This window comes from Thioalkalivibrio sp. ALJ16 (assembly GCF_000377345.1).
Classification (GTDB): Bacteria; Pseudomonadota; Gammaproteobacteria; order Ectothiorhodospirales; family Ectothiorhodospiraceae; genus Thioalkalivibrio.
This window is the reverse complement of sequence record NZ_KB898055.1, coordinates 1-42,857: the sequence shown is the minus strand read 5'-3', so window position 1 is coordinate 42,857 and position 42,857 is coordinate 1. Positions and strand designations below refer to the sequence as shown.

The window sequence follows — 42,857 nt, the reverse complement described above, 5'->3', positions numbered from 1 at the left end:
GGAGCGAGGTTCCCGGGCGAAATCCGGGTGCCCTTCTTTGGGTCCTTTCTTGGGCAAGCAAGAAAGGACCTCGGGGCGCGCTGGCGAGTCAGCGCCGGGCAGGCGGTGGACCGAAGGCACCGTAAACACCGGAGGACGAACCAGGCCTAGCCACACAGGGCAGGCGGCCGGACGAAGCCATATCAATCACCGGGGCTCGAAGCGCCAGCGCCCAGCCTCGGGGCGCGGGATGATGGCCCAGAGGCTGGGAACGGCAGGGCGGGTCAGGCGGTTTCGAGGCCCTGGGCCTGGAGGTCGGCGTGGTAGGACGAGCGGACCATCGGCCCGCTGGCCACTTGCTTGAAGCCCATCTCGCGGGCGCGCTCGCCGAGCTCGTCGAACTCCTCCGGCGACAGGAAGCGAGTTACCGGCAGGTGATGGCGCGACGGCTGCAGGTACTGACCCAGGGTCAGCATGTCGCAGCCGTGCTCGCGCAGGTCCGCCAGGACCTCCAGCAGTTCTTCGCGCGTCTCGCCCAGACCCAGCATCAGGCCGGACTTGGTCGGTACCCCGGGGTGCTGTTCACGAAAGCGTTTCAGCAGCTCCAGCGACCACTGGTAGTCGGCCCCGGGGCGGGCCTCGCGGTACAGACGCGGGACCGTTTCCAGGTTGTGATTGAACACGTCCGGCGGGGCCTGATGCATGATCTCCAGCGCCCGGTCCATGCGGCCGCGGAAGTCGGGTACCAGGATCTCGATCTTCGTGTGCGGATTCAGGGTACGCACCTCGCGGATGCAGTCCACGAAGTGGCCGGCCCCGCCATCGCGCAGGTCATCCCGATCCACCGAGGTGATGACCACGTACTTGAGGCTCAGCGCCTGGATGGTCTCGGCGAGGTGGCGCGGTTCGTCGGGGTCCAGCGCGTCCGGGCGGCCGTGGGCGACATCGCAGAACGGGCAGCGGCGCGTGCAGATGTCGCCCATGATCATGAAGGTGGCGGTGCCGTGGGCGAAGCATTCGCCCAGGTTCGGGCAGCTCGCCTCTTCGCAGACGGTGTGCAGCTTCTGTTCGCGCAGGATGCCCTTGATCCGCTGCACCTCCGGGCGCGCCTGGCTCTGGGCGCGAATCCACTTCGGCTTGCGCTGCGGGCGTTCGGTCGGACGGATCTTGACGGGGATGCGCGCGACCTTGTCGGCGGCGCGCTGTTTTTCGCCGGGCTGCGGACGAGTTCGGGTATCCATGGGCCTTCCCTGAATCTGGTGGCCGCCGGGGTGGTCTCCCGGCGGGCGTGGGGCGATCGGGTGGCGCGGTCTCAGACCACTTCGCGGATCAGCGCCTCGACTTCCTGCCGTGCGGTTTCGATGGCGGGCAGGCTGCCGTCGTCGTCGAGCACGAAACCCAGGCGCTCCACCGCTCGCAGGTTGGCCAGCGGTATGCGATCCGCGAGGGGGTCATCCTCGGCGTCTCGCGGGCACGCGGCGCGGGCGATCCGCACGATGTCGGTGAGTACGTGGGCCTCGGGGTTTTCCGGGCCACCGGAATCGCGAATCGATTCTATGATATCGGATGCCAGTTCCCATTGCCGGGCAACCAGTTCGCCGATCAGGCCTTCCAGGCGAAACAGGATGCGCTCGACCTCTTCCGGCGTGCGCTCCGGGTGGCCGCGCGCGACCTCGGCGATCACCGGCAGGGCGCCGACGCGGTGCAGAAGCCCGGCGAGCAGGGCAGTCTGCGGGTCGACGGCCTCGCACTGGTCGGCCAGTACGCAGCTGATGGCGGCGATACGCGCGGACCGGCGCCACAACCGCTCGAGCAGATCGTGGAAGGGACTGTCACGGTGGATGAATACCTGGTGCATCGCCAGTGCCATGACCAGCTGGCGGGTGCGCTCCAGGCCGAGGCGGGCGACCGCGTCCTGCAGGCGAGAGACGACGCGATGGCTGCCCATGGCCGGGCTGTTGGCCACGCTCAGCAGGCGACCGGCGACGCTCGGATCTTCCTCGATAATGCGGGTGGCGGTGGCGATGGAGATGTCCGGGTCCTTCAGGGCCTGCTGCAGATGCAAGGCCACCTCGGGCAGCTGCGGGAGGGCGAGGTCGCCGGAGTAGGCGTGGGTGTAGATGCTGCGGAACAGCTCGCCCTCAAGGTCGGACAGCTCGATCTCGCTGACTTCCACGCTGTCCTGACCGCCGCCGTCCACCAGAGTCTCGAACACCTTGCGGTCGAGGATCGCCAGGGTGGACCGTGAGGCCGCAATGGCGTGGCTGTGGTAGTCGTGGGCATCGAATAGCGGGCTGAGTGCCTCGTCGGCATCGCCACGCAGCATCACCGAGTTGCGCCCGCTGGCCAGGATCATGCGGCCCTCCAGCAGGAAGATCATGCTACGGAATTCGTCGCGCGCGTGCAGCTTGAAGCCCGGGTCCACCGTCATGGTGCGGGCGTGCTGCAACAGTTTTTCCCGCGCGCGCTCGCTGAGATCGGCGAACGGGCGCAGGTGTGGAAGGCGTTCTCTGATCACCGTCCGTCAGACGTTGAACATGGCGCGGAGTTCCGCGAGGTCTTCGGTGCGTTCTTCGAGGAAGGCGATCGGCTCGCCCGCGCTCGGCTGGGTGATCCCGAGAACCTCGAAGGCGGCGACCTCCGACGCCTCCGGAACGCTCTCGCCCTCGGCGCGCCGGGCGGCCCATTCCGCGACCAGGGCCATGCTGGCGTAGTCCGGCGCATTGGCGCGATAGCCCCAGTCCCCGGCGTGTTCGGCCACGGTCACGAGGTCGCTGCCCAGATCCCAGTAGTTGATCACCAGCACCCCGGCGAGATTGCTCAGGCGGCGTACCAGAGACTGGACGCGCTCGGTGTCGGGCTGGGCCTCGCGCAGCTCGACGAACTGGATGATGGGTACGGCCCCGATCCCGGCGACCAGGCCGGCCAGCAGGGCGCGCTCGCGGTCCAGCTGCTTCAGCGAGTCGGCGATCAGGTAGCTGTAGGCGGACTGCAGCGCCCCGTGCTTCCAGCTCTGTTCCATGGCCTCGCGGGTCGAGGCATGGCGCGCCTTGAATGCCTGGCGCAGGGCCATGTTCATCGCCAGCATGCGGGTGTTGCGGAAGCCGAGCCGGTTGACCGCGTCGCGTACGGACTGGATCTGCTTCGAGGCGCGAAAAAGCGGGCTGTTGGTGGCGTGCAGCAGGGCCCCGGCGATGGTGCCGTCGCGCTGGATCACCTCGGTCAGCTTGTCGAGGTCGGCGTCCGGGTCGTTGGTCAGTTCCTGAATGCGCAGCGCGATCTCCGGCATCGTCGGCAGTTCCAGCCGGTTGCTGGTAATCAGGTCGTAGAGCTCGCCGAAGAAGGCCCCTTCGGTGTCGTCCAGGTCGGTGTCGTGCACCACCAGCGAGGCGCTGTGGGCGCGTTCCAGTGCGGCGGTCGGGACCTCCAGTATCTGGCAGGGCTTTTCCGTGATGATGAAGTCCTGCTGACCGCTGTTATTGTCGAACATCTGCATCGGGCTTTCGGGGTCGGCCGCGTCCACGCTGATGCGGGCCGGGCTCCCGCCACTGACGCGCACAAGCTGGCCCTGCACCAGGAACAGGTAGCGATCGTCCACATCCTGTGGCCGCATGCGCCGTCCCGCCTCAAGCTCGCGTGCCGTGCAGGCCGAGGCCAGTTCGCTGCGGGCCTGATCCGACAGGCTCGAGGTCAGGTCCATATCCTTCAACAGGGCGTCAATGCGGGTGCTGTCCATGGGGTGGTTCCCGGTCCGTGCTGTGCAGTCCATATCCCCGCGGCGGCGGGGCCCACGCGCGCGCAGGTTCAGTCGATTGCCGGCAGTGTAGCATCCGATTCCGCGCCGGGCGCGGGTGCCGTGGCACCACGGCATACAAAGCTTGGCCGGTCGTGGGCATCAATCAGGCCGTGCGCGCGCAGGAAGGTCCGGGCATCGGCCGCGTCCTCGCGGAACCAGGCGGCGGTGTGGCCCAGGCGGAAGCTGTAGCCCCAGGTATCCATGTCCTGCATCAGCCGTGTGCGGCCCACGCCGGGGAGTGCGTCCGCGAGCAGGATCTGCAGGTAGCAGACGCCACACTCCTCGAGATCGTCGCCACCCGCATTGGTATGCAGGCGGGCGCGCCGGGCCGGGTCCATGCAGACCACATGGCCGGCCTCGTGCAGGGCCGAGTGCAGGGGGGTGTCCGGGCGCACATGCACCACCCGACCGATGATCCCGGCCTCGGGCTCGCCCCACCAGGTGCCGGGCAGGGCGGTCCCGGCCGGGTGCATCACCAGTTTCAGGTCATAGCGTCCGAGCAGCTCGCGCAGAGCGGCTTCGATGGAGGGGCTGCCACACTGCAGGACGGGCACGGTCATGGGCTGTCCTCGCCGGGCAGGGCCTGGGGCCGGCCGCGGCCCTGGGCGCGGCGCGGACACTGTTCGGGGTGTTCGCGACACCACGCGTCCACTCGTTCGGCAAGGTCATCCTGAAAGCAGAGAAGGTAGAAGCGGGCCTGTTCGCGGTTGGCGATGGCCGGTCGTCCGAGCGTGTCGACCACGCCAGTGCGCAATGCGGCGATGATCGCGTTGGCCGCCTTCTTCTGCGGCCAGGCGGTGATCTGTTCCCAGGCCGTCGGCGTGAAGTACAGGCGCAGCAGGTCCGGGCGTGTCGTGAGCAGCATGCGGGTGACGTTGCGCAGGGTGGTCTCGGCCTCACCCCAGTCCTGCACCAGCCCGCCTTCCAGCAGGCGCTCGATCTCCTCGCGGCCCTTGGGCGAGAGCATCGCCGAGGGCCTCAGGCGCCCGGTGCGTCCTCCGGCGTGAAGGCGCGGATCGACAGTGCATGGACCTCGCCGGAGTCGATCTGGTCACGCACGGTGGCGTAGACCGTCTGGTGCTTCTTCACGGCGTTCATGCCGGCGAACTGCGGGCTGACGACCAGGGCCTCGAATTTGCCCTCGCCCCCGGTGACCTCGACCTTCTGGGCCTCCGGCAGGCCGGCGCGGATGAGTTCGGCCACTTGGCTGGCTTCCATGATGAGTCCCCCGATTGCGTTCGAATGATGGGTGCGGATGGTCAGCCGCGGATGATAGCCGCGTGCCGTCCCCGACAGAAGTGCCCCTATCCGGGGAACTTGCTCCGCAGCCATGTGTTCGCAGGGAAACACCAGCATGGATTGTCCGGGAGGTTTGGGTCGCCCCGGCGTATCTGCGCTAGCATCTGGATTATACGATTTTCGCCTGTCGGCCAAGGAGGCAAGCACCATGATCTTCAAGCAACTGTTCGAGGACGAGTCGTCCACCTATACCTACCTGCTGAGCTGCCCGGATACCGGGAAGACGGCCTTGATCGACCCGGTCATCGAGACCGTCGACCGCGACCTGCGCGTGCTGCAGGAGATGGGCCTGAGTCTCGACTACGTGATCGAGACCCATATCCATGCCGACCACATCACCGGTGCGCGGATGCTGCGCGAGAAGACCGGCTGCAAGCTGGGCGGTCCGGCGATGGACGAACTGCCCTGCCGCGATTTCGGCCTGCGCGAGGGTGAGCCCTTCCAGGTGGGTAACCTGGTAATCAACCCGCTGTACACCCCGGGGCACACGGATGCGCACCACGCCTATCTGATGGATCACGTCGGCCTGAAGATGCTGTTCTCGGGCGATGCCCTGCTGATCGAGGCCTGCGGCCGCACGGACTTCCAGTCGGGGGATGCCAAGACGCTGTACCACTCGATCCAGGACAAGTTCTTCACCCTGCCGGACGAGACCCTGGTGTATCCCGCGCATGACTACGAGGAGCGCCAGATCACCACCATTGGCCAGGAGAAGATGCGTAACCCGCGCCTGGGCAAGGGCAAGCCGGAGGCCGAGTTCGTGAAGATCATGGACGAGATGGACCTGCCGTATCCGAAGAAGATCGACTGGGCGCTGCCCGGTAACGAGGGCTGCGGCATCTGTCCGGACAACCTGCCGGACGAGAAGAAGCGCCTCTGCGAGACCGATCAGCAGGGTTAGTCCGATCCCTTCCGGTGGCCCCGCCAGGAGCCACCGGTTCTGAATGTTCATCCGGTGGGCGGTTTTTCCCGCTCACCGGACCCCGTACACTCCCGCGATGACCGACCACACTCCCGCTGACGCGCCGGGCTCGCTTGCGTCGCCGAACCCGCTGGAACGTTTGCGCGCGATCATGGCGCGGTTGCGCGACCCCGAGGCAGGTTGTGCCTGGGACCGGGCGCAGACCGCGGGCAGTATCGTCCCGTTCACCCTGGAAGAGGCCTATGAGCTGGCCGACGTGATCGCCTGTGACCAGGGCGCGGATGCGGACTCCAGGGAGCTGCGTGACGAGCTGGGGGATCTGCTGTTCCAGGTGGTCTTCCAGGCGCGTATCGCCGAGGAGGCGGGGCGCTTCGATCTGGATGATGTCGCCCGCGCGATTGGCGACAAGCTGGTGCGCCGGCATCCGCACGTGTTCGCCGATGTCGAGCACGGCTCGGATGCCGAGCGCGAGGCCGCCTGGGAGGCGGACAAGGCGCGCGAGCGCGCGGCGCGCGCCCAGTCCAGCGCGATGGACGATATCCCGCTGGCGTTGCCGGCCCTGTCGCGCGCGGTAAAAAGCCAGCGCCGCGCCGCGCGCCTGGGCTTTGACTGGGACGACCCGGTCCCGGTGGTCGCCAAGATTCACGAGGAGCTGGCCGAGGTGCAGGCGGCGGTGGACCAGGGTGAGCCGCCGGCGCGCATCGCCGAGGAGGTCGGCGACGTGCTGTTCGCGGTCAGCAACTGGGCGCGGCATCTGGGGGTGGACCCGGAGGGCGCGCTGCGCGGCAGCACGCGCAAGTTCGAGGCCCGTTTCCGCCAGATGGAGGCGCTGGCCTCGGCCAGCGGCGAGAGCCTGGCCGGGCTCGACTTCGACCGCCAGGAGACCCTTTACCAGGAGGCGCGGCGTCTTGAACGCGCGACCCGGGACACATTCGATACCAAGGACCCGACATGAGCGAAGCTGTTGAGCTGCCCGACCACTTTCTGCCCGCCCGGATCGAGGCCATCGAGCAGGTCACCCCGCTGATCAAGGTCTTCACCCTGGCGGCGGACCCGCAGCGGTTTTCCAGCAAGGCCGGCCAGTGGCTGGATCTGGTGATCCCGCAGGCGGAGGGCAAGCCCTTCGTCGGGGGGTACTCGGTGGTCTCCGCGCCGCGCGCCGACGGGCGGCTGCAGCTGGCCATCAAGTACGCGGACCATCATGCGGCCACCCATTACCTGCACACGGAGGCCGGCGAGGGCGATACGGTGTACGTCACGCCGGGACAGGGCAGCTTCTTCTTCGAGCCCGGCATGGCGAAGAACGTGGTGCTGCTGGGGGCGGGCATCGGGGTCACGCCGCTGTTCGGCATCCTGCGTGCGATCCATGCCGGCATGCCGGACGTCTACGCCCACCTGGTCTACAGCGTGGCCCACCAGGATGAGGTGCTGTTCCCTCAGGAGCTTGAGGCGATGGCCGCGGCGCCGAATATCGACGTCAGCCTGACGGTCACGCGCGAGGCAGAGGACTGGCTGGGGCATACCGGCCGCATCAGTCATGCGCTGCTGGAGTCGCTGGACCTGCCGCGCGACGCCCTGTTCTATTTCTGCGGCTCGCGCGAGTTCATCGAGGACATGGCCGCCCTGCTGGCGGACTGGGGCATCCCCGAGGCCCAGCTGAAATACGAGAAGTGGTGGTAGTGCGGTAGCGGGCTGGCTCCGAGCCACCCATCACGGCAAGGCCTGCCGCGGCGAGGCAGTCTCGGACGACCGCTTACGGGCGGCGGTGGTCGCCGGGGCGCAGGGCGTTGTCCGGTGCCAGGATGGTCGGCTGACCGTCCAGAGCCGGGTGGGTATCGGGGTAGTCGCGGATATAGTGCAGCCCGCGGCTCTCCTGCCGCGACAGCGCGCTCTTCACGATGATCTCGGCCACCATGGCCAGGTTGCGCAGCTCCAGCAGGTCCGGCGAGATGCGGAAATGGCTATAGTACTCGTGGATCTCCTCCTGCAGGATGCGGATGCGGCGCTCGGCCCGATGCAGGCGCTCGCGCGTGCGCACGATGCCAACGTAGTCCCACATCAGGCGGCGCAGTTCGTCCCAGTCGTGGGCCACCACGACCTCTTCCTGTGACTCGGTGACGCGGGACTCGTCCCAGGCCGGCGGTACCGGCAGCCGTTCCGGCTGCGGCAGGTCGGTCTGCGAGAGGATGTGCTCGGCGGCCGCGCGGGCGTAGACCAGACACTCCAGCAGCGAGTTGCTGGCCATGCGGTTGGCCCCGTGCAGGCCGGTATAGGAGACCTCGCCGGCCGCGTACAGGCCGGGCAGATCGGTCTGGCCGAAGTGGTTCACCATCACTCCGCCGCAGGTGTAGTGCGCCGCCGGCACGACCGGCAGCGGTTCGCGGGTCATGTCGAAGCCGAACTCCAGGCAGCGCTCGTGGATCGTCGGGAAGTGCTCGCGGATGAACTCCGCCGGCTTGTGGCTGATGTCCAGGTTCACGTGATCCAGGCCGAGGCGCTTCATCTCGTGGTCGACCGCACGGGCGACGATATCGCGCGGGGCCAGTTCCGCGCGCTCGTCGAAGCGCGGCATGAAGCGTTCACCGTCGGGGAGCAGCAGCAGGCCACCCTCGCCGCGTACCGCCTCGGAGATCAGGAACGACTTGGCGCGCGGGTGGAACAGACAGGTCGGGTGGAACTGCATGAACTCCATGTTCGCGATGCGGCAGCCGGCCCGCCAGGCCATTGCGATACCGTCGCCGGTGGCGCCGTCGGGGTTGGAGCTGTACAGGTACACCTTGCTGGCCCCGCCGGTGGCCAGGATCACGGTGGGGGCGAGCAGGGTCTCCACCTCGCGGGTCTTCGCGTCCTGCACGTAGGCGCCGACCACGCGGCGGCTGCCCTCCACCGGCTGGGTAATCAGGTCCACCGCCACATGGCGCTCGTAGACCTCGATGCTGGCCTGACCGGAGGCGCTCTTTACCAGTGCATCCTCGATCGCACGACCGGTGGCGTCCGCGGCATGGGCCACGCGGCGGGCGCTGTGCCCGCCCTCGCGGGTCAGGTGCAGGCGGCTGCGACCCTCCATGGGCTCGCGGGTGAACGGAACGCCGAGGTTCAGCAGCCAGTGGATCGCCTCGGGTCCGGCGGCGACGGTGCGGCGTACCGCGTCCGGGTCGCACAGACCGGCGCCGGCGTCCAGGGTGTCGCGGATGTGGGCATCAAAGGAGTCGGTGCGGTCCAGCACCGCGGAGATCCCGCCCTGGGCGTAGCGGGTGGAGCCCTCGTCTACCGGACCCTTGCTGATAACGGTGACCCGCCGATGCGGGGCCAGGTGCAGCGCCGCGGAAAGCCCCGCCGCGCCGCTCCCGATCACCAGCACGTCCGTAAGTCGGGGCTGTTGTGCTGACCCCATGGCTCAGGTAACGTGCTGCGCTTGTTGCCAGAGCAAAATGTGGCCCTTGCGCAACAGTGTTGTGCGCAATGCGAACTTAATGCGAGTCAGGCGGTCCATGCACCATAGATTACCGGAGACTGGTGTGCTGGCGGGAGTCCCCGCATGAGCGAGAAGGCTTCCGACGAGGCCCTGGTCAAGCGAGTTCAGAACGGCGACAAGGCGGCTTTCGATGTCCTCGTGCTGAAGTACCAGCACAAGATCATCAACCTGGTCGGGCGCTACGTGCATGATCATGCAGCGGCCCTGGACGTCGCCCAGGAGGCCTTTATCAAGGCCTACAAGGGGCTGGCGAACTTTCGCGGGGAGAGCGCGTTCTATACGTGGCTTTACCGCATCGCCATCAATACGGCCAAGAATTACCTGGTGTCCCAGGGACGACGCCGGCCCGAGGCCGAAGTCGATGCGCAGGACGCGGAACAGATGGGCGGTGACTCCGCCCTGAAGGACAGTGCAACCCCGGAAGGGGAACTGTTGTCCGAAGAGATTGAGGGGGCGGTGCGTCGCACCATCGAGGAACTGCCCGACGACCTTCGGATGGCCATCACGCTGCGCGAGATCGAAGGACTGAGTTACGAAGAGATCGCGCAGACGATGGGATGTCCGATCGGCACGGTCCGGTCGCGCATCTTCCGGGCCCGCGAGGCCATCGATCGGACCTTGCGTCCGCTGTTAGACGACAACTGAACGAGTAGCGCCATGAAAGAACAAGTCTCCAAGAACGAACGTCTGTCGGCCCTGGTGGACGGAGAAACGGATGACTTCGAGACGCGTCGCCTGATGGATGAGCTGGTGAAGTCCGATGAGGACCGCGCCCGCTGGGAACGCTATCACCTGATCGGCGACAGTCTGCGTGGCGGTATGCGGCGCACCGCGCCCGCCGGTTTCATGGACGGGATCCACAAGGCGCTGGCCGACGAGCCTCCGCTGGCAGTGACATCGCGCCCGGCGCAGCCGCGCTGGCTGAAGCCGGTCGCCGGTACCGGTGTGGCCGCGGCCGTGGCCATGGTGACGCTGGTGGGTATGCAGATGATGGGCCCGGAATCCGGGACCCCGGACGCCGCACCGGTCGTCAGCGAACGCCCGGCCCCGGCGCAGATCGCCGACGGGGTACAGCGCGTCAGCACCGGCGAGGGGCCGGGTGCCGAGCGCGAGACCCTGGATCCGCGCTTTGCCCGGTATCTCGAAAACCACGCGGAACTGACCGGTCCGGGCTCCACCGCCCTCGGTCGCGTTCGCTATTCGGTGAGCGACGAGTAACGCGATAATGCGCTGCGGCCTGCCGTTCGCCCTGGTTGCCGTCACCGCGCTTTGCTGCCTTCCGCTTCCGCTGCTGGCCGGGGCCGCGTCCCCGGCCGACTGGCTGCAGCGGATGACGGCCAGTCTGCATGCCGAGAGCTACCAGGGAACCTTCGTACTGCAGCGCGACGACCGCCTGGATACCATCCGTGTCGTGCATGCCGCCGACAATGGTGGCTACCGCGAGCGGCTGGAGACCCTGACCGGCAGCCCGCGCGAAATCCTGCGCTCGGTCGACCGCCTGAGTGCCCTCAAGGGTGCCCGGGCCGACTCCGGCGAGGGCACGGGTGCCCCCCACTGGCCAGCGGCGGCGCCGGTGTTCCTGCTCGAGGGACATGACCGCTATGTGCTGGAGGACATGGGTGCGGACCGTGTGGCCGGGCTCGACTGTCGCATGATTCTGGCGCGGGCCCGCGACACCCTGCGCTACAGCCATCGCTACTGCCTGCATGCCGCCACCGCGCTGCCGTTGCTGAGCGAGCTCTACGACGGCCACGGCAACCTGCTGGAGCGGCTCGCGTTTACCGAGCTGGAACGCCTGGACGAGGTACCCGATGCCGCCCTGGAGCCCCGCCGTGCGGATGTCGAGCGGATCGAGGTGCGGGCCGACCGTGGCCACGAAAAGCTGGAATGGGACGACCAAACCGGCATGGGAGGCTGGGGCTTCAGCGACCTGCCGGACGGGTTCACGGCGATTGCGGCCACCGAGCGCCGCGTCGGTGACGAGGGCGCGCGTCAGCGCCACTTCGTGCTCAGTGACGGGCTGGCCTCGGTGTCGGTCTACGTCGAATCGGCCAGTGGCGAACAGATGTTCGAGGGCACGACCCGTGCTGGTGCCACCCACGGTGCCGCGCGCTCGGTGGACGGGCATCAGGTGACTGCGGTGGGGGATGTCCCGCGGCGGACGGTGCAGGCCGTGCTGGATGCGGTGGTCTACCACCGCGGCGAGTCCGACGATTAACGCGACTACCCGTGCTGTCTTCCGAACATGAGTGCCGGCCATGAGTGAGTGGATCCGCGAACAGGGTACGGTGCTGGCGGTGGCCGGCCACGAGGCCCGTGTGCGCATCGAGCGGCAGTCCACCTGCGGCAGCTGTTCGGCCCGCACTGGCTGTGGCAGCGGCGTGCTGTCCGAGGTGCTGGGGCGCAAGGCGGTCGAGGTGACGATCGGCCACCCCGGTAACCTGCAGCCGGGGGACACCGTCACACTGGGGGTTCGTGACCAGGCCCTGGTTTCCGGGGCCCTGGCGATGTATCTCCTGCCGCTGGCGGGGCTGGTGGTGGCACCCGCTTTGCTGATGTGGGCCGCGCCCGGCCTGGGCGAGGGCTATCACCTGCTGGCCGGCGCCCTGGGTTTTGCGGCCGGTCTGCTGGGCGTGCGGGGCTGGCTGCGCCGCCGGGCCCCGGATCTGGCCCCGGTCCTGCTGGAGCGTCACCCGGCTTCTGGCCGCCATCGCGCCGTTGCCTCCGGGGCCGTATCACGAAACTGATCCGGGCGGGAACTTGTTGCCCGGGCGAGTTTCTAGACCGATGAATCCACGTTTTCCCAATACGGGTTGGATGATGATGAAACCGATGCAATGGGCACTGGTGGCCCTGACCTTTCTCGTCCTGTCGCTCCCGGCCTCGGCGCGCATGTTGCCGGACTTCGTACCGCTGGCGGAGCAGCACAGCCCGGCGGTCGTGAATATCGCGACCACCCGCGAGAGCGAACGCCCGCATCGTGGTCAGATGCCGGACTTCGAGGGTACGCCGTTCGAGGACCTGTTCGAACGCTTCTTCGGCGGCCCCGGCGGGGAAGGACGGCAGGCGCCGGAGAGCTTCCAGCGTAACTCGTTGGGTTCCGGCTTCATCTACAGCGAAGACGGCTACATCATCACCGCGAATCACGTGGTCGAGGGGGCGTCGGAGGTGGTGGTGCATCTGTCCGACCGCCGCGTGTACGACGCCGAGATCGTCGGCAAGGACCCGCAGAGTGACGTGGCCCTGCTCAAGATCGACGCGGACAACCTGCCGACGCTGAAGCTGGGTTCCTCGGCCGATCTGCGCGTGGGCGAGTGGGTGCTGGCGATTGGTTCCCCGTTCGGGTTCGACCACTCGGTGACGGCGGGCATCGTCAGTGCCAAGGGCCGCAACCTGCCGACCGAGAACTACGTGCCCTTCATCCAGACCGATGTGGCCATCAACCCGGGTAACTCCGGCGGCCCGCTGCTGAACATGGATGGCGAGGTGATCGGCGTGAACGCGCAGATCTACAGCCGTACCGGCGGCTTCATGGGGTTGTCGTTCGCGGTCCCCATCGAGATGGTCGAGGACGTGGTGCGCCAGTTGCGCGAGCATGGCGAGGTCACCCGGGGCTGGCTGGGTGTGCTGATCCAGGAGGTCACGCGCGAGCTCGCCGATTCCTTTGGCATGGACAAGCCCACCGGGGCCCTGGTCGCCCGCGTGCAGTCCGACAGCCCGGCGCAGAAGGCGGGCTTCGAGACCGGGGATGTGATCCTCTCGTTCAATGGCATCGAGGTGCCCAACTCCTCGGCGCTGCCGCCGATCGTCGGGCGTACGCCCGTGGGTACCGAGGCCGAGGTCGAGGTGCGCCGCGGTGGCGAGACCCTGATCCTCGAGGTCGAGATCGAACGCCTGCCGGAGGATGTCTCCGCCCAGCGCGGCGGGCCGCGTCCGGGTCAGCCCGATCCGGCCCAGCCGCAGAGCTTGCTGGGCATGGTTCTCGAGCCGCTGGATCGCTCCGCGGCCGAGGACCTGGATGTCGACAGCGGCCTGGTGGTGCGCGAGGTGGTCGACAACCCGGCCCGCGCGGCCGGGGTGCGCTCCGGCGACGTGATCGTGCAGTTCGGGGGCGCCGCAGTGGACTCGCTGGAGACCCTGGATCGTCTGATCAGCGAGGTCGGGGACCGGCGTACGGTGCCAGTGCTGGTGTACCGCGGCGGCAATCCTACCTATATCGCCCTGCGCGTCCCGCAGGACTGATGCGTCCGACACACCGCCCCGGGCCGGGTCGCTGCGCCCCGGTCGCGGGGTTTTTCGTGTGCGGTGAGCGGGGCCGGGCCCGATGGGCGGCGGCCATGCCGGGGCGTGCATGATCGAACTGACGCTTTATCACCGCGAGAGCTGCGGTCTCTGCCACGACATGCTGGCCGAGATTATGGCGCTCAAAAGCCGTTATACTTTCGCGCTTACGGTTGTCGACATTGACGAGGACCCGGAGCTGCAGGCGCGTTTCAACGTCAAGGTCCCGGTGCTCGCGGTCGACGGCGACATTCTTTGCTGCCATTTCCTCGACCGAAAGGCACTGCTGGACCAACTGGCCCCTGCATGACCGAAACTCGCCTGACCCGCAATTTCTCCATCATCGCCCACATCGACCACGGCAAGTCCACGCTGGCCGACCGCCTGATCCAGGGCTGTCATGGCCTGAGCGACCGCGAGATGTCCGAGCAGGTGCTGGACTCGATGGACCTGGAGCGCGAGCGCGGGATCACCATCAAGGCGCAGAGCGTCTCGCTGTTCTATGAGGCCGAGGACGGCCAGCGCTACCAGCTGAACTTCATCGATACCCCGGGGCACGTGGACTTCTCCTACGAGGTCTCGCGTTCGCTGTATGCCTGCGAGGGGGCGCTGCTGGTGGTCGACGCCTCGCAGGGGGTGGAGGCGCAGAGTGTGGCCAACTGCTACACCGCGATCGACCAGGGCCTCGAGGTCGTGCCGGTGCTGAACAAGATTGACCTGCCGGCGGCCGAGCCGGATCGGGTGGCAGCCGAGATCGAGGATGTGATCGGCATCGAGGCCGCCGGTGCGCTGCGCGTCTCCGCCAAGACCGGCGAGGGCATCGCCGAGCTGCTGGAGGAGATCGTGCGCCGCATCCCGCCACCGGAGGGGGATGCCGACGCGCCGCCCAAGGCGCTGGTGATCGATTCCTGGTACGACAACTATCTGGGTGTGGTGGCGCTGGTGCGGGTAAAGGCTGGCCGTTTCTACGCGGGCCAGAAGATCAAGGCGATGTCGGTGGGGCGTGCCCACGAGGTCAGCCGGGTCGGCGTCTTCACGCCGAAGCCGGTGGACCGCGAGACCCTGGAGGTGGGCGAGGTCGGCTATCTGATCGCGACCATCAAGGACATCTCCGGGGCCAAGGTGGGCGATACCTTCACCGACTTCAACAACCCGGCCTCCGAACCGGTGCCGGGCTTCCAGGAGGTTCAGCCGCGGGTGTTCGCCGGCCTGTTCCCGGTCAGCTCGGACGACTTCAACGACCTGCGCGATGCGCTGGACAAGCTGCGCCTGAACGATGCCGCGCTGTCCTTCGAGCCGGAGACCTCGCAGGCGCTGGGCTTCGGCTTTCGCTGTGGCTTTCTCGGCATGCTGCACATGGAGATCGTGCAGGAACGCCTGGAGCGCGAGTACGACCTCGACCTGATTACCACCGCGCCCACGGTGGTCTACGAGGTGGAAAGAAGCGACGGCGAGGTGGTGATGGTGCACAACCCCTCCGAACTGCCGCCGAACAACGAGGTCGCGGAGATCCGCGAGCCCATCATCGAGGCGAACATCCTTGTCCCGCAGGAATACGTCGGCGCAGTGATCACGCTGTGCGTGGAGAAGCGCGGCGTCCAGACCAAGATGCAGTACCTCGGGCGCCAGGTGCAGCTGTCCTACGAGCTGCCGATGGCCGAGGTCATGCTCGACTTCTTCGACCGACTGAAGTCCGCAACCCGCGGCTATGCCTCCTTCGACTATCAGCCGCTGCGCTTTCAGATGGCCCCGCTGGTGCGGGTGGATATCCTGATCAACGGCGATCGCGTGGACGCCCTGTCGGCCATCGTGCACCGAGACCACGCCGAGTCGCGCGGGCGCGAGATCATCGAGCGCATGGCCAAGATCATCCCGCGCCAGATGTATGAAGTGGCGATCCAGGCGGCGATCGGCTCGAAGATCATCGCGCGTTCCACGGTCAAGGCCATGCGCAAGAACGTGCTGGCCAAGTGCTACGGTGGTGACGTCTCGCGCAAGCGCAAGCTGCTGGAGAAGCAGAAGGCCGGCAAGAAACGCATGAAGTCGATCGGCAAGGTGGACGTGCCGCAGGAGGCCTTCCTTGCGGTGCTGTCGGTGGACGACAAGAAATGACAATCCGTTTGCGGCCCGCGTCGGCTGCGCGCTGAGGCCCGGCGGGCCGGGAACTGAGGACACGGCATGGCAAATCTCGAACTGATCCTGGTGCTGGCAACCGCCGTGACCGGCCTGATCTGGCTGGGCTGGGTGATCCGGCGCCGGCGCCGCAGCCCCGAGCGCCAGCGCGAGATGCCCTGGTTCGTGGACTACTCGCGTTCGTTCTTCCCGGTGCTGCTGATCGTGCTGATCCTGCGCTCGTTCGTGGCCGAGCCCTTCCGCATCCCGTCCGGGTCGATGATGCCGACCCTGCTGGTGGGCGACTTCATCATGGTCAGCAAGTTTTCCTATGGTGTGCGCCTGCCGGTCACGCGGACCAAGATCTTCGACGTCGGCGAGCCCGAGCGTGGCGAGGTGGTGGTCTTCAAGTATCCGCGTAACCCGCAGGAGGACTACATCAAGCGCGTGATCGGGCTGCCGGGGGATCACATCGCGTTCCGCGACCGCGTGCTGTACGTGAATGGCGAGCCGCAGCCGGCCGAGCGTGTGGGGACCTTCGAGGCCGAGGGTTCCAGCGCCGTGATGGACGGCGCCTCGGTGTTCGAGGAGACGCTGGACGGGCGCACCTACAACACCCTGATGCGCGAGCAGCAGCTCAGCGTCGACGGCTCCGTGACCGTGCCCGAGGGGCACTACTTCATGGTGGGCGACAACCGCGACAATTCCAACGACAGCCGGACCTGGGGGTTTGTCTCCGAGGAGCTCCTGGTGGGGCGCGCCCTCTTTATCTGGCTGCATTGGGATTACAATGAAAGCTATCGGGACTTTTCCCGTATTGGCCAGGCGATTCGCTAAGTGGCGGGCACATGCAACAGGGGCGGGCAATGATTCGACACTCCAGACACTCGATGCGCGGCGCGGGCGCCGTCACCATCATGGCGCTGATCTTTCTGGCGCTGCTGGTCGGCACCTTCGTGGTGAAGATGGGTACGCAATACACCCAGTACATGACGGTGCGTTCCATCATGCAGGACGTCGCGACCCAGACCGGGGCGGCGGAGAAGAGCGAGCGCGAGCTCTGGCGCGACATCAGTCGCCGGTTCCAGATCAATTCCGTGTATGAAGGGATCGACCAGGACAACTTCAGCGTGACCGAGGACGCCTCCGGTCGCCATCTGCACGTGGAGTACGAGGTGCGCCGCGAATTTCTCGGTAACGTGGACGTGGTCGCGCGGTTCTCGAATACCGAGACGCTCGCGCCATAGGCGCGCGGCGGTGTTTTTGTCCGTTCCCGGGATTGTTTCGTGAGTCGTGACTTTCGCAGCCTGCTGCCGCCGGCCGTGCGCGAAGGCGAGGGCGTGGGTCAGGCACTGACCCATCGCAGTGCCGGCGGGCGCAACAACGAACGGCTCGAATTCCTGGGTGATGCGGTGCTGGGTCTGGTCATCGCCGATGCCCTGTTTGAAAAGCTGCCGGAGGCCCCGGAGGGCGACCTGACCCGCCTGCGCGCGGCGCTGGTAAATCGTGAATCGCTGGCGGCACTGGCGCGAGAGACCGGGCTCGAGGGCACGCTGAACCTGGGTCAGGGCGAGCGCAAGAGTGGCGGGCAGCGGCGCGACTCCATCCTGGCGGACGCGGTGGAGGCCCTCATCGGGGTGACCTACCGCGAGGCCGGCATGCAGGCGGCACGCGAGTTCACCCTTGCGCTGTACGCTGAGCGCCTGGATGACCTGCCCTCGGCGGAGTCGCTCAAGGACCCGAAGACCCGGCTCCAGGAACAATTGCAGGGGCGCAATGCCGAGCTTCCGGTCTATGAGGTGCTGGAGGTGACCGGCCCCGACCACAAGCGCCAGTTCACCGTGGCCGTGCACCTGCCGAGCCAGGGCTGGGCGCAGCGGGGCCAGGGGTCCAGCCGTCGGCGTGCCGAACAGGCCGCGGCCGAGGCCGCCCTGAAACGCCTGCAACAGGTACAGGAACAATGACCGAATCCGAAGCCCCCGAATCCGCCGCCACGCGTTGCGGTCTGATCGCACTGATCGGCCGGCCCAATGTCGGCAAGACCACCTTGCTGAATCGCCTGGTGGGCGAAAAGCTGGCGGCCACCACGCGACGCCCGCACACGACCCGCAACCGCATCCTCGGCATCGTGACCGAGGGGGCGGACCAGATCGTGCTGATGGACACCCCGGGCATCGATACCGAACGCACGCAGCTGGTGAATCGCGTCCTGAATCGTACGGCCAGCCATGCCCTGGCGGATGCCGACCTGGTCTGCTTCCTGGTCGAGGCCGGCCAGTTTGGCCCCGGCGACGAGCGCATCGAGGCGATCATCCGCGACTCCGGCCGTCCGGCGCTTCTGGTGATCAACAAGGTCGATCAGTTTCGTGCCAAGGAAGAGCTGCTGCCCTTCATCGAGGCGCGCATGGCGGCGTTCGACTATGTCGGGGTGGTGCCGCTTTCGGCCCGCACCGGTTCCAACCTCGAGGGCCTGATCGCCGAGATCCGGCAGCGTCTGCCCCAGGGCCCCTTCCTGTACGACCCGGAGCAGCTGTCCGATCGCCCGGAACGCTTTCGCGCCGAGGAGATGATCCGCGAATCGATGCTGGAGCATCTCGGGCAGGAGGTGCCCTATTCGGTCGCGGTGCGCGTGGAGGACTGGTCCGACGAGCCCCGCACCACACATATCGACGCGGTGATCCTGGTCGAGCGGGACAGCCAGAAAGGCATCGTGATCGGCAAGGGCGGACAGCGACTCAAGCGCATTGGCCAGGCCGCGCGCGTCCAGCTCGAGCAGCTGCTGGGGCGCAAGGTGATGCTGCGCCTGACCGTGCGGGTGGAGCCGGACTGGACCCGCAGTCCCCGTGCCCTGCGCGAGCTGGGTATCGAAGAATCCCGGTGAGGCGTCCGGCCCGCCATCAGCGATGAGCGCCGCCCCCGCCGTGACCCAGGGTGTCGTGCTGCATGCGCGTGCGCTGCGCGAAAACAGCCGGGTGCTGGATCTGATGACTGCGGAGGCTGGTCGCCTGTCCGCGGTGGTGCGGGGCAAGGCCGGATCGGTGCAGCCCTTCGTCCTGCTGGACCTGGCCTGGCGCGGCCGCGGCGAGCTGCCCACCCTCAGCGTCGCGGAGCAGCAGCGGGTGTATCCGCTGACCGGGCGCGCGCTGGTCTGTGGTCTGTACCTGAACGAACTGGTGCTGCGCCTGTATCCTCGAGAGGCCCCGATCCCCGAGGCGCTGCCTGCGCTGCTTGCCGGCTATGCCCGCCTGGCCGCTGGCGAGCGCGCCGATGCGGCGCTGCGGCGCGCCGAATGGGCCCTGCTGGCCCCGCTCGACTCCGGGCTCGAACACCTGGACCCGGCGGAACTCGATCCCGATGCCTGGTATCGCTACGACCCGTCCGCAGGGCTGGAAGGCGTGGCCGCCGGGCGCGGCGAGGCCATACCCGGGGTGGCCCTGCGGGCGCTGGCCAGCGGCCATGCAGTCCCGGATAATCTTGCCCGCATCAGCCGCGATTTCATGCGCCGGCTGATCGATACCCATCTGGCGGGCCGGCCGCTGCGGACCCGCAGTCTGCTGTAGTCCGGCAACGCACCCTACAAGGCCACTGCCTCATGTCGCATCCTGCTCCGCTCAAGCTCGGCGTCAACCTCGACCACATCGCTACGATTCGTCAGGCCCGCCACACCCCCTATCCTGACCTGATGCAGGCGGTGCGGCTGGCCGAGGCCAGCGGCGCCGACTCCATCACCCTGCATCTGCGCGAGGACCGGCGGCATATCCAGGATGATGACGTGTTCGGCATCAAGCCGCGCCTGAAGGTACCGATGAATCTGGAGATGGCGGCCACCGAAGGCATGCAGGCCATTGCCCTGAAACTGCGGCCGGAGGCCTGCTGCATCGTCCCGGAGAAGCGCGAGGAACTGACCACCGAGGGCGGTCTGGATGCCGTCGGTCAGCTTGATCGCCTGCGCGCCTTTGTGGCGCCGCTGCGCGAGGCGGGGATCGAAGTCTCGCTGTTCGTGGAGCCGGATGTGCGCCAGTTGGAGGCCGCGGTGGCGATCGGGGCCCCGGTGGTGGAGCTGCACACCGGATCCTATGCGAATGCCCGCGATGTGGCCGAGCGCGAGCGCCTGCTGGCCGGTATCAACGACGCGGCGGCCGCCGGCCGCGACCTCGGGCTGGTGATCAACGCGGGGCATGGCCTGGATTACGACAATGTCCGCCCGATCGCGGCCAACCCGGTGTTCCACGAACTGAATATCGGTCATTCGATCGTGGCGCGCGCGCTGTTTACCGGCCTGCCCGAGGCGGTCAGCCACATGCGCGGGCTGATGGATGCGGCTCGTCAGGGGCTGCCGGCCGGTCAGTATCCGGTCTGAGCTCCATGATCCTTGGTATCGGCACCGATCTGGTACAGGTCGCACGCATGCGCGGCATGTGGGAGCGCCACGGCCGGCGTTTGGCCGAACGCATTCTGCATCCGCTGGAGCAGGCCGATCTGCCATCCCATGAACCGGCCGGCTTTCTGGCCCGGCGCTTTGCCGCCAAGGAGGCCCTGGCCAAGGCGCTGGGTTGTGGCGTCGGGGCCGAGATGGCGCTGGCGGAGGCGGGGGTGACCCATGACGCACGCGGGCGCCCGGAATTCGTGCTGGAAGGCCGCGCGCGCGCGACCGCCAAACGCCTTGGAGTGGTCGCCATCCATCTGAGCATCAGTGACGAGCGCGAGTATGCCCAGGCCTTTGTCGTCCTCGAGGGGGCCGAGTAACCCGCCTTTCCTTCCGGGCGAGGTTGCCCGGGTGGGGGCGGCTCCCTAGAATGTGGTCTCTTATGCCCGCCGGTGTCTCTGGACGTCGTCGCGGGCGCAGCCCTGAGCGAGCGACGGAGTTCAGTCCATGCCCTGGAACGAACCGGGAAATAATAACCGCGACCCCTGGAGTGGGGGTGGTGGTGGCCAGCGCGGCAGCGGTGGTGGCGGCGGCGGTAATCAGCAGCCGCCGGATCTCGAAGAGATGATGCGCAAGCTGTCACGGCAGCTGAACGGAATCTTCGGCGGTGGCAGCGGTGGTTCCGGTGGCTCCGGCTCCGGTGGCATGGGCCGCGGGTCGCAGGCCCTGATCAGCCTTGGTCTGATCATTGCCCTGGTGGTCTGGCTGGCCTCCGGCTTCCATATCATTTCCGAAGGCGAGCGCGGCGTCGTGCTTCGCTTCGGCGAGTTCCAGGAAGTGAAGAATCCGGGTCCGGGCTGGCACCTGCCGTATCCCATCGAGCGGATCGAGATCGAGAACGTCGACAATGTGCGTACGCTCGAGCATCGCGCGCTGATGCTGACCGGTGACGAGAACATCATCGATATCAACATTGCGGTGCAGTACCGCATCCTCGACCTGGTGGACTACCTGTTCAATGTGCGCAACCCCGACACCACCGTGAACCGGGTGATGGAGTCGGCGATCCGCGAACGCGTCGGGCGTTCCAACCTCGATTTCATCCTCGGCGAAGGGCGTGGCGAGATCGCCTCCGCCGCGCGCGTGGTGATGCAGGAAAGCCTGGATTCCTACGGGGCGGGGATCACTGTCACGGCGGTGTCCATGCAGCAGGCGCAGCCGCCGGAGCCGGTGCAGGAGGCCTTCGCCGACGCCATCCGTGCGCGCGAGGATGAGGTCCGTTTCCGCAACGAGGCCGAGGCCTACGCTAACGGCGTGATCCCGCGGGCCCGCGGTCAGGCGGCGCGTATCCTCGAGGAGGCCGAGGCCTACCGTGATCAGGTGATTGCGCGCGCCGACGGTGACGCCGCCCGCTTCGATCAGCTGCTGGTCGAGTACCGGCAGTACCCCGAGGTCACGCGTGATCGCCTGTACCTCGAAACCATGCAGGCCGTGCTGGAAGACTCTCGCAAGCTGATGCTGGACGTGGGCAGCAGCAACAACCTGATGATGCTGCCGCTGGACCAGCTGTTCAGTGGCACTGGCACCACGCGCCGCAGCAATGACACGCCGACACCGCAGCCGATCGACACCAGCCGCAGTGCCGTGGGCACCAGCAGCGGGATGAATCGTCTCGGTGGCAGTACGCGTGATCCGTCGGCCCAGCGTTCGCGGGAGGTGCGCTAATGGTACGCATAGCGGGTATTGCGGTCGTCGTGATCGCGATCGTGGTCGCACTTTCGACCTACACCGTTGACGAGCGCGATCGCGTGATCAAGTTCGCCCTGGGCGAGATCCGGCAAGTGGACCCGGAGCCGGGTCTGCATTTCAAGTTTCCGCTGATCCAGAACGTCGAGAAGTTCGATGCCCGGATCATGACGCTGAACATCCCGCCGGACCGGTTCCTGACCTCGGAGGCGAAGAACATCATCGTCGATTTCTACGCCAAGTGGCGCATTGACGACGTGGGTCAGTTCTACCGCGCCACTCGTGGTGACGAGCGCCTGGCCGAGGAGCGCCTCGCCCAGATCCTGCGCGACGGCATGCGTAACGAGTTCGCGCGCTACGAGCTGCAGGAAGTCGTCGCCGGCGAGCGTCTCGCGATCATGGGTGCGGTGCGGCAGACGGCGCTGGAGACCGCGCGCGAACTGGGTATCAACCTGGTTGACGTGCGGGTGCGCCGGATGGACCTCCCGGACGAGGTGTCGGAATCCGTCTACGAGCGCATGCGTGCCGAGCGTGAACGAGTCGCCCAGGACTTCCGGGCCCGAGGTCAGGAGGAGGCCGAGCGCATTCGTTCGCGCGCCGACCGTGACCGCACGGTGATCCTGGCGAACGCCTATCGCGAATCGGAGGAGATCCGGGGTGCCGGCGATGCCCGCGCGACCGAGACGCTGGGCCGTTCCTTCGGCGAGGACGAGGAGTTCTTCCGCTTCTATCGCAGCCTGATCGCCTACCGCAGCAGCATGTCGGGCGAGAACAGCACCTTCATCCTGGAACCGAACTCCGAGTTCTTCCAGTTCTTCAACGCGCCTGGTGGCGAACGCCCGGCCCCGCTGCCCCGCTAGGGTAGTAGCGGGCCATCGGGCGGCCGCGGCCGCATCGAAGGTGGCCGTTTATGTCGGGCCCGGATCTTCCGGGCCCGACTTTTGCCGGGTAGAGCACGGGACACGAGCAGGGACGAGATGACCGATATCAACCGCTGGCTGCTGCCGGACGGGCTGGAGGAGGCCCTTCCGGATGCCGCACGCCGACTGGAATCCCTTCGTCGGCGGGTGCTGGACCAGTTCGACACCTGGGGCTATGACCTGGTCATGCCGCCGCTGGCCGAGTACCTGGAGTCGCTGCTCACGGGGGCCGGACATGCGCTGGACCTGCAGACGTTCAAGCTCACCGATCAGCTCACTGGCCGCATGATGGGGGTGCGCGCGGACCTGACGCCGCAGGTGGCGCGTATCGACGCCCACCGCCTGCGTGTCGAGGGGCCGAACCGTCTGTGCTATGTGGGCAGCGCCCTGCGAACCCGTGCCGACGAGTGGTCCGGCTCGCGCAGTCCGCTGCAGGCCGGGGCCGAGTTGTTCGGGCACGATGGCCTCGACAGCGACCTCGAGATCATTTGCCTGATGCTGGCCACCCTCTCGGTGTGCGGGGTGACGCAGCCGAGCATGGATCTCGGTCATGTCGGGATCTACCGTGCCCTGGCACGGGATGCCGGGCTGGACGCGACCCAGGAACAGGCCTTCTTCGATCAGCTGCAGCGCAAGAGTGTCCCCGAGATCGACGAGACGCTCGCTGCCTGGCAGGCCGCGGGAATGGATACCGCTGCCTGTGCCCGGCTGCGGCGGCTGGTGGATCTGAATGGCGATGCCGGGGTGCTCGACATGGCGCGTACCGCTCTGGCCGGTGCCCCCGCAGAAATCGAGGCAGCACTGGATCACCTGCAGGCCGTGGTGACGCGCCTGCAGGCCAGCGAGCCCGGTCTGGACCTGCACCTGGATCTGGCGGAGCTGCGGGGCTATGCATATCACACCGGGCTGGTGTTTGCCGCCTTCGTGCCGGGCTCGGGGCAGGCCATAGCGCGCGGCGGGCGCTACAACGAGATCGGGCGGGTGTTCGGTCGCGCCCGTGCCGCCACCGGATTCAGCACCGATCTGCGTACCTTTGTCCGCGGCGAAACTGCCCGGGCGGCCGATCTTTCCGCGCGCCAGAGCGTACGCGCGCCCGCGGCGGATGATGCGGCGCTGGAGGCCGTGATCGCAGACCTGCGCGCGCGGGGTGTGCGCGTGGTGCGCGAGCTGGATGGACAGGAACTTGAATCGCCCTTGGGCGCGCGGCTGGAGCGGCGCGACGGGGAATGGACGGTAGTGGAGTATTGATGGCGATGGGACGTTTCGTAGTAGTGCTGGGCAGCCAGTGGGGTGACGAGGGCAAGGGCAAGATCGTCGATCGTCTGACCGAGGATGCCGCGGCCGTGGTGCGTTTCCAGGGCGGACACAACGCCGGCCATACGCTGGTGATCAACGGCGAGAAGACCGTGCTGCACCTGATCCCTTCCGGCATCCTGCGCGAGGGGGTCGAGTGCATGATCGGCAACGGGGTGGTCCTGTCCCCCGAGGCCCTGATTACCGAGATGGAGGCGCTGGAGGCCAAGGGTGTGCCGGTGTCCGACCGGCTGCGTCTGTCGGATGCCTGTCAGCTGATCCTGCCGTATCACGTGGCCCTGGATCACGCGCGCGAGAAGGCGCGCGGCAAGGCCGCTATCGGGACCACCGGGCGCGGGATCGGCCCGGCCTACGAGGACAAGGTCGCACGTCGCGGGTTGCGCCTGGACGACCTGTTCCACCGCGAACGCCTGGCCGCCAAGCTGGGCGAGGTGATGGACTACCACAACTTCGCGCTGAAACATTATTTCAAGGCGCCGGGCGTGGATCAGCAGGAGGTGCTCGAGCAGTGTCTGGCCCATGCCGAGCGCCTGCAGCCGATGGTGACGGACGTGGCCGGCCGCCTGCACACCCTGCGCGAGCAGAACAAGGACGTGATGTTCGAGGGCGCGCAGGGCACCCTGCTCGATATCGATCACGGGACCTACCCGTTTGTGACCTCGTCGAACACCACTGCGGGCGGGGCCTCCACCGGCTCTGGCGTGGGGCCGCGCGATATCGACTACGTGCTGGGCATCACCAAGGCCTACACCACGCGGGTGGGCGCCGGCCCGTTCCCGACCGAGCTGTTCGACAACATGGGCGAACATCTGGCGCGCCAGGGCAACGAATTCGGTTCCACCACCGGTCGCGCCCGGCGCTGCGGCTGGTTCGATGCGGTCGCGCTGAAGCGGGCGGTCCAGGTGAACAGCATCAGTGGCCTGTGCATGACCAAGCTGGATGTGCTGGACGGGCTCGAGAACGTGCAGATCTGTGTGGGCTACAACTGCGACGGCGAGCGGCGCGAGTCGCCGCCCTCCGGCGCCGAGGCGTATGCCGCCTGCACGCCCGTCTACGAGGAAATGCCGGGCTGGCAGGAGTCGACCGTGGGTGTCCGCGAGTACGATCAGCTGCCGGCCAATGCGCGCGCCTATCTGGAGCGGCTGTCGGAGGTGGTCGGGGTGCCGATCGACATGATCTCGACCGGCCCCGACCGCGACGAGACCCTGGTCCTGCGCGACCCCTTCGACGCTTGATCCGCCGTCTGGCGGCGTGAGGCATGGCCGGCCGCGGGTCGCCGGACATGCCCGGGTAAACACTGACTTCAGTGTTTACCCGGGCGGCCGATGGCCGCAGGCAGACACGCGAAAACCGTCCTCCGGGCCCAGTGCTCGGATAACGGGGATTGCCGTAAATTCAGGGATCGAGAAGCTGAAGATGGTGCCGAGGAGAGGACTTGAACCTCCACGAGCTTTCGCTCACTAGCACCTGAAGCTAGCGCGTCTACCAATTCCGCCACCTCGGCACGAGGTTGGACCGCCGGTGCGAGACCGGGTCCTGCGCTTCAGGAGCGCGCAATATAGTGCGCGGCCCCGGGGCTGTCAACGCCCCCACGCACGAAATCCGTATATGCCGCATAATAGGGGCTGGGAGTACCGATGGATGTGCAGGCCCGCACCGGCGACCCGCGTTCAGCATGAACCGGCTGGTCGTGCCGGGGTGCGGAAAGGTGTCCGGACAGGTGTTCGGTTACCCCTTGAATCCACCGGCCCGGGTCGCTTTTTCCGCCGGCCGCCTCCTTCCCGAAAAGGGAACGGGCGCGAAGACGCGGCGTGTCCTTCGACGCGTGCAGTACCCGATGCCTCCCCCGCGCCGCATGGCCTTTCGGGCCGTAGCAGGCCACCGAATCACCCAACGAGTTTTTTGAATGCCAAGAAAACACCGCAAGCCCGCCGTGGATCCGAATTTCGAGCGCGAGGCGCAGAAGTACGACAACCCCATTCCCAGCCGCGAGTTCATCCTCGGGCTCCTGCAGCAAGCCGACAATCCCCTGTCCTATGACGAGATCGCCGAGCGTCTGGAGATCGCCGACGATGATCGTCTGGAGGCCCTGCGCCGGCGCCTGAAGGCCATGGAGCGGGACGGCCAGGCGCTGTGCAACCGCCGTGGCGCCTATCTCCCGGTCAACCAGGAAGACCTGATCCGCGGCCGCGTGATCGGCCACCCGGACGGTTTCGGGTTCCTGGTGCCGGATGAACAGGACGACGATCTGTTCCTGTCGCCGCGTCAGATGCGGGGCGTGTTCCACGGGGACCGCGCGCTGGCGCGGGTGATGGGCGTGGACCGTCGCGGTCGCCGCGAGGGCGGGATCGTCGAGGTGCTGGAACGCAACACGACCCAGGTGGTCGGGCGTCTGCGAATCGAGGATGGTGTCGGCATCCTGACCCCGGACAACAAGCGCATCACCCACGACATCCTGGTGCCGCCCGATGGCCTCGGCGCGGCCGAGGACGACCAGATCGTGGTTGTGCGGATCCGCGAGTCCGCCTCGCGCACCGCGCGCCTGAAAGGCGATGTGCTGGAGGTGCTCGGCGAGCACATGGCCCCGGGCATGGAGATCGACATCGCGATCCGCGCCCACGGCCTGCCGCACGAGTGGCCGGACGAGGTCAGCGCCGCGGCGGATGCGCTGGGTGCCGAGGTGGCCGAGAAGGACAAGAAGGGGCGCCTGGACCTGCGCGAGAAGCCGTTCGTGACCATCGACGGCGATGATGCCCGCGATTTCGATGACGCCCTGTACTGCGAGCCCGAAGGCAAGGGCTGGCGGGTGTGGGTGGCGATCGCCGACGTGTCGCATTACGTCGAGCGTGACGCGGCGCTGGACCGCGAGGCGCGCACCCGTGGTACCTCGGTGTACTTCCCCAACAACGTGATCCCGATGCTGCCGGAGGCCCTGTCCAACGGGCTGTGTTCGCTGAACCCGGAGGTCGATCGCCTGAGCATGGTCTGCGAGATGGAGATCGGCGCGCGCGGGGCGCTGAAGAGCTATCGCTTCCACGAGGGTCTGATCCGCTCGCATGCGCGCCTGATCTACGAGGACGTCGCGGCGATGCTGGGCGGGGATACCGCCCTGCGCGAAAAGAACGCGCATGTGATGCCGCACCTGGAGTCGCTCTACCAGGTCTTCAAGGCGCTGCACGCGGCGCGCAATCGGCGCGGTGCGATCGACTTCGACACCACCGAGACGAAGATCGTCTTCGGCAAGGATCGCAAGATCGAGAAGATCGTCCCGACCGAGCGCACGGATGCCCATCGTCTGGTCGAGGAATGCATGATTATGGCCAACGTGGCCGCCGCGCGGTTCCTGAAGAAGCACAAGGTGCCGGCCCTGTATCGCATCCATGACCAGCCCCCGACCGACAAGATCGAGGAGCTGCGCGAGTTCCTGAACGGGGCAGGGCTGACGCTGGGCGGTGGTAGCGAACCCAGCCCGGCCGACTACACCGCAGTCCTGAAGGCGGCCCGCAAGCGTCCTGACCAGCAGCTGATCCAGACGGTCTTGCTGCGCTCGCTGAGCCAGGCGGTCTACGCGCCGGAACTGGATGGGCACTTCGGCCTGGCGCTGGATGACTACGCCCACTTCACCTCGCCGATCCGGCGCTATCCGGACCTGCTGGTGCATCGTGGCATTCGTCATGTCCTGCGCAAGGGCAGCCGCAAGGCCTTCCCGTATTCGCACGGCGACATGGAACAGCTGGGCGAGCACTGCTCCATGGCCGAGCGCCGCGCCGACGAGGCCACCCGCGACGCCGTCGCCTGGCTGAAGGCGGAGTACATGCAGGACAAGGTCGGCGAGGTCTTCGAGGGGGTCGTCTCCGGGGTCACCGGGTTCGGCCTGTTCGTGGAGATCAAGGATGTCTTTATCGAGGGCCTGGTGCATGTCACCAGCCTCGACAACGACTTCTACCACTTCGATCCGGCACGTCACTCCCTGACCGGCGAGCGTGCCGGCCGCGTGTTCCGCATTGGCGACGAGCTCAAGGTGCAGGTCGCGCGCGTCAGCCTGGATGATCGCAAGATCGACCTCGCGCTGGCGCGGGAGCCGGGCGAGCAAGGGCCGCCCGATACGCCGCCGAAGAAGCGCAGCCGCCGCAGCAAGCGCAAGAAAGAGGCCGAACCGACGGTCCCGGTGGCTGCGGACGGCGGGGCCGAACCGGCCGCAGCGCCCAGTGCCGAGGATGAATCCGCTCCGGCGCCGAAGAAGAAGCGCAGCCGCCGCGGCAAGACCCGGCAAGCCCCCGAAGGGGCGGCCGCGGAGGCTGTGGATAGCGGTACCGAGCCGGCCGCGGCCCCCGCCGCCGAGGACGAATCCACCCCGGCGCCGAAGAAGAAGCGTCGCCGTCGTGGCGGTCGTCGCCGTGGTGGTGGCGAGAATGCCCCAGTCACGGACCAGCCCGTGGATGGCGCGCAGGAAGAGCACGTGCCGGATGCCCCCGAGCCGGGCAACGAGGCCCTGCCGCCCCCGTCTCCGGAGGCCGACAAGGATGGCAACACCATCGTCGAGCCGGAGGCCGAGCCGAGCGGGCCTGCCCGTTCGCCGCGGCGCCGGGGCCGGCGTCGGCGCTCTTCCTGAGTCGCGCCGTGGTGCTGCGATGGAGCCGCCCGGCGCCGCGGCTGTGCGGTCGGGTCCCTGATTCCTGCGCTCGTCGAGCGGGTGCCGGGTGGCGGGCGTGAGCCAGGGGGGCAGGTCCGGCAAGTCCGGCAAGGGCGCTCGTGCGGAGACCTTTGGCGGGATCCACGCGGTGGCGGCCGTCCTGCGCCATGCCCCGCAGCGCATCAAGCGCCTGCAGCTGGCCACCGACCCGATTGAACCCGCGCTGGACCGGCTGCTGCAGCTGGCACAGGGCCTCGGGATCTCGGTCGAGCGGGTCGGGCGCGAACGCCTGGATCAGCATCACCCCGGGTTTCAGAATCAGGGCGTGATCGTGCACTGCACGCCGCGCCCGGTGGTGGACGAGAAGGCCCTGATCGCGCGTGTTCGCGACGGAGTCGATCTGGTGCTGGTCCTGGATGGCGTGACCGATCCGCACAACCTCGGGGCCTGTCTGCGCACGGCGGATGCGGCCGGTGCGGGTGCGGTGGTGATGCCGCGCCATCACAGTGCGGCCCTGACGCCGGCTGCGATCAAGGTGGCCTCGGGGGCGGCCGAGACGGTGCCGGTGGTCAGCGTCGGGAATCTCGCGCGGACCCTGGCAAGCCTGAAGGCTGCCGGGATGTGGACCGTGGGGCTGGCCGGCGAGGCCGAGCAGAGCCTGTACCAGGTGGATCTGCGGCCGCCGACCGTGCTGGTGATGGGGGCCGAGGGCGAGGGCATGCGGCGCCTGACCCGCGAGGCCTGCGATCATCTCGCCAGGATACCGATGGGCGGCACGGTGGAGAGTCTGAACGTCTCGGTGGCGACCGGGGTCTCACTGTTCGAAGCCCGGCGCCAGCGCCAGTCCTGACACGGCCAGGCCTGATAGACTCGGAACATGCGCGTGCGCCCTCGACCCTTCCTCTGGCTGTTGCTGCTGTTGCCCCTGCTGGTGATGGGGCAGGCGGTGCACGCGGCCGCCATGGCGACCCTGTCCTCCGAGCCAGTCGAGATGGACGCGCCCATGCACTGCGACGGCGCGCACTGTGATCATCAGGCGGAACACGAGTGTTCCGGCCACGGTGGCTGCTGCATGGCCCCGCTTGCGACGCCTGCCTCACCCACGCCACCGCTGACCCGGGTACCCGCCGAGTCCCGGTTGTGGCCGGCCCGGTCAGCCGCCGAACCCCCGAGCCCGCCACCGAGATCCTGATTCCCCTGTCCTCGGGAGACGCGATTCAGCGCCTCCCTGGACGCGGCTTGCCCGCGTTCGTTTTGTTGACTGCGACAGCGAGGAATCCCGATGTCCATTGCAAACGTTTCTCCGGTCGGCGCCCTGCTGGCCCTGAGCCTGACCCTGGCCATGCCGCTCGCGGCGAGTGAGGGCCACGATCATCATCACGGCGCGCCGGACCATGGTCACCATGACCATTCCGGTCACGGTGACCACCACGGCCATGACCGCCATGGCCACGCTCACCACATGCACGATCATCACGCGCAAGAGCACCGCTGGGAGGCCCCTTCCGACGCGGCCGCGCGCGAGAATCCGCACGCGGCCGATGCCGCATCCGTGCGTATCGGGCGGGCGGTCTACCGCGCCCAGTGCCTGGCCTGCCATGGGGAAGCCGGCGCCGGGGATGGCCCGCAGGCGCAGGCCCTGGAGCCGCGCCCGGCGGATTTCCGGGAACACGCCGCGGGCCATACCGCCGGCGAGTACCACTGGGTGATCCGCGCGGGCGCGGGCGGGATGCCCGCCTTTGGTGACCTGCTGGACGATGCCGAGATCTGGCATGTGGTGAATTACATCCGCCACGAGCTAACCACGGCCGGGACCGATTCCCCGAATACCGACGCAGGCCACCACGGCCACGGAGGAGGGCACCATGGACATTAAGTCGCCTGGCGCGCTGCTGCTGGCCGCGAGTCTCGCCGGACTGCTGGCCGCCTGCGGCGGCGATGCCCCGGAGCCGCCCGCGGAGCGCGCGCCCTATCCCATCCAGGGCGTCACGATCGAGTTGCTCGGAAATCCCCAGGCCGGCCGCGAACGCTTTGCGCAGAGCTGTGCGGAATGTCATGGCGCCGATGCCCGCGGTACCGCGCAGGGTCCGGCACTGATCCATCGCATCTACGAGCCCTCGCACCATGCCGATATCACCTTCTTTCTGGCGGTCGAACGCGGGGTGGTCGCGCACCACTGGGACTACGGCGATATGCCGCCGATCCCCGGTCTGGATCATCAGGACGTGGCGGATATCGTGGCGTGGGTGCGCCACGAGCAGCGGGACGACGGCATCATCCCGGATGCCGAGTGGCCGGTGGAAGGCGGCTGAGGCCGTCGGGCTCCCCGGCGCGGCGTCGCGGCTCGCCGCGCACGAACTTGTTGTAGGACGCCAGTTCGTTTAAGGTGTTGCGCCTTTCCGTCTGCCGGATCTCCGGCGGGCGGAATCCTTGCCTCACCGCGTGGACGGGAGGCTGATACCCGCAAGGAGTCGAAAATGCGTCATTACGAAGTGGTATTCCTGGTCCATCCGGACCAGAGCGAGCAGGTCCCGGCGATGATCGAGCGCTACAAGGGCCTGGTCGAGGGCCACGCCGGCAAGATTCACCGCCTGGAAGACTGGGGCCGCCGTCAGCTGGCCTACCCGATCCAGAAGCTGGTCAAGGCTCACTATGTCCTGATGAACATCGAGGCATCGGAAGAGGCGATGGAAGAACTCGCCAGTGCCTTCCGGTTCAACGACGCCGTGCTGCGCCATCTGGCCATGCGCATGGATGAGGCCGTGACCGAAACCTCCCCGCTGGCCAAGGGCCAGGAAGAGGAGAGCGGCAAGGGCCGTCGCCGCGAGCGCGACGACGAGGGCGGCGAGTCCGCTTCCGACGATTCGGCCTCTGCCGAATAAACCCCGCCCGTTCGTTGACCGAATTGTTCTAGGAGATCCGAGATGGCCCGTTTTCCGCGTCGCCGCAAGTACTGCAAGTTCACCGCCGAAGGCATCGATTACATCGATTACAAGGACCTGAACCTGCTGAAAGGTTTCATCACCGAGACCGGCAAGATCGTTCCCAGCCGCGTAACCGGTACCAGCGCCAAGTATCAGCGTCAGCTGGCGACCGCCGTGAAGCGCGCGCGCTTCCTGGCGCTGCTGCCGTACAGCGACAACCATTAAGTCCGGCACCGGTTCGCCGGGGCCTCGATCCGAGCATGCGCGCACTCGCCGAGTTCGCGATGAAGAGCCGGGGGCGCGCCGTGGGCGCGGTCTCCGGCTTTGGTATTGCGGGGCTGTTCCTCCCGCCGGTCGCGTTCCTGGGCAGTGCGCTCGTCGCCCTGGTGGGTCTGCGCATCGGACTGGGGCAGGCGCTGCTGATCGTCGTTCTGGCCGCGCTGGGGCTCGGGGTGGCGATGTTCGTCGTGACCCCGGGGGCACCGCTGTTCGCGGGGGTGCTGGCAGGCGTGGTGCAGTGGGCCCCGGTGGCCCTGCTGGCCGAGCTGCTGCGGCGCACCGTCTCCTGGCGGTTGACCCTGCAGGCCGGCGCCGGTCTGGCCGGGTTCGGGGTCGTGCTGGTCCACCTGGTGGTCCCGGACCTGGAGGCCACCTGGGTCGAGGCGGGCATGGTCCTGCTGGGCCCGCTGGTCGAGGGTAGCGACACCGGTGTGCAGGAGCTGGAGGCCGGGTTGCGGCGCGCAGCCCCGTACCTGACCGGCCTGATGGCCGGGATCGTACTGCTGAGTCTGGCCCTGGCGCTGCTGCTCGGGCGCTACTGGCAGGCCCTGCTGTACAACCCGGGGGCGTTCGGCGAGGAGATCCGGGCGTTGCAGTTTGGCCGGGGCGCGAGCGCGGCCACGCTGGTGCTGGCGGGGATCGGACATCTGGGCCCGGTTCCGCTGGCGACCGAACTGGCGTTTATCCTGGCGGTGCTGTTCTTCCTCCAGGGAATTGCGCTGATGCATGCGCTGACCTTTCGTCAGGGCATGAGCAGCTTCTGGCTGGTGGGGATGTACGTGCTGATGGCCCTGGCGCTGCCGCAGATGTTCCTGCTGCTCGCCACTATCGGGGTGATCGATGCCTGGGCGGACATCCGCTCGCGGCTGGGCCCTGGCTCCGCATCGGGTGGGCAGGACGGCGACAACAATCCGTGAGACCGGTCCGAGACCGGTGTAGAATGCGTGCCTTCGGGCGCTGATCAAACGTTACAGGAATACCAAAGATGGAAGTCATTCTGCTGGAAAAAATCGATAACCTGGGCACCCTGGGTGACCGCGTCAACGTGCGTCCGGGCTTTGCGCGCAACTACCTGCTGCCGCAGGGCAAGGCCAAGTTCGCCACCGCGGAGAACATTGCCGAGTTCGAGGCCCGTCGTGCCGAGCTGGAAAAGGCCGCCGCCGAGGCCCTGGCCGCCGCCGAGGCGCGCAAGGCGCAGCTGGAAGGCACCGTGCTGGAGATCACCGCCAAGTCCGGTGGCGAAGGCAAGCTGTTCGGTTCCATCGGTCCGGCCGATATTGCCGACGCGCTGACCGCCAAGGGTACCGAGGTGGAGAAGAAGGAAGTGCGTATGCCCGAGGGTCCGCTGCGTACCACCGGCGAATTCGAACTCGTTCTGCACCTGCATACGGATGTGGATGTAGATATCCGCGTCGTCGTAATCGGCGAAGAGTGATCCGCCGGATGTCGGGAGGGTGGCCCCGGCGGGTCGCTGATGCCCGGCATCCGCGCGGGCTGGCGGGAGGCCTTTGGCCATGACCCCCAATCCCCGCGTCCCCCCGCACTCCGAGGAGGCCGAACAGGCCGTCCTCGGGGGGCTGATGCTGGATAACGCCGCCTGGGATCGGGTGGCGGACCGCATTACCGCAGAAGACTTCTACCGCCATGACCACCGCCTGATCTTTCGGGCGGTGTCGTCGCTGGCGGATCGCAACGCCCCCTTCGACATGGTCACCGTGTCGGAGCAGCTCGACCGCACGGCCGAGCTGGAGGAGGCCGGTGGCATGGCCTATCTCGGGCGTCTCGCGTCCGAGACCCCCAGCGCCGCGAATATCGTGGCCTACGCGGATATCGTCCGCGAACGCTCCATCCTGCGCTCGCTGATCTCGGTCGGGACCGAGATCGCCGATTCGGCCTACCGCCCGGAAGGTCGCGAATCCAAGGAACTGCTGGACGTTGCGGAACAGAAGGTGTTTCGTATCGCCGAGCAGGGCGCGCGAGGTGCTCAGGGCTTTCGCGGCATGAAGCCGCTGCTGGCGGCGGCCGTCAACCAGATCGAGGAACTCTACGAAAGCGACAACCCGATCACCGGGGTGGCGACCGGCTATGAGGATCTCGACCGCCTGACCTCCGGGCTCAACCCCGGTGATCTGGTGATCGTGGCCGGGCGTCCATCCATGGGCAAGACCTCGTTTGCGATGAACATCGCCGAGTACGTGGCGATGAAGAACGCGGAACCGGTGGCGATCTTTTCCATGGAGATGCCGGGCGAGCAGCTGGCGATGCGTCTGCTGTCCTCGATGGGCCGGATCAACCAGCAGAAGCTGCGTTCCGGCCGCCTGGAAGACGGCGACTGGCCGCGGCTGACCAGCGCGGTACAGATGCTTTCCAATGCACCACTGTTCATCGACGACACCCCGGCGCTGTCGCCAACCGAGCTGCGTGCTCGTACGCGGCGGCTGATGCGCGAGCACAAGGGGCTCAAGCTGATTGTGGTCGACTACCTGCAGCTGATGCAGTTTCCGGGCAGTGGCGAGAGCCGGGCGCACGAGATCTCCGAGATCTCGCGCGGGCTGAAGGCCCTGGCCAAGGAGCTGAGCGTGCCGATGATTGCGCTGTCGCAGCTGAACCGCTCGCTGGAACAGCGTCCGAACAAGCGCCCGGTCATGTCCGACCTGCGCGAATCCGGGGCGATCGAGCAGGACGCGGACATCATCGCCTTCGTCTACCGGGACGAGGTCTACAACGACGAATCGCCGGACAAGGGCACGGCCGAGATCATCATCGCCAAGCAGCGTAATGGTCCCATCGGCACCGTGCGCCTGACCTTCCGCGGCCAGTTCACCCGCTTCGAGAACTACGCCCCGGACGTCTACGGCGAGGTCGGCCAGCAGGCCTGATACGCGGCGTGAGACGCGCGGCCAGCATTCAGCTCCACCCCGAGGCTCTGCGGCACAACCTGACCGTGGCGCGCGGCCTCGCGCCGGGTGTCCCCATGTGGTCGGTGATCAAGGCCGAAGGCTACGGCCACGGCCTGAAGTGGGCGGCCGAGGCGCTGGCCGGGGCGAGCGACGGGCTGGCCGTCTCCCAGATGGGCGAGGCGCGGGCCCTGCGCAAGGCGGGTTTCGACGGCCCGTTGCTGGTGCTGCAGGGGCCGCGCGATGCCGGCGAGGTGCGAGCCTGCCACGAGCTGGGCCTGGAGCCGGCAATCCACGAGGCCGCCCAGCTCGATCACCTGGATACGGTCCCGGTGCGGCTCCCCACTGTATGGGTCAAGCTCAATACCGGCATGAACCGGCTCGGCTTCGACCCGCTGGATGCCGAAGCGGTGGCCCGGCGCCTGCGAGCAGCGGGCCACGGGGCCATGGGCCTGCACTGGATGACCCACCTGGCCTGCGCCGACGAGCCCGAGCACCCACAGAATGCCCGCCAGCTGGAACGCTTCGCCGCGGCGGTCGCGGCGCGGCCGGGGCAGATCAGCGTGGCCAATTCCGCGGCGCTGTTCGCGGGCTGGGGGCGGGCACCGGGGCTGGACCCCGCGCGCGCGTGCTGGGCGCGGCCCGGTATCATGCTCTACGGCGCGCATCCCGCCGCGGTCCCCGCGGATGCCGCGCCGGAAGGGCCGCAGGCCGACCTGCGCCCGGCGATGACCGTGCAGGCCCCGATCATCGCGATCCAGCCCCTGGAGCCGGGCAGCACGGTCGGCTACGGCGCGACCTGGACCGCCGCTGCGCCCGGCCGCGCCGGCATCGTGGCCATGGGCTACGCCGATGGCTATCCCCGCCATGCCCCCTCCGGCACGCCCGTGCGGGTGGGCGACCGGATCTGCCCGTTGATCGGACGCGTGTCCATGGACATGCTGGCGGTGGATCTCTCCGCCGTGCCGGATGCGCAGGTCGGGGACCGCGTGACCCTGTGGGGCGAAGGCCTTCCCGTGGAACGCGTGGCGCGTGCGGCGGGGACGATCAGCTACGAGCTGCTGACCCGCGTTGCCGACCGCCTGCAGCCGGCGCGCTGATACACTGTCGCATCCCGCATTCAAGGATGCCGCGATGACCGACTTCGACCCCGACGCTTTTGACCCCAGGGATTACGACCCGCAGACTGTAGCCATCCGGCACGGTTACCAGCGTACGCCGGAGGGCGAGCACTCCGAGGCGATCTTCCCGACCTCCAGCTTCGTATTCGGCTCGGCCGCGGAGGCCGCCGCGCGCTTCGGCGGGGAGTCGCCCGGCAACATCTACTCGCGCTTCACCAACCCGACCGTGCGCACCTTCCAGGACCGCCTGGCGGCGCTGGAGGGGGGCGAGGCCTGCGTGGCTACCGCCTCCGGCATGTCCGCGATCCTCGCGACCATGATGGGGCTGTTGAAGGCCGGCGATCACGTGGTCTGCTCGCGTTCGGTGTTCGGCACGACGACCGTGCTGTTCAATAACTACCTGGGGCGTTTCGGTGTCGAGGTGACCTACGTCGAGCTGTCGAACCTCGAGGCCTGGGAGGCTGCCACGCAGTCGAACACCCGGCTGTATTTCTGCGAGACGCCCTCCAACCCTCTGGGGGAGGTGGTGGACATCGCCGCGCTGGCGGAGATCGCGCATCGGCATGACGCGCTGCTGGCGGTGGACAACTGCTTCTGCACGCCGATCCTGCAGCGCCCGCTGGATCTGGGCGCCGACATCATCATCCACTCGGCGACCAAGTTCCTCGACGGCCAGGGGCGCTGTCTGGGCGGCGCGATCGTCGGCGACGCCGAGCGCGTCGGCAAGGACGTCTACGGCTTCCTGCGCACCGCCGGGCCGACCCTGTCGCCGTTCAATGCCTGGGTGTTCCTGAAGGGGCTGGAGACCCTGGCCCTGCGCATGCGCGCCCACAGCGACAACGCCCTGGCCCTGGCGCAGTGGCTGCAGGCCCATCCGAAGGTCACCGCAGTGCATTACCCGGGGCTGGCGGATCATCCGCAGCATGCGGTCGCGAAGCGCCAGCAAAGCGGCTTTGGTGGCGTGCTGAGCTTCGAGGTCGCCGGCGGTCGCGCGGCCGCCTGGTCGGTGATCGACGCCACCAGGTTCCTGTCGATCACCGCGAACCTGGGCGATACCAAGACCACCATCACTCACCCGGCCACCACTACCCACGGTCGCGTGGACCCGGACAAGCGCGAGGCCCAGGGCATTACCGAGGCCCTGGTGCGGGTCGCGGTCGGGCTGGAGGCGGTCGCCGACATCCAGCGCGACCTGGCCCGCGGGCTCGACGCGCTCTGACGCGGCTCCCGGGTCGACCGCACGGATATGTCCAGACCCGAGTCCGGTGATGCCCATCCGAAGCCGCGCCGGCGTCCGCGCTGGCGCGTGCTGCTGACGGTTGTAATTGGCTTTCACCTGCTGGGGTTCCTGTCGTCGCTGGATGCGCTGATGTCCACGCGGACGCCGCAGGGCGCGGTGGCCTGGATCGTGTCGCTCAACACCGTCCCCTATGTGGCCGTGCCGGCCTACTGGGTATTCGGCGCCAGCGAGTTTCGCGGCTATGTGGTCGCGCGCCGCGACGAGGACTCCAGCCTGGCGCGGGCCCTGCAGCCGAAGACCGAGGAACTGTGGTCGCACCAGTACATTGCACAAGAGCCGAGCAAGCACCTGGACGGTGTACAGCAACTCGCCCGCTGGCCGTTTCTCCACGGCAACGAGGTCGAGCTGCTGGTGGATGGCGAGGCGACCTTCGACAGTATCTTCGAGGGGATCGAACAGGCCGAGCGCTACCTGCTGGTGCAGTTCTATATCGTGCGCGACGACGCGATCGGGCGCGAACTCCAGCGACGGCTGGTGGAGCGGGCGCAAGATGGGGTCGAGGTCTACTTCCTGTACGACGAGATCGGCAGCTACCGCCTGCCCGGCAGCTATCTGGACCCCCTGCGCGAGGCGGGGGTGCATGTGCAGCACTTCCACTCGACCCGAGGGCGGGGCAATCGCTTTCAGCTGAACTTCCGCAATCACCGCAAGATCGTGGTGGCCGATGGCGAACAGGGCTGGGTCGGTGGACTGAACGTGGGGGACGAGTATCTTGGGCGGGACCCGAAGATCGGGCCCTGGCGCGATACCCACCTGCGCATCGAGGGCCCGTCCGCCCTGGCCTTGCAGTCGGTGTTCCTGGAGGACTGGCACTGGGCCACCGAAGAGATCCCGGAGCTGGACTGGCAGCCGGCGATGATGGCGGACGATGGCGTCCCGGTGCTGATCCTGCCCTCCGGCCCGGCCGACGAGTTCGAGACGGCCAGCCTGATGATGCAGCAGGCGATCCATGCGGCCGAGCGGCGCATCTGGATCGCCAGCCCGTACTTCGTGCCGGACGAGGGTGTGCAGGGCATGCTCAAGCTGGCCGCGCTCAGTGGTGTCGACGTGCGCGTGCTGATCCCCGAGGTCACCGACAACCCGCTGACCACGCATGCGGCCTACGCCTTTCTGGGACCGCTGCTGGATGCCGGCGTGCGCATCTACCGCTATCAGGAGGGTTTCCTGCACGGCAAGGCCTTCGTGGTGGACGACATGGGCGCGGCGGTGGGGACCGTGAACCTGGACAACCGCTCGTTCCGGCTGAATTTCGAGGTCACCGCGCTGGTGATGGATCCGGCCTTCGCTCGCGAGACGGCGCGCATGTTTGAAGCCGACTTTGCCCGCTCGCGCGAGATGACCCGGCAGGACGTGGACGACCTGCCGCTGTGGCGACGGGTGGCCGCAAGGGCTGCCTATCTGCTGGCGCCGGTGCTGTAGGGATCTACCGGCCGGCTTGTCGTCATGAGGGAAGGTAGCCTGCCCCGCCACGCCCAATGCCCTGCACCCGGGCCCGCATTGGGCTATCAATCAGGGAGGGGTTCCTCCTGTAGGGCATTCCCCTGAATCCACACCCATTGAGTCATTGGTGGTGAGTGCGCGATGACGACGGAAACGAAGCCAGCGGGCACCCGCGAGGCGGTGGTGATCGTCCCCGGCATGGGGTCGGACCACTGCGCGGGGATCGTGCGCGCGGCGCTGGAGAAGACCCCCGGCGTGGCCTCGGTGGGGACCAATATCGCCCGCCACCGGGTGACAGTGGGATACGACCCCGAGCAGGTGGACCCGCAGGGGTTGCGGGCCGCCGTGGAGGGGGCCGGCTACGATGTCGCCCAGGTCGAGGGCGCGGCGGGCGGGGCCGGCGCGGTACGCCTGGTGGTGCCCGGCATGGGGTCGGATCACTGCGCGGGGATCGTGCGCGGTGCGATCGAGAAGCTGGACGGCATCCAGGCGGTGCGCACCAACATCGGCGATCACCGTGTGACCGTAGAACCCGGTCCCGGTGGCCCCGACGCCGAGGCCCTGCGCGCCGCGGTCGAGGGGGCCGGCTATGACGTGGCGGCGGTGGAGACCGAGGAGGCCGGCAGCGAGGCGGACGACGCCGAGATTGACGCGGCCTATCTGAAGCAGGCCTGGCGCCGGCTGTGGATCGCGATGATCCCGACCATCGCGATCATGGTGCTGATGATGCCGCACATGTTCTGGCAGGAGATCCCCGGCTATCTCCTGATCATCGCCGTGCTGGCCTTCCCGGTGGTGTTCATGGCCGGGGGTGCGGCCACCCACCGTTCGTCCTGGCGCGCGCTGAAAAGTGGCAGCCTGAACATGGACGTACTGATCTCCATGGGCTCGTTACCGCCCTATCTGATCGGGCTGATCGGCTTCGTCTATCCGATGACCTCGTTCATCGAGATGGCCGCGACCATCATGGCCTTCCACATGCTCGGGCGGTACCTGGAGTACCGCGCCAAGGGCGAGGCCTCCTCGGCGATCCGCAAGCTGCTGGACCTGGGCGCGAAGACGGCCCGGGTCGAACGCGACGGCGAGGAGGTCGAGGTGCCGGTGAAATCGCTGCAGGTGGGCGAGGTGATGATCGTGCGCCCCGGCGAGAAGATCCCCACCGATGGCGAGGTGGTTGCCGGCGAGAGCACGGTGGACGAATCCATCGCCACCGGCGAGTCGGTACCGGTGGACAAGGGCGAGGGCGATAGCGTGCTCGGCGCGACCCTGAACCAGCAGGGGCGGCTGAAGGTGCGTGCGACCCGCGTGGGGGCCGACACCTTCCTGTCGCAGGTGATCCGTCTGGTGAACGAGGCCCAGGGTTCGCGGGTGCCGGTGCAGGAGCTGGCGGACCGCATCACCGCGCGGTTCGTACCGGCGGTGCTGGTCATTGCGCTGGCCGCGTTTGCAGCCTGGCTGGCGTTCTCCGGGGCGCTGCAGCCGATCCTGATCTGGGGCGAGGGCTTTCTGCCCTGGGTCGACTCGGAACGGCCGCCGATCGTGCTGGCTATCCTCGCGGCCATTGCCGTACTGGTCATTGCTTGCCCCTGCGCGCTGGGGCTGGCCACACCCACGGCGCTGATGGTCGGCTCCGGCATGGGCGCCGAGCGCGGGGTGCTGATCCGCTCGGGCTCCGCGATCCAGACGCTGAAGGACATCCGCGTGATCGTGCTCGACAAGACCGGGACCATCACCCGCGGGCAGCCGGCACTGACCGACGTGATCGCGGCCGAGGGTTTCGATGACGCTCGCGTGCTCGGTGCGGCCGCGGCCGTGGAGGCCGGCTCCGCGCACCCCCTGGCCGAGGCCATCGTGCAGGGTGCGCGCGACCGGGAGCTGGCGATCGCCGAGGTCGACCAGTTCCAGTCGCACACCGCGCGCGGGGTGGAGGCCCACCTCGACGGGGAACGCGTCCTGGTCGGCAGCCAGCGGCTGCTGGAAGAGCAGGGCCTGGATCCGTCCGGCCTGCTGGAATCGCTGCGGCAGCTCGAGGATGCCGGCAAGACCGCGATGCTGGTGGCCATCGGCGACCGACGGGCCGGCATCGTCGCGGTCGCCGACACCCTCAAGGAGGAGTCGCGGGCCGCCATCCATCAGCTGCATGCCCTCGGCATCCGCTGCGTGATGGTCACCGGCGACAATGAGCGCACCGCCAACGCGGTGGCCGCGCAGGTGGGGATCGACGAGGTCCGCGCCGGCGTACTGCCGGAGGGCAAGGTCGAGGCGATCCGCGAACTGCAGGCCGAGTACGGCGACCACGTGGCCATGGTCGGCGACGGCATCAACGACGCCCCGGCCCTGCAGCAGGCGAACGTAGGCATCGCCATCGGCGCCGGCGCGGACGTGGCCATCGAGGCCGCCGACGTCACCCTGGTGCGCGGCGAGCTGACCAAGGTGGTCGAGGCCGTGCAGCTCTCGCGTATGACGTTCCGCAAGATCGTGCAGAACCTGTTCTGGGCCTGGGGCTACAACTCCGCCGCGATCCCGATCGCCGCGGCCGGCCTGCTGCATCCGATGATCGGCGTGATCGCGATGACCGCCAGCTCGCTCTCGGTCATCGGCAACTCCATCCTGCTGCGCCGCAGCATGCCGACTGGCGAGCGTTGAGCGGGTATCCTGTGTCGCATGCACGCATCGAACACGAATCCTGAATCCGCGCCGGAGTCCCCGGTCGTTTATCGCGCGGCTGAGGCCGCGCTACGCGAGCGGGACCCGGAGACCAAGTGCGAGCGGGCGCTGGAGTTCATGCGCGGTTGGTGGGAGGGCGAGCTGGAGGCCGGGAGTGCCCCGGCACCGGAACGCATGGAGGTGCCGGGGCGGCCCGAACACCCCGTGCTGGTGCACCCGAAGGATCTGCCGCGGCGCGGGCTGCACACCACGGCCGGGCGGGTGGCGCTGGTGCACGCGGTCGCGCATATCGAGTTCAACGCGATCAATCTGGCCCTGGATGCCATCTATCGCTTTCGCGACATGCCGGCGCCGTTCGTCAGCGACTGGCTGCAGGTCGCGGCGGAGGAGGCGCGCCATTTCCGGCTGTTGCGTGCGCGGCTCCACGAGCTGGGAGCGGACTACGGCGACCTGCCGGCCCACAACGGGCTGTGGGAGGCGGCGCTTTTGACCGATCACGACGTGATGGTGCGCATGGCGCTGGTGCCGCGCGTGCTGGAGGCGCGCGGGCTGGACGTCACCCCCGGCATGATCGAGCGCCTGACGGCGGCGGGCGATCACGCCACCGTGGCGCTTCTCGAGATCATCCAGCGCGAGGAGGTCGCCCACGTGGCGATCGGCACGCGCTGGTTCCGCGAGCTGGCCCACGCACGCGGGCTCGATCCCGAGCCGCTGTTCCTCGAGCTGCTGGCCGAGTACATGCCGGGCCGCGTACGACCGCCCTTCGCCCATGCCGCCCGCCGCGCCGCCGGTTTCACCGACGCCGAGATGGCGCAACTGGAGGCCCAGGCCATCACCGAACCGTCGCCCTAGACTCGACCGGATCTGCTCTGCGCCGTTGTGTGGTCAGGCCTTTCACCTGCTTTCGTGTTTGCGGTGCCTTCGCCTAGCCGCTTGCCTTGCTGTGGCTGGGCCTGGTTCTGCATCCGGTGTTTACGTGCCTTCGGTCCGCATACTGCCAGGCGCTGACTCGCCAGCGCGCCGCGAGGTCCTTTCTTGCTTGCCCAAGAAAGGACCCAAAGAAGGGCACCCGGATTTCGCCCGGGGACCTCGCTCCGGACGCGCTGGGCCGGCGGCGCTGAACTCGCTGCGCCTGCGGCTTCGCTCAGACATCCAGCGCCTTCTCCCGGCCCATCACGCCCTCCACGAGGGGCTCCATACGGGGGAGGAAGGTCAAGACAGAAGGTGTTCCAGCCCCACGACACCACAACAGCCCTGCCGCCTGAAAGCCCCAGGCGCCCGCTCGCGGGCGCGGCACGCAACGGCCCAAGGCCGAGCGTGCCCAGATGCCGGAAGACCCAGCCTTGATCCATTACCACGAACCTGTGGACCGCCGTTGTCTTGACC

Annotated in this window: 43 protein-coding genes, 1 tRNA gene and 1 pseudogene; 36 read left to right on the top strand and 9 right to left on the bottom strand. The window is 67.9% G+C overall.

Annotated elements, in window-relative coordinates; all coding sequences use genetic code 11:
- Window positions 1-263: 263 nt before the first annotated feature.
- The 6 genes from lipA to D000_RS0112350 form a co-directional block, all read right to left on the bottom strand.
- Window positions 264-1,220, bottom strand: coding sequence for a lipoyl synthase (gene lipA / locus D000_RS0112375; protein WP_018873842.1), 957 nt, complete (start codon window positions 1,218-1,220; stop codon window positions 264-266).
- A 71-nt stretch (window positions 1,221-1,291) separates the two neighbouring features.
- Complete coding sequence (locus tag D000_RS0112370) at window positions 1,292-2,497, bottom strand: HDOD domain-containing protein (RefSeq protein WP_018873841.1); 1,206 nt, start codon at window positions 2,495-2,497, stop codon at window positions 1,292-1,294.
- Window positions 2,498-2,503: 6 nt separating this feature from the next.
- Complete coding sequence (locus D000_RS0112365) at window positions 2,504-3,715, bottom strand: HDOD domain-containing protein (RefSeq protein ID WP_018873840.1); 1,212 nt, start codon at window positions 3,713-3,715, stop codon at window positions 2,504-2,506.
- Window positions 3,716-3,783: 68 nt separating this feature from the next.
- The gene (locus D000_RS0112360; protein ID WP_018873839.1) at window positions 3,784-4,335 is read right to left on the bottom strand and encodes a hypothetical protein; all 552 of its coding nucleotides are present in this window, start codon (window positions 4,333-4,335) and stop codon (window positions 3,784-3,786) included.
- The gene (locus D000_RS0112355) at window positions 4,332-4,742 is read right to left on the bottom strand and encodes a hypothetical protein (RefSeq protein ID WP_018873838.1); all 411 of its coding nucleotides are present in this window, start codon (window positions 4,740-4,742) and stop codon (window positions 4,332-4,334) included. Before D000_RS0112355 ends, D000_RS0112360 begins: the two co-directional genes overlap by 4 nt.
- Before the next feature lie 11 nt (window positions 4,743-4,753).
- Window positions 4,754-4,993: a BolA family protein gene (locus D000_RS0112350; RefSeq protein ID WP_026279981.1), complete on the bottom strand. Its 240-nt coding sequence runs from the start codon at window positions 4,991-4,993 to the stop codon at window positions 4,754-4,756.
- 229 nt (window positions 4,994-5,222) lie between these two features.
- Between D000_RS0112350 and D000_RS0112345 the strand changes: the two genes are divergently transcribed.
- The 3 genes from D000_RS0112345 to D000_RS0112335 are packed head-to-tail and all read left to right on the top strand — an operon-like array spanning window position 5,223 to window position 7,676.
- Window positions 5,223-5,975, top strand: coding sequence for an MBL fold metallo-hydrolase (locus D000_RS0112345; RefSeq protein WP_018867214.1), 753 nt, complete (start codon window positions 5,223-5,225; stop codon window positions 5,973-5,975).
- 43 nt (window positions 5,976-6,018) lie between these two features.
- Entirely contained in the window at window positions 6,019-6,951 is a 933-nt protein-coding gene (mazG, locus tag D000_RS0112340; RefSeq protein WP_026279980.1) for a nucleoside triphosphate pyrophosphohydrolase, read from the top strand.
- The gene (locus tag D000_RS0112335; protein ID WP_018873835.1) at window positions 6,948-7,676 is read left to right on the top strand and encodes a ferredoxin--NADP reductase; all 729 of its coding nucleotides are present in this window, start codon (window positions 6,948-6,950) and stop codon (window positions 7,674-7,676) included. The genes mazG and D000_RS0112335 overlap by 4 nt, the downstream gene beginning before the upstream one ends.
- A 73-nt stretch (window positions 7,677-7,749) precedes the next feature.
- Here the strand turns inward: D000_RS0112335 and nadB are convergent, their stop codons facing one another.
- Entirely contained in the window at window positions 7,750-9,390 is a 1,641-nt protein-coding gene (nadB, locus tag D000_RS0112330; RefSeq protein ID WP_026279979.1) for an L-aspartate oxidase, read from the bottom strand.
- A gap of 144 nt (window positions 9,391-9,534) precedes the next feature.
- Between nadB and rpoE the strand changes: the two genes are divergently transcribed.
- The 18 genes from rpoE (at window position 9,535) to D000_RS0112240 (ending at window position 25,445) form a co-directional block, all read left to right on the top strand.
- Window positions 9,535-10,116: an RNA polymerase sigma factor RpoE gene (rpoE, locus tag D000_RS0112325; RefSeq protein WP_018873833.1), complete on the top strand. Its 582-nt coding sequence runs from the start codon at window positions 9,535-9,537 to the stop codon at window positions 10,114-10,116.
- 12 nt (window positions 10,117-10,128) lie between these two features.
- On the top strand, window positions 10,129-10,689 hold the full coding sequence (locus D000_RS0112320; protein WP_018873832.1) for a sigma-E factor negative regulatory protein: 561 nt from the start codon (window positions 10,129-10,131) through the stop codon (window positions 10,687-10,689).
- A gap of 7 nt (window positions 10,690-10,696) precedes the next feature.
- The gene (locus D000_RS0112315) at window positions 10,697-11,689 is read left to right on the top strand and encodes a MucB/RseB C-terminal domain-containing protein (protein ID WP_018873831.1); all 993 of its coding nucleotides are present in this window, start codon (window positions 10,697-10,699) and stop codon (window positions 11,687-11,689) included.
- 40 nt (window positions 11,690-11,729) lie between these two features.
- A complete protein-coding gene (locus D000_RS0112310; protein WP_018873830.1) occupies window positions 11,730-12,218 on the top strand; it encodes a SoxR reducing system RseC family protein in 489 nt (162 codons plus the stop codon).
- A 70-nt stretch (window positions 12,219-12,288) separates the two neighbouring features.
- On the top strand, window positions 12,289-13,713 hold the full coding sequence (locus D000_RS0112305; RefSeq protein ID WP_018873829.1) for a DegQ family serine endoprotease: 1,425 nt from the start codon (window positions 12,289-12,291) through the stop codon (window positions 13,711-13,713).
- Between the two features lie 109 nt (window positions 13,714-13,822).
- Window positions 13,823-14,062: a glutaredoxin family protein gene (locus D000_RS0112300; protein ID WP_018873828.1), complete on the top strand. Its 240-nt coding sequence runs from the start codon at window positions 13,823-13,825 to the stop codon at window positions 14,060-14,062.
- Window positions 14,059-15,864, top strand: coding sequence for a translation elongation factor 4 (gene lepA, locus D000_RS0112295; RefSeq protein ID WP_018873827.1), 1,806 nt, complete (start codon window positions 14,059-14,061; stop codon window positions 15,862-15,864). The genes D000_RS0112300 and lepA overlap by 4 nt, the downstream gene beginning before the upstream one ends.
- Before the next feature lie 66 nt (window positions 15,865-15,930).
- Window positions 15,931-16,701 carry a signal peptidase I gene (lepB, locus tag D000_RS0112290; protein ID WP_018873826.1) on the top strand — a complete coding sequence of 257 codons (771 nt, stop codon included), beginning with the start codon at window positions 15,931-15,933 and terminating at the stop codon, window positions 16,699-16,701.
- Between the two features lie 53 nt (window positions 16,702-16,754).
- Window positions 16,755-17,111: a DUF4845 domain-containing protein gene (locus D000_RS0112285; RefSeq protein WP_018873825.1), complete on the top strand. Its 357-nt coding sequence runs from the start codon at window positions 16,755-16,757 to the stop codon at window positions 17,109-17,111.
- 39 nt (window positions 17,112-17,150) lie between these two features.
- Window positions 17,151-17,828: a ribonuclease III gene (gene rnc, locus D000_RS0112280; protein ID WP_018873824.1), complete on the top strand. Its 678-nt coding sequence runs from the start codon at window positions 17,151-17,153 to the stop codon at window positions 17,826-17,828.
- Window positions 17,825-18,745 (top strand): GTPase Era, encoded by a 921-nt coding sequence (era, locus tag D000_RS0112275; protein WP_018873823.1) that lies wholly within the window; start codon window positions 17,825-17,827, stop codon window positions 18,743-18,745. The genes rnc and era overlap by 4 nt, the downstream gene beginning before the upstream one ends.
- Before the next feature lie 22 nt (window positions 18,746-18,767).
- Window positions 18,768-19,424, top strand: a complete 657-nt coding sequence (locus D000_RS0112270; RefSeq protein ID WP_018873822.1) for a DNA repair protein RecO — start codon at window positions 18,768-18,770, stop codon at window positions 19,422-19,424.
- A 32-nt stretch (window positions 19,425-19,456) separates the two neighbouring features.
- On the top strand, window positions 19,457-20,224 hold the full coding sequence (pdxJ, locus tag D000_RS0112265; RefSeq protein ID WP_018873821.1) for a pyridoxine 5'-phosphate synthase: 768 nt from the start codon (window positions 19,457-19,459) through the stop codon (window positions 20,222-20,224).
- Between the two features lie 5 nt (window positions 20,225-20,229).
- Window positions 20,230-20,610 (top strand): holo-ACP synthase, encoded by a 381-nt coding sequence (gene acpS / locus D000_RS0112260; protein WP_018873820.1) that lies wholly within the window; start codon window positions 20,230-20,232, stop codon window positions 20,608-20,610.
- Between the two features lie 127 nt (window positions 20,611-20,737).
- Window positions 20,738-21,955, top strand: coding sequence for an FtsH protease activity modulator HflK (hflK, locus tag D000_RS0112255; RefSeq protein ID WP_018873819.1), 1,218 nt, complete (start codon window positions 20,738-20,740; stop codon window positions 21,953-21,955).
- Complete coding sequence (gene hflC / locus D000_RS0112250) at window positions 21,955-22,836, top strand: protease modulator HflC (RefSeq protein WP_018873818.1); 882 nt, start codon at window positions 21,955-21,957, stop codon at window positions 22,834-22,836. Before hflK ends, hflC begins: the two co-directional genes overlap by 1 nt.
- A gap of 117 nt (window positions 22,837-22,953) precedes the next feature.
- Window positions 22,954-24,144: an ATP phosphoribosyltransferase regulatory subunit gene (locus tag D000_RS0112245; RefSeq protein ID WP_018873817.1), complete on the top strand. Its 1,191-nt coding sequence runs from the start codon at window positions 22,954-22,956 to the stop codon at window positions 24,142-24,144.
- Window positions 24,144-25,445, top strand: coding sequence for an adenylosuccinate synthase (locus tag D000_RS0112240; protein ID WP_018873816.1), 1,302 nt, complete (start codon window positions 24,144-24,146; stop codon window positions 25,443-25,445). The genes D000_RS0112245 and D000_RS0112240 overlap by 1 nt, the downstream gene beginning before the upstream one ends.
- 182 nt (window positions 25,446-25,627) lie before the next feature.
- On the opposite strand, the gene D000_RS0112235 is transcribed toward D000_RS0112240, so the two are convergent.
- A tRNA-Leu gene (locus D000_RS0112235) sits at window positions 25,628-25,714 on the bottom strand.
- 402 nt (window positions 25,715-26,116) lie between these two features.
- Between D000_RS0112235 and rnr the strand changes: the two genes are divergently transcribed.
- From rnr to D000_RS0112165, 15 genes are all read left to right on the top strand, one after another.
- On the top strand, window positions 26,117-28,822 hold the full coding sequence (gene rnr / locus D000_RS0112230; RefSeq protein WP_026279978.1) for a ribonuclease R: 2,706 nt from the start codon (window positions 26,117-26,119) through the stop codon (window positions 28,820-28,822).
- 97 nt (window positions 28,823-28,919) lie between these two features.
- The gene (gene rlmB, locus D000_RS0112225; RefSeq protein WP_026279977.1) at window positions 28,920-29,693 is read left to right on the top strand and encodes a 23S rRNA (guanosine(2251)-2'-O)-methyltransferase RlmB; all 774 of its coding nucleotides are present in this window, start codon (window positions 28,920-28,922) and stop codon (window positions 29,691-29,693) included.
- Between the two features lie 27 nt (window positions 29,694-29,720).
- Window positions 29,721-30,035 (top strand): hypothetical protein, encoded by a 315-nt coding sequence (locus tag D000_RS14015; protein WP_081616677.1) that lies wholly within the window; start codon window positions 29,721-29,723, stop codon window positions 30,033-30,035.
- Between the two features lie 90 nt (window positions 30,036-30,125).
- Window positions 30,126-30,719, top strand: coding sequence for a cytochrome c (locus tag D000_RS13535; RefSeq protein WP_051074987.1), 594 nt, complete (start codon window positions 30,126-30,128; stop codon window positions 30,717-30,719).
- A complete protein-coding gene (locus D000_RS0112215; RefSeq protein WP_018873813.1) occupies window positions 30,709-31,155 on the top strand; it encodes a cytochrome c in 447 nt (148 codons plus the stop codon). Before D000_RS13535 ends, D000_RS0112215 begins: the two co-directional genes overlap by 11 nt.
- A gap of 165 nt (window positions 31,156-31,320) precedes the next feature.
- Window positions 31,321-31,725, top strand: coding sequence for a 30S ribosomal protein S6 (gene rpsF, locus D000_RS0112210; protein ID WP_018873812.1), 405 nt, complete (start codon window positions 31,321-31,323; stop codon window positions 31,723-31,725).
- Between the two features lie 42 nt (window positions 31,726-31,767).
- On the top strand, window positions 31,768-31,992 hold the full coding sequence (rpsR, locus tag D000_RS0112205; RefSeq protein ID WP_018867238.1) for a 30S ribosomal protein S18: 225 nt from the start codon (window positions 31,768-31,770) through the stop codon (window positions 31,990-31,992).
- 35 nt (window positions 31,993-32,027) lie between these two features.
- Window positions 32,028-32,963, top strand: a complete 936-nt coding sequence (locus tag D000_RS0112200) for a hypothetical protein (protein ID WP_018873811.1) — start codon at window positions 32,028-32,030, stop codon at window positions 32,961-32,963.
- 68 nt (window positions 32,964-33,031) lie between these two features.
- Window positions 33,032-33,481 (top strand): 50S ribosomal protein L9, encoded by a 450-nt coding sequence (gene rplI / locus D000_RS0112195; RefSeq protein WP_018873810.1) that lies wholly within the window; start codon window positions 33,032-33,034, stop codon window positions 33,479-33,481.
- A 79-nt stretch (window positions 33,482-33,560) separates the two neighbouring features.
- A complete protein-coding gene (gene dnaB, locus D000_RS0112190) occupies window positions 33,561-34,925 on the top strand; it encodes a replicative DNA helicase (protein WP_018873809.1) in 1,365 nt (454 codons plus the stop codon).
- Between the two features lie 8 nt (window positions 34,926-34,933).
- Window positions 34,934-36,043 (top strand): alanine racemase, encoded by a 1,110-nt coding sequence (gene alr, locus D000_RS0112185; RefSeq protein WP_018873808.1) that lies wholly within the window; start codon window positions 34,934-34,936, stop codon window positions 36,041-36,043.
- Between the two features lie 34 nt (window positions 36,044-36,077).
- Complete coding sequence (locus D000_RS0112180; protein WP_018873807.1) at window positions 36,078-37,283, top strand: O-succinylhomoserine sulfhydrylase; 1,206 nt, start codon at window positions 36,078-36,080, stop codon at window positions 37,281-37,283.
- Window positions 37,284-37,310: 27 nt separating this feature from the next.
- Window positions 37,311-38,783 (top strand): cardiolipin synthase, encoded by a 1,473-nt coding sequence (gene cls / locus D000_RS0112175; RefSeq protein ID WP_018873806.1) that lies wholly within the window; start codon window positions 37,311-37,313, stop codon window positions 38,781-38,783.
- Between the two features lie 162 nt (window positions 38,784-38,945).
- Window positions 38,946-41,450 (top strand): heavy metal translocating P-type ATPase, encoded by a 2,505-nt coding sequence (locus tag D000_RS0112170; protein ID WP_018873805.1) that lies wholly within the window; start codon window positions 38,946-38,948, stop codon window positions 41,448-41,450.
- Between the two features lie 18 nt (window positions 41,451-41,468).
- Entirely contained in the window at window positions 41,469-42,323 is an 855-nt protein-coding gene (locus tag D000_RS0112165; RefSeq protein ID WP_018873804.1) for a ferritin-like domain-containing protein, read from the top strand.
- 292 nt (window positions 42,324-42,615) lie between these two features.
- Here the strand turns inward: D000_RS0112165 and D000_RS14510 are convergent.
- Window positions 42,616-42,823 (bottom strand): annotated as a pseudogene (locus D000_RS14510) (hypothetical protein).
- Window positions 42,824-42,857: the final 34 nt, after the last annotated feature.

Coding starts and splice junctions, on each gene's coding strand:
- lipA (WP_018873842.1), bottom strand. CDS start 1,220: ATGGATACCCGAACTCGTCCGCAGCCCGGCGAAAAACAGCGCGCCGCC.
- D000_RS0112320 (WP_018873832.1), top strand. CDS start 10,129: ATGAAAGAACAAGTCTCCAAGAACGAACGTCTGTCGGCCCTGGTGGAC.
- D000_RS0112360 (WP_018873839.1), bottom strand. CDS start 4,335: ATGACCGTGCCCGTCCTGCAGTGTGGCAGCCCCTCCATCGAAGCCGCT.
- D000_RS0112215 (WP_018873813.1), top strand. CDS start 30,709: ATGGACATTAAGTCGCCTGGCGCGCTGCTGCTGGCCGCGAGTCTCGCC.
- D000_RS0112300 (WP_018873828.1), top strand. CDS start 13,823: ATGATCGAACTGACGCTTTATCACCGCGAGAGCTGCGGTCTCTGCCAC.
- D000_RS0112245 (WP_018873817.1), top strand. CDS start 22,954: ATGACCGATATCAACCGCTGGCTGCTGCCGGACGGGCTGGAGGAGGCC.
- D000_RS14015 (WP_081616677.1), top strand. CDS start 29,721: ATGCGCGTGCGCCCTCGACCCTTCCTCTGGCTGTTGCTGCTGTTGCCC.
- D000_RS0112270 (WP_018873822.1), top strand. CDS start 18,768: ATGAGCGCCGCCCCCGCCGTGACCCAGGGTGTCGTGCTGCATGCGCGT.
- D000_RS0112365 (WP_018873840.1), bottom strand. CDS start 3,715: ATGGACAGCACCCGCATTGACGCCCTGTTGAAGGATATGGACCTGACC.
- rnr (WP_026279978.1), top strand. CDS start 26,117: ATGCCAAGAAAACACCGCAAGCCCGCCGTGGATCCGAATTTCGAGCGC.
- D000_RS0112335 (WP_018873835.1), top strand. CDS start 6,948: ATGAGCGAAGCTGTTGAGCTGCCCGACCACTTTCTGCCCGCCCGGATC.
- hflC (WP_018873818.1), top strand. CDS start 21,955: ATGGTACGCATAGCGGGTATTGCGGTCGTCGTGATCGCGATCGTGGTC.
- D000_RS0112315 (WP_018873831.1), top strand. CDS start 10,697: ATGCGCTGCGGCCTGCCGTTCGCCCTGGTTGCCGTCACCGCGCTTTGC.
- rpsF (WP_018873812.1), top strand. CDS start 31,321: ATGCGTCATTACGAAGTGGTATTCCTGGTCCATCCGGACCAGAGCGAG.
- D000_RS0112305 (WP_018873829.1), top strand. CDS start 12,289: ATGATGATGAAACCGATGCAATGGGCACTGGTGGCCCTGACCTTTCTC.
- D000_RS0112350 (WP_026279981.1), bottom strand. CDS start 4,993: ATGGAAGCCAGCCAAGTGGCCGAACTCATCCGCGCCGGCCTGCCGGAG.
- era (WP_018873823.1), top strand. CDS start 17,825: ATGACCGAATCCGAAGCCCCCGAATCCGCCGCCACGCGTTGCGGTCTG.
- D000_RS0112170 (WP_018873805.1), top strand. CDS start 38,946: ATGACGACGGAAACGAAGCCAGCGGGCACCCGCGAGGCGGTGGTGATC.
- rplI (WP_018873810.1), top strand. CDS start 33,032: ATGGAAGTCATTCTGCTGGAAAAAATCGATAACCTGGGCACCCTGGGT.
- D000_RS0112180 (WP_018873807.1), top strand. CDS start 36,078: ATGACCGACTTCGACCCCGACGCTTTTGACCCCAGGGATTACGACCCG.
- pdxJ (WP_018873821.1), top strand. CDS start 19,457: ATGTCGCATCCTGCTCCGCTCAAGCTCGGCGTCAACCTCGACCACATC.
- lepA (WP_018873827.1), top strand. CDS start 14,059: ATGACCGAAACTCGCCTGACCCGCAATTTCTCCATCATCGCCCACATC.
- lepB (WP_018873826.1), top strand. CDS start 15,931: ATGGCAAATCTCGAACTGATCCTGGTGCTGGCAACCGCCGTGACCGGC.
- D000_RS0112355 (WP_018873838.1), bottom strand. CDS start 4,742: ATGCTCTCGCCCAAGGGCCGCGAGGAGATCGAGCGCCTGCTGGAAGGC.
- acpS (WP_018873820.1), top strand. CDS start 20,230: ATGATCCTTGGTATCGGCACCGATCTGGTACAGGTCGCACGCATGCGC.
- rpoE (WP_018873833.1), top strand. CDS start 9,535: ATGAGCGAGAAGGCTTCCGACGAGGCCCTGGTCAAGCGAGTTCAGAAC.
- hflK (WP_018873819.1), top strand. CDS start 20,738: ATGCCCTGGAACGAACCGGGAAATAATAACCGCGACCCCTGGAGTGGG.
- D000_RS0112310 (WP_018873830.1), top strand. CDS start 11,730: ATGAGTGAGTGGATCCGCGAACAGGGTACGGTGCTGGCGGTGGCCGGC.
- mazG (WP_026279980.1), top strand. CDS start 6,019: ATGTTCATCCGGTGGGCGGTTTTTCCCGCTCACCGGACCCCGTACACT.
- cls (WP_018873806.1), top strand. CDS start 37,311: ATGTCCAGACCCGAGTCCGGTGATGCCCATCCGAAGCCGCGCCGGCGT.
- D000_RS13535 (WP_051074987.1), top strand. CDS start 30,126: ATGTCCATTGCAAACGTTTCTCCGGTCGGCGCCCTGCTGGCCCTGAGC.
- D000_RS0112285 (WP_018873825.1), top strand. CDS start 16,755: ATGCGCGGCGCGGGCGCCGTCACCATCATGGCGCTGATCTTTCTGGCG.
- D000_RS0112200 (WP_018873811.1), top strand. CDS start 32,028: ATGCGCGCACTCGCCGAGTTCGCGATGAAGAGCCGGGGGCGCGCCGTG.
- nadB (WP_026279979.1), bottom strand. CDS start 9,390: ATGGGGTCAGCACAACAGCCCCGACTTACGGACGTGCTGGTGATCGGG.
- D000_RS0112345 (WP_018867214.1), top strand. CDS start 5,223: ATGATCTTCAAGCAACTGTTCGAGGACGAGTCGTCCACCTATACCTAC.
- D000_RS0112240 (WP_018873816.1), top strand. CDS start 24,144: ATGGCGATGGGACGTTTCGTAGTAGTGCTGGGCAGCCAGTGGGGTGAC.
- rpsR (WP_018867238.1), top strand. CDS start 31,768: ATGGCCCGTTTTCCGCGTCGCCGCAAGTACTGCAAGTTCACCGCCGAA.
- dnaB (WP_018873809.1), top strand. CDS start 33,561: ATGACCCCCAATCCCCGCGTCCCCCCGCACTCCGAGGAGGCCGAACAG.
- D000_RS0112165 (WP_018873804.1), top strand. CDS start 41,469: ATGCACGCATCGAACACGAATCCTGAATCCGCGCCGGAGTCCCCGGTC.